Raw genomic sequence first — 49559 nt, forward strand, 5'->3', positions numbered from 1 at the left:
CTCCGTCTTTGACCGAAGGAAAGGCCATCTGGGGAGTTTTGAATAGTTCGGATGAGATTCTCGCGGTTCAAACGGGAATTCCGGGAACCAAGGAAGAATCGATTCTTCTCAATTTGGCTGAAAAGAATCGGTTTCGTTAGAAAGGACTTCGCCGGATTTCTATTTTAAATTCTTATGATTTATAAGAATTTAAGAATTCAGAGATGGAATTCTTATCCTTGTCCAGAGAATGTTTGTGCACCTCTTCGATGACGGCTTCGATCGCCGCTCCCATCAAGAATACGCCGGACTTCACTTCCACGTCATAACTTCTTTCGGATTCGTTCGGACCGAGTTCCTTATAAACCGAAACCCCGCTGATCTTTACGATGTTCTCGTTTCCCGGAGGGGAAAGCGTAAACTCGTGAGTATTCGTATCGAGATTGAATGTAGAATTTTCTAATAGAGATGGATCGGAGAGAAGAGCCGCGAGAACCTTTGGCATGGATTCCGCGAGTTTTACCTTCCGCTTTTGATAGACCATGTTTCCCTCTTTTTTCTCTTCCAAGAGTTCCACGTTTTTGAGTTCCGGAAACTTATCCAAATACTTATAACGATCTTCTCTGGCCTTCAATAGATCCTTGAGCGGTACGGGAAATTGCTGAACTACCTTATATTTCATCCGGTCCTCTTGATGAGTTCGTGCATTCCAGAAGAATGCTCGGTTTTCCAATCCAGTAAATAAAAAACTATAGGAAGAATTTGCAAGACATTAATTCTGGCAGGAAGGTCTTTGGTTGGAAATCGATGAAAGAAACAGCTTCTTCCTGGGTTGAGATCTCTCAAAACTCTCTGCGCACCAATCTGAATAGTTTTCGGTCGATTCTCGGACCGAATTCTACGCTTACGGCGATTCTAAAATCAAACGCATACGGTCACGGGTTAGAAACGATGACCAAACTCTGCATCGAAGAAGGAGTTTCCAGAATCGGAGTCAACTCGATCGAAGAAGCACAACGTGTTCGCGTTTTGGATTCCCAAATTCCGATTTTGATCATGGGAGAAATTCAGGATCTTTCGGGGAAAAAAGAAGCCTTGTCCGATCCCAATTTCTGGATCATTTTTTCCAGACCGGAAACCGCGCGGATTCTTTCCCGCTTGAATCCCGCCCCCAAACTTCATCTCAAAGTCGACACAGGAATGGGAAGATTAGGAACTCACGGCGAAACCCTCAAGGACACGTTAGGAACTCTTCGCGACGATAAAATCCGCATCGACGGAATCTGCACACATTTCGCGAGCACGGAAGACGTTTTAGAACATAAGTATTCTCTAATGCAGATTCGGAGGTTTGAGGAAGCGTGTGTTCTCGCGGAGTCGTTCGGGTTTAAGAATTTGGTTAGGCATACGTGCGCGTCCGCTTCAACGCTGTTGTTTCCGGACGCGCACTACGAGATGGTAAGAGTCGGAATTTCACTCTACGGTTTGTGGCCGAGTATGCAGACCCGCTTATCGCTCAACCTCACGGGGAATAAGAATTTTCAATTGAGCCCGGTTTTGTCCTGGAAGACAAGAATCGTTCATATCCAAAGCCATCCGACGAACAGTTATATCGGATACGGCTCCACGTTCCAGACTTCGTTTCCGACAAAGGTCGCCGTCGTACCGATCGGTTATTACGAAGGACTGGATCGTAAACTTTCGAGCAACGGAGATATGTTAGTTCTCGGAAAAAGAGCTAGAATCCTCGGAAGAATCTGTATGAACATGACGATGCTCGACGTGACTCATATTCCGGGCGTGGAAGTCGGAAGCGTAGTCACCGTCATCGGCAGAGACAATGGAGAAACCGTCACTGCCGACGATATCGCGGATAAAACTCATACGATCAACTACGAGGTGACAACTCGAATCAGCGAATCCATCCCCCGGATTGTTGTAGACTAGAAACTCTTCGTTCCTTAGCGTAACTTGTATCGTAACCGATCGATAAAAAACAAAAAAAGGGGCCGCATGTTAGAGACCTCCGCTACTTCTACAATTTCAAATCCAACTCAGATCGTCTATTCCACCAAAACTTACGACTGGTTAATCTCGCTTGTTTACAGAACCAGAGGATTGATGTTTGATTCCATCGACGAATATTTCGAAGAATCCAATCAAAACCGCATTCTCAAAGCCAACTATCCGACCGTGATCATAGGAAATCACGTGGAAGAAGGAGACGTTCCCGCGTTATCCGCAGTCTACAGAGTGATACAGCCGAAGATTAAGTTCGCAATTCCCGCAAGAGAAGATATCTTAAGGAAGAATTTTTTAATAAAAGAATTCCGTCCGAAAGGAACTCTTAAATTGATCTTCGGATTGATCGATAAGACGAACGTGATCCCCGTTTTTTTGAGATACATCGGTTGTTTTCCGGTAAAACGACCTTTCCGAGACAACGCGAGGGAACTGATCAAAAGCGGCGAGCTACGAAACATGGTCGATCAAGAATGGAGCGCCCTTGTCGAAAGGGTTCGTTCGGGAAGAAACTTATTCATGTTTCCGGAAGGGACCTTCAATCACGACGGTTATCTGAATCAGATCAAAAAAGGCGTCTATTACATTCGAACTAAAATCAAAGACGTTCATTTCATATCCTTCACGTTGACATACGATTACCTTTCTTCCAAAAAAGCCCAGGTTCATATCGCCTACGGTGAAAATTTCGACATTTCCGAAGAGTCGACGAGCGACGAGGTTACAAACATCGTCAAAAAAAGATTGGGAAAGAATTATGTGGTTACACCGGGGAATTTACTTTCTACAATTCTAATACGCTTGGGAACGGACTCTTCCGTTGGAAAAGAAATTCTTTTCAAACGGTTCCAAACCTTGGCTTCCGAACTCAAAAAGAAAAGCAGAGGAATTCATATTTCCGGAAAGTTGTTCACTTCTCAGATAGAAGACGCGTTTCAAAACATTCTTAAAAAAGGATTGGATCATAAACTCCTGAAGCTCGACGGAAACGGAAACGTTTCCGGAACGGATAAGCTGCTTCATAAGGAAGGTGATACGAGAAATCTACTGAAAAAGAACGTTCTTTTGTATCACGCCAATCAGTTGACGTATCACAAACCCGAGTTGGAAAAAATTCTTCCTTCTCTCACTTAATCAAGGAACTCAAATTAGAATGGGATTTTGGAAACGTCTATTTTCACCAAAAAGAGAATATCAAAGCGCCGCAAAGGATTGGATCGAAAATACGGAGAGGGTTCAAAAAAGTCTGAACAGAAGTTTGGATTTTATCTTCAACTCCACTCTGAAAGAACTTTTGCCGGAAAAAGTTTCCTTATCCTTGGAACCCATCGCAGGAATTCGAGTTCCCGAAGAAAAGTTAAGAATCATTCTGGAAGGAATGGACGTTCAAACCCTGCTTCCTTTCAATTCGGTTTCGGAAGCGATGAGTTTGGAAACGCAGGAGGCGATTTTGGAATTGGCGACCGGCACGGTCGCCGCTCCTTCGAAAATGTTCTTGATGAAAATTCTCAATCAATCGCCGATCCAGGAAATGTTTTCTCAAGGATTGGAAAAGATATTAGTAGAATTTAATAAGAAACTCAATCCTCTCGCCGGCGTTTTTCAGGCCGCCGGTTTTGAAAAACAGATTTCCGGATTTTTAGGAACTCTTCTTCCCGGTTTCACGGAAAGAATGGCGGAGATTCTCCATTCTTCTTCCGAAAGCGAGGCGGGAAAAATGTTGATTCGAGGCTCGTTGAAAATTCTTTTTCAATCCGGTTTTTCGGAGATGGGTCATCTGGAATCCACGAACTTGAGAAAACATATTGAGAAGCTAAGGGATGCGGTCGCCAAAGATCCTCTTTTGGAAAAAAGTGTTGAAAAGTTCTACGAAAATTTAAGAGATTCTATCTTAAACGAATACAGAGGCGAAACTCTCAAAGAATTTCTGGGTTATACGGATGAAGATTATATCCGTTTTCGAAACAACGTTTCTAAAAACACCGCAGAAAACATTCTTGCAATCCACAAACAAAAACCGCTGACTGGGCTTGTATCCGGACTTCTGGAGGATGTGCTTGGATGAAAAAAGTGATCAATCAGATCGGGAAGGCGTTAGAATATCTAGACAAGTTAGGTACGGGTAAGTCTTTTCAACTGTTTCGATCTCTTGGATATGAAAAGTTATATTCTCTCTCGGAAAAAGTAGACCACAAAACCCTTCTTTACATCAGCCAAAACCTCGACGAAAAAACGATCGTTGAATTCTTAAATCGAATTCCCGAAGAGACTTTGGTCGTTCTTTTATCCACGGTGAAACCCGGGGACATTACATATTTTGCAAATAGTATTCCGATGGACGATTTAGTTCTTTTATCCACTTCGCTTCCGGCTTCCGATATCGCGGAGATGGCCCTCAAGACAGGAAAAGAATCTTCGGCTGAACTTTTAAAAAACATCGGCCCCTCGAAGTCCATTGCGTTGCTAAAAGAAGTCGGAGTTCAGAATTTTATAGAACTATCCTTACAGATCCCTCCGACCGAATTGATCCCCGTGGTACAAGAGTTAACCCCGGAACAATCCGGAATCTGGATTCGAAAGAGAGGAGTCGGAGACATTCCCAGACTGATCCAGGCCTTTGGAGTTCAAAATCTTCTTCTATTTTTAAGAACTCTCGGTTTTGAAAAAAACCTTCATATCATGGGAGTTCTTGGTTTGGAAGAATTGATCGAGTTGGCTTATACGATCGCCGGGATGAAACTCCCCGGGCTCGTCTCTTTTAAGAAAAAGCCGAAGAAGAAGGGAAAAAAAGTTTCCAAGAAAAAAGGAAAGGTAAAGAAGAAAGCTGCGACCAAGACAAAAAGCAAGATCAAAAAAATCTAAGTTTTCCTTTTTGGAATTTTGAATTCTCAAAATCAAAGGGAAATGTCCGGGTTAAAGAAGGCGGAGGGTTTGCCTCAAAACTGAAAACGATCGCCGAGATTCGCGGCCATTCCGATCAAACCAAGATGGTCTTTGGATAAGTTTATGATCGATAGCGGTTGTCGGAAGAAATTGCGGGGAACGGTGGAATGTCTTTTCATTCTTTTAGCAAAAAGTAAAAAACGCTGATTTGTTTTGGGATTCTATAAATTACGGAGAATTTCCGCGCCCCTCACCGGTTCTAAAAAATATTGCCTTTGAAAAAATTTTTTGCGTTGAAAAGGTCATTTTGGATCAAAGGCAGGAACCGTAAGAGATATGGAAATGCTTTCAATCCGTTCCGATCAATTCATTGAGTCCACTCTCGTAGAAAGAAAAGACGACGTAGTGACGATCCTTATTCCTGAAAGTGATTACTTGGCGTTGGACCCGAAAGCTCAGAAAGATCTCAAAAAGAAACTCCCTTATCTTTTAAGGAGATACGGTAAATACCTCGCGGGAGCCTCGCGTCTGAATGTAAAAGCCGGAAAGATACTTTATCAGAAAAATCGAGGCCCTATGAAAAGGATCAATTTTCGGGTCGAATCCGGAATGTGGAATATTTTAGGAATGTTTGCTTTGAGCCATGGAGTTTCTCGGTGTTTTCTTTTTAACTATATGTTGACTCTGGAAACTCTAGAAGTCGGAGATTCTATTGTGGAAACGATGAATGCGGGAGCTCCCACATTTCACCAGGTTTACAGGTTTATCTGGCAATTGGAACTGCAAAGCAAAAGGATTTTCAGAATCTTAGAGTTCACCCCGAACCCAATTTTTCCGATTTTTTATGGAATTTACTGGGCAAAACCAACTTAAAACACAAAAAACGCTTACCCTTAACCCCGATGAGACTTAGTTGCGATCTTGAACCGATCGCGACTGAGATGAAAAATTATTCGGAAGAATCCAAATTCTTTTTTGCCTGCAACAATTCTTCTTTTCCTTTCTGAATCGCGAACAAACGTTCTTGAATCACATTCAAGGAAGAATCCGGATAATTTTTCCGAGAATCTTTGAAAAACTTCAGGCTGTATTCTAAGATTTCTTCCATATCATTGGATTTCTTGATCTTAGAATCCAAATAGAATTTCATCTCCGGCTTCTCAACTTCCCTACCTTCCAACAAAGCCGTTCGAATCTCCGACATTCTCTCTTCGTCTCTTTTTTTCTTTTCCTCTTCTTCCTTTGTCAGATCTCGAGGAATCATACTGTTGCCTGGAAAACGATCCGCCAAAGGTTTGACTTTCCGAATCACTTCTTTTCTCAGCCTCTCTCTTTCTTCCGGAGAAAGACTGGAATAGCCGCCTTCGGCGGCCTCCTCGGCGGAACCCTCCTTAGAACTCGAATCCGGATTCTCCACAACTTCCGATTTCGAAAAGTCCAAAAAGCTCCCGGACTCAAACAAAGAATTCTCGTCTTGATCGACCGTACTTCGACTCAATCCACTTTTTAATTTTTCATCTTCTCTTGAGAATGTGGTTTCTCCGTCGGCAAGGATGAGATAAATCAAAAACGTGAAAACGATTCCGAGAACCGAATAAAGAAAATATTTTTTCATTCTTCCTGTAGCGGCAAAAAGATTCTAAAATTGCTTCCGCCGTTCACTCTAGATTCCAAAGTGATTTCGCCGTTCATCTTGTGTAAGATCGTCCTCGATATGGAAAGCCCTAAACCGGTTCCCCCGATTCTCTTATTTCTATCGTTCGGGATTCGAAAAAATCGTTCGAAAACTTTCTCGATGTATTTCGGATCGATCCCGACTCCCGTATCTTTGAGGTTGATTTCCAGTTTTCCGGCTCCGGATTCTATCATCTTGATTTCGATCTTTCCCTTTTCCGTATATTTGATCGCATTTACAAAAAGATTCGTAACCACTTGTGAGAATTCAAAACGGATTCCTCTTATTTTTAGTTTTTTTACCAATGACACTTCCACTTCCAGACCTTTCTCTTTTGCGGAAGGCCCGTTCGAATAGACGACTTCTTCTATCACCAAAGCTGGATCGAAATTCTCGACCAATCCGGAATTATCGTCCCCTCTTACTTCCTCGAACCTTAGCAGATTCTCGATCAGATGATTCAGTCGTTTGATGTTTTTCTCGATCACATCCAACATCCCGCTTTGGTCTTTCGAAAGAGAAGAATTCAATTCGTTTCTCAAAAGTTCAAAATAACCCTGAATATTCGTCATCGGAGAACGAAGTTCGTGACTAATATTCGAAATAAACTCGTGTTTCGCTTGTTCAGTTTCCTTTTTCTCAGAATCAAATAGGATGTGAACCTGGTAAATTTTTCTCGCCCTCTCAAACAAAGCCGTGATACTCAAGGAAACCTGCATCTCGGATTTATCTTTCAATCTCATCTTCGCCTGATCCACACGTAACATCGTTTCCGCCGATTTATTCGGAGAGGACCATTCGCTCATCTCGCTCAAGCCGGGAAACAAATCCTCCAAAGTCAGATTGTTTACGTTGTCCTTACTGTAACCGGTCAGACCTCGAAAATTATAATTTCCTCCGATCAGCGCGCCCGAGATGGAATCCAATAATATCACGGGTATGGGTGAGAATTCGAAAAGATAGTTAAAACGATCTTCGGAAAACTGAAGTTCCATCGACCTTTTATCCATCTCCAATCCCTGCATCATTAGAACATTATCGATCGCTAAATTATGTATTTCTTTTGCTCGAATTTCCTGAAAGAGATAGTCCAGAATGGAGTTGATGCCCGTTCGAATCGCGGAAGCGGTTCCTTTGAGCGGAAGAATCGGCATACGCGCGGTTTTTTTCGAATAGTAGATATTGAGCACGAGATTCTGAAGATCCGTCACCAAATCTCCGAGTTCTCTTCTTTCTCCCGCTTTCTGCAAAAGAAGGCTCGATTCATTCTTATTGCTAAACTGCTCTTCCATCAAAGCCGTTTTTCTCGCTTTCAAAGCCTCCGGATATTGAGGAATCGGATCCTTTGCGGCTATCTGAAGAGCTTCCTTAAGAACCGGAGGCGGTTCCGTCTGATGATCCATGGATCTCCAAAAAATTCTTCCGAGATATTCCAACTCTTCCGGATCGGCGGATGGAGAAAGCATCTCCTTTAGATCCTGCGAAGGTTGTTTGAAAAAATAATGAAGTTGTTCCGCTTCGATCTTAAATTCGGGAACACTTTCGTGAATCGCGTGTTCGGTCGATTCGTTCGTATTCTCGATCAAAGATTGAATCGCTCTTGTCACCGCACTCTGTAACTTTTGAATTCGATCCGGATAGGTTTTTGCGAATTTCCCGCTAAACGCGAGCATATTTACCGGAAGACGATACGGAGGAAGATCTCTTCCATCCGAAATCCGAAAACCGTTGTTTAGAAAATGAGATTCCTGAACGGAACCGATCAATCCCAATGCGTTGGTCTGGGAGAATTCGTATTCTAAAAGATAGGATCGTGAAGAGATATACGCGTAGCTGATTTTTTTTCGGAACTTGCTCGATCTCAGAAATTCTTGAGCGAGCAATTTGTCTAAAGACGTATTTTGCAGAACAGGTATCAGATACGGAGTGCTGTCCAAAATCGAATCGGTGCTGGAATTGTATCTCGAATAAAACGAATGAATCATTCTGGAAAGAATCATTCCTCGATAGATCGATTTGTTCGGTGCGGTTCTTTTTAGATGGAGATCCAACCAAGTAGTAAACGGAATTTCCCCGACTTCGATTTTTCCGGTACTCAAAAAGGCTAATATTGCGTCGTAGTTCTCAAGAATCCGGACCTGCACCTGAATGCCTTCTTTTTCAAAAAAGCCCCTGGACTTTGCATAAAGAATGGGGAACGCGGAGATTCTGGAAGTGATGGCAATTTCAATCACAGACGGCAGTATTTACCGGGCTTTCAATTTATCAAGAATCCCTTGAATTTTCATCAAAAAGAAAAAAAGGTCATCTTTTTTGAAAATTCTTCCGAGAGACATAATATGAGGATCGAAGAACTTCCAACCGTACAATCTATCCTGAATCGAATCCGGGAAATCGAAAGTCTCCCGAGTCAGTTTGTCCGGGAAACACCGGCCTCCAACGAACAAAAAACGCCGGTTTTGAATTTCGATTCCGTTCTCCAATCCATACAAGAAAAAACAAACCCGGTCTCCGAAACGGAATCCTGGAGAAATGTGAGAGGTGAACTTAAAGGTGTCGAGCCGACCCTTGCCGAAATCATCCGCAAAGAGTCCAAGAAGAATCATCTCGACCCCACTCTCGTTCAGAGCGTCATCCAGGCGGAATCCGGATTTAAGACAAACGCGGTTTCCCCAAAGGGAGCGATCGGCCTGATGCAGCTGATGCCTTCGACCGCAAATCTTCTCGGAGTCGACGATCCTTCCGATCCGGCCGAAAACGTCGCGGGTGGAACGAAATTCTTAAGCGATCTCTTAAACAAATATAAAAATTTAGATCACGCTCTCGCGGCTTATAACGCGGGCCCGGGCGCCGTCGATCGTTACGGCGGTATTCCGCCCTACAAAGAAACTCAGAAATACGTAGCAAAGGTCAAAAAATTCTACGAAGAGGCTCAGTAGTATTTTTTAATCTCTGTCTCAAGACATCCGGTGAGAATTTTACAGCTCGCGGTTTCGATTCCGGAAAGACAAACTTGCATCTTGTCAAAGTGTTTTCTACACCCGCGAAGACAGGAATTTTCGATCTTCGCCGATTGTTCCTTTGCTACCATTCCGGGATACATCTCGGAAACACACCCGGTGAGTTTTGTACAATACGTTAGACACACTTCCTTCGATTCTTCCGAATAGAACTCGTTTTTGTGAATCTCCCTTCCGTATTTGACAATCATCACACCGAACATCAAAATCAACAAAACGTAAACCGGCGAGTAACGAACTACATGTCGAAACGTCGAATTCATTTCCGGACCGACTTCGAATTTTCGGAAAGAATGTTTTCGGAACTGTAGAGTTGGATTCTATCATACCAATCCTGGTGTATTAGAATTTCCTTAATTCCCAAATCTCGTTTCCAAATCGACCAGGACTGCGCGGGCGCATAGGCGCTCGGAAGTAAAACTTTTGTCCTATATACGACCACGTCCCTCTTTCCATCCATACAATTCATCCGAGCTCCGGGTAGAGAATGTTCTACATTTGCGGAAGGCAACGCATTCTTAAACGTCAATGCGACCCATGGATTCTCGGAGACGATACAGAGATTTTTACTTTCCTGGATTCTTCCGCTCAAAGGTACGTCCGGAAGATTTATCGAAGGTATGAGAATCAACTGTAGATAAAACATAAAGCCGGTTCCGAGCAGAAGTGTAAGGGAAGTTTTATATAAAATCGTCTTCCTTTCCGGAATCATCCAGAAAGCCCCCACAAGATTCGCAAAACCGACCCACAAAAGATCGGTCCAAGCGTCTTGCCCGGAACGAAAATCCAAGAGGATTTTCCCAAGTCCGAGAACGATCGAAACAACGATCAGAAATAAAAAATTTCTTGAAAGAGGCGCGGATAACGCGGTCTCGTATTTACTTTTGGAAAAATACAATCCGATCCCGATAAACGCGAGAGGTATCAGGGGAAGAATGTAGTAATAGTCTTTTCGATTCGGCAATTCGTGTATTATGGAAATTGCAACCGTTGAAAAAATAAGGGTCCTGCCTATCATTCCTCCGAAACCGGGAATTACTTTCAGAATCGACTTCGACATCGTCTCCAAAAGAAAAGGTGTAAAAGGAAGACAGTACAGAACCCACCCCAAAAGGATAATCAACTCATTTTGATTCGTAGTAGAAGTCGAAAATTTTCCTAAGTTCTCGGTGAAGAAGAATACCTTGAGAAAGGCGCTTCCCGCCGGAGACAACGAAGTCAGAATTCCTCCCCAAAGAGCAAGGACTCCGAGTGAAATCGTGTGGAATAAAATTTGATCCATTGTCATTCGAATGAATCTTTTTTTGCCGGTCCATTCTCCCGTTGAACTAAACTGAAACGCGTGGAGAAACGCCCAACCGGCGAGTAACGTTCCTGAATATATTTGGAACAAAGGCCCTTTCACCAAACACGCAAAGCCGGATACTAAAGCGGCCGCGATTAAATAGGACCGATTTTTCTTTTTAAAAAATAAGAGCAAAAAAAACGTGGAAAGCGAAAGAAGAAAGGTCATCAACGCTTCCATCATCACGAGTCTGGAAAACTTAAAAACACCCAGCGTTAAAAGATAACTGGAAGCTATGATCGCAGAATAGATCGGCGCGGCTTTGAACAAACGAAGCGCAAAATAGATTAGAATCCCGGTTCCCGCAAAAAGAATCAAAGAAGGAAGTCTTTCCGCGGTCAGACTCATTCCAAAAATCAAATCGGATACGATCCCGGTCCAAAAGAGTAAGGGAGGTTTGTATAAATTCATGATTCCTTCAAATCTGGGAAAAAGGATTTCCCCGCTTTGTATACTCTCTCGAATCGTCGCGATATGCATTTCCTCGTCCCCTTGAGGAAGCACCGCTCTCGACCCGAGATTGGGAAACAAAAGCAGCACCGAAATCACAAAAAGAACCGCTGCAATCAGAAGGTCTCTTCGATTTGGGGAAATCTTTCGTAGGGAACCGTCTTGTGAAACACTGGAAATTAGAGAAGAACCGATCTTCCGGGAGGAGTCTGCTGCCATTTTTGCGTCCTCTATATATGTAATTGCTTACTTACTTATTGCAATCTTTTTCAGACTCTTAAAAAATGACAATCTAGATTAAAATTGAGAATGTAAAAAAGAAAGGTTGGGTCTTATTGAAAGGATGCTCAATTCTACGGAGTCTCATTCAACCAAACGTACGTTAGTGTAAGCTTGTTTCTAAAACGGTTGGAATCAAGGAATTCTCCGGAAATAATGAGTGACACAGAGTTCAACGCAACTTTTATAGGGATCAAAATGAAATCGGCAAGGTCGAAGGCAAACAACTCAGAACCGCTCCTTAAGGATGAAAACGCATGTGAAACCATGATCCGAAAACGGGACCGTTCCGCGACCGAAACCGCCATTCTTTTAGCCGCCATTCAAGTTTTTGCAAAAAAAGGTTACGACGCAGCCAATACAAAAGATATAGCGAAACTTGCTAATGCGAACGAAGCGTTGATCTTTCGTTATTTCGGAAATAAAAAAGGTCTTTTAGAGGCCATTCTTACAAGATCCGAAGAAATTAATTCGGATGAGTCATCGGCACGACAAAAAAAACAGGAAAGCTATCAGGATTTAGAAGCCAGCCTTCAATATTCCATGGCCGGAAAGTGCAGAGACTTTCGAGACGCCGAAGATTTTATGAAAGTCGCAGTGAGCCAGATTATCTTGGATCCCGAAGTCAGTCAGATCATTCAGAAAAAAATCTACACAAAAGCTCTTCCCGAGTTTACAGCCGAACTTGAAAAATTCAAAAAGGCCGGAAAAATCGATCCCAAAGCGGATCTTAAATCCATTGCCTATGCAATATCCTCTCTCACGTTTGCATTGGGCTTTATGGGTCAATGTGTTTATAAAATTCCTCCCGCTGAAATCCAAGCGACCATCAAAGAAGTAGCGAGAATTTTTAGAAAAGGTTTAGAGCCTGAATCTAAGAAGAAGTCTTCGAAGTAAGTTAGCCGTCTTCTTTCCAAGAAAAAATCTCAGAAAGAAGACGAACAAAAAAGGTTTACCCTTTCTTTCTTTGTTCTTCGCTGATCAGGTTCAGAGCGCTTCCCGCTTTGAACCAAGCGATCTGCTGGGCGTTGAATGTATGATTCACTTTGATCTCTTGTTTAGAACCGTCTTTGTGGTTTAAGACGAGAGTCAAAGGAGTTCCTTCTTGAAAGGAGGTCAGACCGAGAATGTCGATCGCGTCCTCTTCCTGAATCTTGTCATAGTCGGCTTTGTCGGCAAAGGTAAGCGCGAGCATTCCCTGTTTTTTGAGGTTTGTCTCGTGAATTCTCGCGAAAGACTTCACAAGAACCGCTCTCGCACCAAGATGTCTCGGTTCCATCGCCGCGTGTTCTCTGGAAGAACCTTCTCCGTAGTTTTCGTCCCCTACTACGATCGATCCGATTCCCTTTGCTTTGTAAGCTCTTGCGGTTTGAGGAACGGGTTCGTATTCTCCCGTTAGCTGATTCTTCACCGCGTTTGTCTTATCGTTAAACGAATTGACCGCGCCTATCAAAAGATTATTGGAAATATTATCCAAATGTCCTCTGTATTTTAACCAAGGCCCCGCCATAGAAATGTGGTCGGTCGTACACTTTCCTTTTGCCTTGATCAGAAGTTTTAATCCTTTGAGATCGGTTCCTTCCCAAGGAGTAAAAGGAGAAAGAAGTTGAAGGCGATCCGATTTTGGATCCACGGCGACGTTCACTTTCGAACCGTCTTCCGCAGGAGCGAGAAAGCCCGCGTCTTTCACGTCAAAACCTTTCGGAGGAAAATCCAAACCCGTAGGTGGGTCGAGTTTAACGTCTTTTCCGTCCTTGCTCTTTAGAGTGTCGGTTAACGGATTAAAATCCAATTTTCCGGCGATTGCAAACGCAGTTACAATTTCGGGTGACGCGACAAACGCGTGAGTTCCGGCAAAACCGTCGTTTCTCTTCGCAAAATTTCTGTTAAACGAAGTGATGATGGAATTCTTCCTTTCAGGATCTTTTGTCTGACGGCTCCACTGACCGATACAAGGACCGCAGGCGTTCGCAAGAACCACTCCCCCGATATCGGAGAATGTTTTGATCAGTCCGTCTCTTTCGATCGTATAACGGATCATCTCGGAACCCGGAGTCACGGTGTATTCCGCTTTGACTTCCAAATTCTTCTCCGATGCTTGTTTTGCGATCGATGCGGCGCGCGTAATATCTTCGTAAGAAGAATTCGTACAGGAACCGATAAGACCCACTTCCAAGTTGGTCGGCCAACCGTTTTTCGCGACCGCTTCTTTGAACTTGGAAAGAGGAGTCGCCAAATCGGGAGTAAACGGACCGTTGATATGAGGTTCGAGTTCGGAGAGATCGATCTCGATCACCTGGTCGAAGTATTTAGAAGGGTCCGCGTAGACTTCCTTATCTCCGTTTAAGTGTTCTTTGATTTTATCCGCGAGTTCCGCGACGTCTTTGCGGTTCGTGTTTAAGAGATATTCTTTCATGTTTTGATCGTAACCGAAAACGGAAGTAGTAGCTCCGATCTCCGCGCCCATGTTACAGATCGTTCCCTTTCCTGTGCAGGAAAGACTTTCAGCGCCTTCTCCGAAGTATTCTACGATTGCGCCTGTTCCACCTTTTACGGTAAGAATTCCGGCCACTTTTAAAATGACGTCTTTGGAAGAAGCCCATCCGGAAAGTTTACCGGCAAGTTTGACTCCGATGAGTTTTGGGAATTTTAATTCCCAAGCCATTCCCGCCATGACGTCCACTGCGTCCGCCCCACCGACTCCGATCGCGATCATCCCGAGACCGCCTGCGTTTACGGTATGAGAATCGGTTCCGATCATCATTCCGCCCGGAAATGCGTAATTTTCTAATACGACTTGGTGAATGATCCCCGCACCCGGTTTCCAGAATCCGATTCCGTATTTGTTGGAGACGGAAGAAAGAAAATCATATACTTCTTTGTTCACATCATTGGCGGTTTTTAAATCTTCGGTCGCTCCGTCTTTGGCTTGGATCAGGTGATCACAATGAACCGTAGAAGGAACCGCAACGGTGTTTCTTCCCGCTGACATAAACTGAAGAAGTGCCATCTGCGCGGTCGCATCTTGCATCGCCACTCGGTCAGGAGCAAAGTCCACATAAGACTTTCCTTTTTCGTAAGCTGTTTTTGGTTCACCTTCCCAGAGATGGGAATAGAGGATTTTTTCGGTAAGAGTAAGAGGTCGTCCAACAACGTTTCTCGCTTTTGTAACAAGATCCCCGATCTTTGCGTATCGGGCGCGAATCATTTCTATATCGAATGCCATTGTTTTCTCCGTTGATATTGAAACCTGTCCTTGGTGCGAAACTCAAAGAGAAGCGGACCGAAGAGTTCCTACGCGCATCCGAAGATGCCTTCAGCGCTGTCCGTTTTGTTGGGATCCTTTTTTTTAGGAAGGGAACGTTTGGATTTCCTTCTTTTTTCAAGATCGGATCCGCACCAAAACACTGTCCTTTTTAGTTCATCGAATATGGGGACAAGTTATAAATTCATGCTCTTGTAAGCATTTAGTTTGTATAGGATTTTTCAGGAGAAGATTGAAAAATAGAATTTTGAGGGTGTGAGAGTTCCCACACAAGGGGAAGTTTTTAGAATCGAATCAAGGAATTCTAATTTTGGAATCGGGAGAATCGACCTCCCGGAAAAGGTCGATTTTGAATGAGGAAAAATGAAAATTCTTCCGGAGAAAATCCTCCGTGGGAACTCTCACAAAAAAAGAATCAGTTTCGAATTCTAAGCTCGACCCTTCGGTTTTTTTCCTTACCCTCTTCCTTGGAATTATCCCCGATCGGAACACTTGCTCCTTTAGGAATGATCTCAAATCGATCCGAAGAAATCCCGTTTCCTACAAGATAATCGCGGACCATTTCGGCTCGAAGAACTGAAACTTTCTGGTTCACGGATTCGGTTCCTTCGAGAGAAGTATGTCCTATGATCTTCACTCGAATTTTAGAATCTTCTTTCATCCAACGAGAAAGCTGATTGAGACTTGGTCTCGATTCCTTATGAACCTGAATGCTATTTTTTTCAAAACGGATCGGATTTGTTTCGATCGTTTTGAATTTTGGATTGGAAGAAAACGTTTCGGGATCCTCTTTTCCAAACCAAGAAAAGGAAGATTTCTTTTCGTGCTCGGGGTTCTTCTCTTTTTGAGAGAGAATTTTTTCTTCTTTGGGAGTTCCCACATTCTTTTTCGGAGAAACTTTCTCTTCCACGGTTTTGGAGACTTCGATCGGTCTTTGTTTTTTCTCGGAGGAAAAGAGTGTCCAGAAAAAATAGATCAGACCGGTAAGAATCAAAAGACCCGCAAGGAAAATTAGAATAGGAACAGTCTTGTCTTTTTTAAGATGAGGTTTTGCAGAAGGAGTCGGAATATAATTCGTGTATTCCCTTGCCGGAGATTCCTGAGGAGTTCCCACATCGTCCGCCCAGCTCTCGGGGAAATTGGCGTCGGGAGATTCTTCTTCCGGGACATTGAGAGTAAGGTTTTTTTCACTCTTCTTCTTGGCGTCCTGAACTCGTTTTGCAGCCCATTTACGGATTTCGGTGCGGAACCATTCGTCCGCCTTTTCCGTGAACTTGTAATTCTCACGAATGTGTTCGATCGTATGTTTCTCTATGTCCGTATAACTATTATTATCTTTGACGGCTTTTAAGAGCTGTTTCGCGTCGTTAACCGAAATTCTACCATCGCGTTTGCCCGAAGTAAATTCTTCCGCGAGTTGTATGAGCTCCCGGTCGTATTTTCTCCCTTTGATTGTTACGTAGTAGTTTTCTTTTTTCGCCATGATCCCCGCCGCACCAAGATTTAGGGAAGAATTCATTCCCTGCAACCAAAGTTTTTAGTCTTCTTCTCTTTGCTTCTTCCTCTTAAAAATATCATTACAAGTCCATAATGAGTTTCTTTTTTTATCTTTGAATTCCTTTCAGATCCTTTTGAAAGGAGGAGTTCCTACTTTCAAATTCTATCCAAGGTCATTCTATAAAAGAATAAATTTTTCGAAAGAAGCTATAATATAATATCGAACCCTGGAGTCGAATTGTTGACCCTTCATCCCTCAGAACTTTCCGTAATAAGGGCTTATTTCCCGAAGGGAGGTCCCACCGAGAATGGACAAAAAGAGCCTGTCCAAGCCGAGGGAGATCCCACAAGAATTCGGAATTCCTTCTTTGAGGGCCCTCTGGAGGCCTGCATCGATCGGGAAGATCTCTTTTCCTAAACGTTTCCGGAGATCCTGTTCGGAAAGAAACCGGGAAAACTGCTCTTCCGAATCCGTCAATTCTTGGAACGCATTTCCCAATTCTAAATTTCCGAAATAGAGTTCGAATCTCCTTGCAAAACCGTTTTCGATCTGAGAAAGCGCAGCAAGTTCGGGAGGATAATGATAGAGAAAAGTAAATCCTCTCGGGAGGCGTGCTTCTACAAGATTTAAGAATACAAGAAAAAAGGAATCTTCGTAAGTTCTTTTTTCATCCGGATTTCTCGTGAGTTTCTGCTCTTTGATTACCTTGTTTAGGTCATCGTGTGAGATCCCACATCCTGCGTATTCTCTGAGAGCGCCTTCCACGGATATTCTTCGGAGAGCGCTTTTTTGAAAACCGAAAGACTGAAATTTTGAATCCAAGGTCTCCAAGAGCTCGGCGCAGAAATCCATCAAACCTTCCAGCTTCATTCCGACGGTGTAGAATTCCAACATCAAGAATTCAGCGCTGTGGAAAGGGCTTCCTTCTTCCCCCGAACGAAACGTATGTGTAATTTCATAGATTTTTTCCAAACCTTTTGAAAGAACCTCTTTTAAAGAATATTCAGGAGACGTAATTAAGTAACCCCTCTCTTTTTGAGAGGGAGAATGAACTTTAAAAGGATCCAAATACGGTTCCATGGAAGGAACCGATTTAAGACAAGGTGTGTCTATCTCCAGATAATCTCTTTCCTCAAAAAAACTCCGGATAACTGATAAGAATTTGGCCCTTCGGATCAAAATTTCGCGACTCAACTCGTTCATCTGACTTTTGTTTTTCCTCTTGATTTCATTCTAAAATGAGAATGCATTGACCCTTAGAAGTTTTCCGTGTGGGATCTCTCACATCGAAACTTCCTCGGAAAAATCGAGAAGCACACAATGGACCCGATTCAAAGATATCAACATTTTGAAATTCGAAAGAACCGACAATCTACGGAGGTGGTACCTCTTACGGCTTCCTTAGACGAGTCTTCTTTTGACGAATTAAAATCTATCCTCGCTCTCGTCTTCTATCAGTCCAGTCTTCACGTAAAAATCAATCTGAGCGGGGTCAAAATCCTCCCTCTTCCAGTTGCCATGAAAATTCTCGCCTTCGCCTTTGATCTGAGATTGAAAAATCGGACTCTAGTTTTGACAGGTGCAAGTCCTTCTTTTAAAAAGCTCATTCAATTCTATAGAATGGATCGCTCTCTCTTAATCTTCTGAACGCCTTCTCTTTTCTTCCCTTCTCCAAGGTTGAAAGATCAACTTAATTCCAAGACTTCCCAAGAGAAGAAGAAGTTTCGGAGAAATTTCAGTTTCCTTCAGAGAAGGATCTGCAAATTCCACAGAAACATACAGACAAAGATTGTGTTTGTTTGCGAATTCTTTTACCTTATGACGGGAGGGAAGGACTTTCTCCAGAATCTGAAGGATATGATCTTCCAGAGGTGAATGCGCATCCAGAGTAGAATGAAGTTGCCAATGTCCAAAACCGAGAGGTTTCCCTTCCTTGTCTGTCGCAATTCTCGGAGTGCTGAAGTCGGGTTTTAGATCCAATTGTCTCGTTACCTCTTCCGAATTGAGGCCGTCCTCATTTACGGAAAGAATCGCCCAGGTAAGAGGGTTGCTTGTATAGACATTCATGATTTTTAGCACACAGTTTTAATTTTTAAGTCGTTTTAATTGCAATTTAACACAATTCACAGTTTTATCATGCTTACGGACCCATTCTTAGATTCTCAGAATATAAAATCGGATAAGAATCTGGTAAAAATGTGTCGGATAAAAAATTTTCCTTTATTAACATTTCATCCGTTTTATCTGTTGCAGATAAGGTAAATTTATCCTCTAATCTCTCTCGGGGGCTTGATAATGAAAACAATTTTAGTGATTGAGGACGATCCGGATATTGGAAATTTAATTCGCAAATCCTTGGATTCGGCACACTATTCAACCACTCTCCAAACAAGCGGAGAAGAAGGTCTTAAATTCTATAAAGCAAACCATCCCGACATGGTTATCCTCGACCTCTCTCTTCCCGACATAGATGGAATCGAAGTTTGCAGAACCGTAAGAAGGAACGACGAAAATACTCCAATCTTCATAGTTACCGCAAGAAATGAAGAAATCGACAGAATTATGGGACTCGAATTGGGTGCGGATGATTACATAACAAAGCCTTTTTCAGTTCGAGAACTCAAGACCAGAGTCGACGTTTTTTTTAGAAGATGGGACAAAAAAGCGGGAATCAAACCGAACGTCGGTGCAAGCGGAGAAATTATCCGCGGTTCCCTGAAAATCGACCCTGTTCGCAGGAGAGTGACTCTGAAAGAAAATATCGTGAATATTTCTCGGAAGGAGTTTGACATCCTACAGTTAATGGCAGCCTCCCCTGGAAAGGTTTTTTCTAGAGAGATGATTTTAGAAGCGGTTTGGGGAATGGAATGGGACGGATTCGAGAGAATGATCGATTCTCACGTAAAGCGAATCCGCTCCAAACTCGAGAAAAATTCAGCGCAACCCGAATGGATCGAAACGATTTGGGGAATTGGCTACCGTTTCACCGACAACTACGATAATATTGTGATCCCAGATTAAGCAAGATAAATCAATGCCCTCTTAGGAGTTCCCACTTAGGAAGCAATGACCGGAATTCCAACAAAAGCTCGGTTAAATACCGAGCTTTTTTATTATTGTCTTTAAACACTGGTCCTTTTCTAACTTTTCTTCATTCATTTTATCATCTGCGCACCCAAATGAGCCACTTTATAGAGTCCTCCGAAAAAGATAAAATTCCGTTATACCCGAGGAGAATGTGGGAACTCCCAACTACGAAAAAAGACTCTTCACTCTCTAAGTTTATCCCTTGAATCGAGCTTAAAATTCTAATATTTCTTTCTAAGATAGGAACAATTACTCAGAATCCTTCCGTAAAACATTTTTTAAAAAAAATAGAATTTTTCATAAATTTGGGCGCTAAGAGAAAACTATTAAGAACTGAAAGAAATATGAGGACATTATTCTTAAATTCCGATTCTGAAATTCGATCTTCCTTCAATGGGAACTCAGCTGACGTAGTTACTTTTCTTGTTCCAAAAAAGTATTTATATCGTCTCAACGATTTGAATCGCAAAAAACTTCCGAAGAGACTTCCGGAGCTCTTGAAAAAATACAGCAAATATATCGCCTCTTCAAAACGACTCAATAGAAGGGCTGGGAAGACCCTCTATCAAGCGAAAACAGGGAAAGGAAGAATGAAAAGAATCAATGCGAGAATCCAAACAAGGGATTGGATTCTCCTCGGAACTCTCGCCCAAGCTCACGGAGTTTCTCGTTGCTACCTTTTTAATTATCTCCTTTGGTTAGATGAAGTTGGAGTTGGGGATTCTATCTCGAATGTTCTAAACTCAGGAGTTCCCACCTTTCACAAATATTACAAATTCATTCTCCTCCTCGACCTTTCAAAAAATAAGATTACAAAACGTCTTGAATTCGAACCAAATCCAATTTATATCTTTCCTCGGACATAAAAAAGTATTCCATTTTTATAAAGTATAGAGACATTCATATAAGCATTTTTTTCAGAAGTATTCGAGAAGAATGATCCCAAAAAAGTGTTTCTCGAAAAATAGATAATAAGGAAGGAAAATCCTAACATTGTTTTAAAAAAATATTTTCGATTTTCTTTTCAACACTCACGATTTGGAATGTTGAATCTTAATCTGGAAAATTTCCCTTTGTTCAAGAATTACTGAAATTATCTCTGCGCACTGCTTTGAGGAGATAAAATTAAGAGGAAAGTTTCCAATACTTTCAAAATTTCTTGTGAAAACAAAAGCACGGCGTCGGTTTTCTTCATTCGGAAATGTTCTTCCCGCATCCATAATCCAACCGGGCTTCGAACCGAGAAAGAGGTGTGACGTACCACATATATATCTCGATGTAACGGTGGGAATTACCAACCAAGAATCCGTAAAAATACTGCGTAATCTCTACAGCCAACGCTGGGTGTGGGACCTCCCCGTCCCAATCATGTTGCCAGAAAGATCAAACGAATGGCGGCTTTCGGCGAAGGGAAATGATTGTTTTGAAATATTGGATAGAAAAAAGAAAAGAAACCCTCAAAATGTTTCCCCGAAACAGGGCGCTCAGCAGACTCAAACGTTTTTCCCTCCTGGTCAAAGTGCAAGAGTCAATAAATTAAAGGTGCATCGTTATTAAGATGCATGATCCTAACTCGCAATTTATTGACCACACTTCTGTCCCTTTTGCAGGGCTTCACGAGAAAAGCCGGAACCTGATTCTATAGATTAAGATTCGATTTTTATTTCATCTTACGATTTTAGTCCGGTAATCACAATTCGAAAACCGTTTGGATTTCACAGCCTTCAAGTCGAATATCTGGGATTAAATCTTTATAGTATCACAAACCACTTCTAAATCCGATTCGTAAACTCCTCTTCCGTCTTCTCGGCAAAAGAAAAGTCAAGATCGGTAAGTGTTTTCTTAGAATGTGTGGTAATTTCAACAGTCACGCAATCGTAACGCAGGGTGAGATCCGGATGGTGATCCATCTCCTCCGCAATGGCGGCTAACGCGCTTACGAATTCGAAGCCGGATCGATAAGAGGTGAAGGGGAAAGTTTTTTTCAAAAAAGGAATGTTTTCGCGAAAATCGACCTCCCAGCCGGACGGAATTCTTTCTTTGATTCTTTCCAGCTCGGAAGGGTTCATAAAAAATTAAAAAACCTTTTTGAGGGTCTGCTTGATCTTTTCCGCGTCATCCACCGCTCCGTTAGAAAGAGAACCGGCCCTCGCCATCAAGTTAACGGCGCCGTCCATCCTCGCTTTAAGTTCTTCTATCTTCTGAAGTTGTTCGTTTAAAAACGCGATCTTAGAATCCAATTCCATCTCTCTCCTTTCGAGCAAGAGTTTGAAATTGTCCAATTCCTGAATTTTTTTCCGAGTTTTTTTAGCTTCGGTGTCTACGTCTTTTCTGTAATATTTCTCTAATTCTTTCTCGGCCTGAAGATGACGTTCTCTTTCCGCCTTGAATTCCTTCTTCATCAATTTCAAAGCCTGGCGATAGGCTTTATTGAAGATTCTTTGCTTTTGACGTCTTCTGAGACGAACCAGTTTGCTGATCCAATTCATACTTATGTCCTGATATTATTCTGATTCTTTTCTGCAAAAAAATTTCACATGAGAATGTCGGAATTCTTATCGGCATCATCCCTATCACTCTTGGACCGAAAATTCAAGACACTCCGTCTTTTCATTCAAAGGAACCGGAAAATCAATCTTCCGGAGTGGATTCTTCCATCCTTAATATTAGACCCTAAAATTCGAGAGAAAAACCTGCTCCCGAAAGAACGAAAGTAGTTGATTCCACAGATATAAAACTTAGAAAAAGAATCCGGGAGGAATCATCCATGACATCCAGAGCGGAAGATTTCAATGAAGAAGTAGAATCACTCAAAGACAAAGCAAAACGAATCACCGGTAAGGCACGCGAAGAATACTTAGAGCACGTCTCCGATCTGAAAGAGAAAATCAAACAAATCTCGGGAGACACTTCCGAAAAAGCGAAACAAATTATAGACGAAACCGGAACTTATATCAAAGAGAATCCTCAAAAAGCGACTCTGATCGGGCTCGGTGTAGGACTCGGAATCGGACTTCTCATTGGAATGATGATTCGAAGAAAATAATAAAATCGGACACGATGGCAAAAAAGAAAAAATCAGATTCCACATCGGAATCGTATGACAACGAATACGCGAAAAGAGGAAACGATCTAAAATCCCATTTCCTCTCTCTTGTAGATTCCATTCTGGAATACTTCCAAACCCTTCTCCTCTACGGACAGAAGTATTTACTCAGAAGGTTTCAAGCTGGAATCCAGGCTTATATCTTTTTAAAGCTGGGTCTTTTCTTTCTTGGAATCGGAGCCATCTCCTTTTTAGGAGCGCTTTTCTTTTTCTTATTCAGAATCACAGGCGGAGATCTCCTCCTTTCCAGCCTCGGCACCGGCGGAGTCAGCTTTTTGCTTTCGCTGATCTTCCTCTGGCTCGCGGCCTCTTCTCTCAAAATCAAGGATCGATCATGAAAGAATTTCCGGATTTCAATCCTTTTGAAGGAAGCGATCGATTTTTTGGGAAAGATCCGTCGGATATGAGTCTCGAAGAATTGAAGTTATACCTTCACATCCAAAAACTCAGAGTTCGTCTTGAATTTGAAAAATTCCAGTCTTCCATCAATTACACCGGAATGATCGTAGAAGCGTTGGAAAAACTCGGAATGGGAGAATTCTTACAATCTTTCCTAAAGGTTCCGGATAACGTGTCATCCGAGGATTGATTTCGGATAACGTTCTTAAGCGAACTTTTCTGTTTCCGTAGAAATCCTCTTTATTTGAGTCCCGAAAATCCCCTCAGATACGTGCGGGCCTATTCTTCCGGACAAAAACCTTAAATCTCAAAATCCATCTCTCGCAACAACGACAATCCTCCGTTAAACTCCGGCGACCTTAGAAGGAGCGCCGAGTTTTTCGGAGGTGGATCGCGCAAACTATAGGAACTCCTACAATTTTACGCCGAAAATTTTCCTCCACGATTCCGGATTTTGTTTTACCATTTTATCTCGTATTCGCAAATCGGCTCTTCTTTCGTAATCGTCACGGATCCATTTTTCACTTCGTACATTTCCAAAATCCCCATAAAAACACCTTGCATAAATCCGATTGGATATCCTACAGAAGGCGCTTGTACAATAACATGACCTTCTTCTTTTTTAATAAATTTTCGCGACAACACCTCGGCGCCTTTATGGCTAAATAAAAATCCTTCCGCTTCAAAAAGAATACAATCGAGAGGACTTTTTACTTCGGCAGGAATCCCGACCGTCCTTTTTATTGTTGGGTAAATTTGACGACCCAAAGTCAAAAGAGCTTTTTCTTTACTCACTGAGGCTTTGACATATTCGCTCATAAAGGCGATATAATTTTTACATTCATACCATCCTTCCGGTTCCAGCTCATTGTAGTTTCTGCCCGTTACTCTAAAAAGTTCCGAATTCGCTCTTTCGCGGGCCTCCTTATATATGCCCATTAAACTCCCTATCAATGTTATAAATTTACCTCTAACTTGTGCCATGCGTCCACAATCTCCAGCTTTAAAATGATACTGTATAACGAGAATTGCAAAGTCTATACTCGATACACATTCCAGTAGTCAATTTTTCCATGTGCGAACATAGGCAAGCACAAACTTAAAGGACGGATCCCAAATCATTTCTAACTAAAATTAGAATCTGTTCTTAGTTTGTTTCAAAAATTTTTTTGCACTTAATTCTGTAAATGGAATGTAGACAACAAGATTCAGAATTAGGACAATCCTATTTTCCCGAATCTTTTTGGCTAAAATGAAGACGCCTTTTTTTAAAGAGACGAGAATCATTTCGAAAGTTGGCAATCCGGCGCTTAGATGATAAAACGACGCCTCTTGCGATATCCAATCGAGTTCAAATTGAATCCTTTGGAGAAATATACTTTCCACGTTTTGGTAGAACGAATCGAGCCTTTATCGGAGATTTCAAGAATGGTTATATACGAGGATTTTTGATAAAATTCTAAATGAAACCTACAACTTCTATCTTAAAATTTTTCTTGCTTGAATGGACTTCGAATCAAAGACATCCGCAGCGGAACAGAAACAAAAAATAGATCAACGATTCTACATCTTCCTTGTTATTGATTTGTTCCGAAGCGAATTAGCTTTTTTAAAAAGCCTGTTCTCCTTTTCGGAATTGGAAATTCAACAAAACAAAGGAACCCATGGTCAATCCCCTTCAAAAAGCAAAAAAACTGGTTTTAGAATATTCTTATCCGAAAGGATTGTTAGACGAGATCCCCGCGGAGGGAACCTATTACAACGGCTCTTCTTCCGTTCATTTGGAAGATGATGAAAAAGTGACTCCGGAAATTCTTTCCAAGTCCTTAAGTTATTTCATAGAAATCGATGAAAAGGAAGTTTCGGAAGAAGACATTCCTCTCGGCTCTTCCAAAATGAAGGGCCTCCCGCACCTACCGAGCCCGGACTTTTGGCCTAAAGGAACTTACTTTTTGGCACAACTCAATATCGACGAATTCAAAAAATATGATATTGAAAACGTTTTTCCCGATCGGGGAATTCTTTATTTTTTCGATAACATCGAAGGGGAATTTATCGTAAAATATTACGACGGTCCGATCAGCGATCTCAAAATTATCGACTATCCGGACGCAAAAACTCTTCGCGAAGCGAAATACTATCTGGAAGAATACCGCGATGTCGCTTATCAATTGAGTTTTAAACCGAATTATATTTTCTATGTTGCCGGAGACGCCTACGATTACAGAACTATCGCAAAATTGATCCCTCAAGATTTATCGGATCAGCTCAAGAAAATTTTCAAGGCCGATCTGGCCACTTGGAGCCCCAGCTTTCGGATTTTTGGAAGACCCCTTTTCTGGCAGGGAGAAGACGAAGAAGGATTCGATTTTGACGACTACGAAGATGATGAAGAAGAAATGAAAGAAAAAGCCCAAGCGGAGGATTCATCCGAAGAAAATGACATCCTCATCTTTCATTCTGAAATTGGAGAAGGTCACATTCATATCCGAATCGATCCTAAGAATCTAAAAGATAAAAAATTTGAAAAAGCGTATTCCACGTATTCCGGAACTTAGAAAAACACAAAGACCTTGTCCGGAGATTTTCAATCGGGCAAGGTTTTAGAAATTCTTCCTTAAGAATCCGAATCTGAAATATTTACTTCGAAACAATCTCCGCTTCGATAGCGGGATACGTCTTCACTTCTCGAATCTGAATCGTTTCCACCCGATCTTCTCCCGCGATGATATCCGAAAGAATCACGACCTGATCCCCGTCTTCGATTCTTCCGGCCTTCTTTAAGGTTTCTATGGCAAGCCGAATGGTCTTTTCAGGATCTCTGGAAAAGTCGATTCGGTAAGGAATCACTCCTCTTGTAAGCCAAAGTTTTCTTCTTACGGTCGTCATATTTGTAAACGCATAGATCAAAGGATAGTGGGGATGAAAACCCGCCACGTTGAGCGCTGTAGTGCCCCTTCTCGTGATTACGATGATGGCGGGACATTTGAGAGAATCCGCGAGTTCGGACGCTGACTTCGCCATTTGTTCCTTTTTATCTTGGGGAATTTTTTCGCGAACGTAGTCCACACCGCCGGTTCTCTCTACACGTTGTGCGATCTTATCCATCATCTCCACACAACGAACCGGAAACTTTCCTGCGGCCGTCTCGCCCGAAAGCATGATCGCATCGGCTTCTTCATAAACCGCGTTTGCGACGTCCGTAACTTCGGCTCTTGTTGGAGACGGATTGTTGATCATCGATTCCAAAAGGTGCGTCGCGACGATCACTCGTTTCCCGCGTAACGCGCATTCCTTGATGATGGCTCTTTGCAAAATCGGAAGTTCCTCGATCGGAACCTCGACTCCCAAGTCGCCTCTCGCAACCATCACACCGTCCGAAGCCGCGACGATTTCCTTCATGTTTCGAACCGCTTCCTGGTCTTCGATCTTCGCTATGATCTGCGCGTGACCTTTGTTATCGTCTATGATCTTCTTGAGTTGATTGATGTCTTCCACGGAACGAACGAACGAAAGCGCGATAAAATCCACGTCTTCTTCCAAACCGAAAAGAATATCCTTATGATCCTTAGGCGTAATCGAAGGAAGATTGACCCGAATCCCCGGAAGATTGATATGTTTTCTCGAACCGAGTTTTCCACCGTCTAACACCTTACACTTGAGAGCGAAGTCGTTGATCTCCTCCACTACAAGATTGATCAATCCGTTATCGACGGTCACAGGGTCTCCGACCTTGAGATCCTTTACGATGTCCTTATAATTTACGAAAACGGATTGTTCCTCGGATTCCGCTCCGGGAATGATGTGAAAGGTGAAGGTTTCACCGACCTTGAGATCCAAATGATCCACTTGAAGATCGCCGGTTCGAATTTCCGGGCCTTGTGTATCGAGTAGAATAGCGATCGGGTTTTTGAGAACGTCTTTATTGAGCGCTTTGATATTTCGGATGATGTTCTTGTGAAACTCGTGATTTCCGTGAGACATGTTCAAACGCGCCACGTTCATCCCGGCTTCCGCCAGCGCCTGAATCATCTTTTTCTCCGCAGTCGCAGGTCCAATGGTACAAATTATTTTGGTTTTTCTAAAAACAGAGGATTCGCTCTTCATGTAGTACCTTTATTCGGGAGAGCGGGGCTTTGGACAATCTGGAATCAGATTTTAGGCAGGGTTTTCTTCAGAAAATCATCGAGTGAAATACAAAAGTCAAAAAGGTCCTGATCGGGCATACTCGCGTCCTTTTGTTCGTTGATAATGGCGGATGATTTTTCCATCAAGTCCCTTCCGTTCTTCTTCAGATATCGTTTGGTCACAAGAATCGGAAACGTATATCTTTCCTCCTGATTCCGGACCATAAACGAAAAGATTTCATTCTTACCGAATTTTTTGAGAAAGTTGATCAGACCTTCTTCGTTGATCTCCCCCTCCATTTCATAAAGAAGAATGTTTCGGTCCGGATATTGGCGGTTGGACCAATAGTCGTCCAACACATCCAAAACCCTTTCCAGAAGTTTTGAATTGAGGGGATCGATTTCCTTCGAAACGCCGCTCGAAGAAGGAACCTTCTCGTCTTTATTTTGAGAAGGACTTTGTTTGCGGGCAGTTTTCTCGGCCTGTTCCTTTGCTTCCTTCTCCTTTACTCTTTTTTCGGCGAGTTTACTTGCGTCCTCGTGGATCTTCTTCGTTCTAGCTTCCGTCACACGTTTATTGAGTTCGACGGCGTTATGAGCTCGGATCTGTTCCGCTTCGTATTTGTGAACGGTGGCGTTTCCGAAAATATTCCTCCAAAGACGGGTAAAAAAAGGAAGATATTTAAAAAGACTGGAGATCTCTACCTTATCAAAGGTCGCGACGAGATCGCGGTTATCGATAAAATCCCGAATCTTCATTCGATCGAGGATTCGGATTTCGCTGTCGTTTCCTGTCGCCGCAAAAACCTTTCTCGCGGCTTCGATCGCGCCGGAAATCGAAAGTTTATGAAGAACATAGATATAAAGCGCATTCTTATCGGCAAACTCGGTGTGAAGAATCTGCTCGTGATTTGCGACGAGGTTTCGAATATCTTCCTCGATCTGTTGACCGCGAAAGCGAAGAAAATTTAAATCCACAAGACGATTCGCGGATTTGATATAATCCAAAATCTCCGCCAGTTTTACTTTTTTTTCTTCCTTTTCCTTTTTTTCCTTATCCTCTTCCTCAAAGTGAATGAGAGCTAAAAGTTCTTCCATCGCCGACTTTTGATCGCCGTAAGCAGGGCTAAGATAAGGTAGAATCGCGTTGACGAGAGAGCGAGTGTTTTCCTGTTCTTCGGAAGACAAGGAACTGATCGCACCGATTTTCTGAAGTTCGGGTAGGAGCCGATCCTTCAAAAAGGTTTTGTAGGCTTCGATTCTCGCGAGAATTTCATCCTGCACGTTATAGTAAAAAACGGATCTATTTCCGGGATTGAGAGCGTTTTCGTTTCGTAAGAAGAATAAGGTTTTCTGTTCCACAAGTTTTTTCAGAACCGGTTTGAGATGGATGTTCACTGTGACTTGTTTTAAACCGGGAGTCACATCCAAGGGATCGTTAAAAAGACTTCCGATCTCGGTGGAAGCGTAAGTATCGGTGAGTTTGTTTTCTAAAATCGCCGCATGAATTCGTTTGATAAATTCTTCCTTGCCGGGGAAGATCCGTTTTTCTTTCGCCCAACGCTGAATGGAGGAGAACGTGGTAGAATTGGCTCCGTCCACATAACGATGACTTGTCGACGCATCCGCCGCCTGCGGTCTTGCAAAAACCTGATTGAGTCGAAGATAAGAATCGATTTTTCCGTCGGACGCGTCTCCGGTGGGATTAAAATCCACCATGCAGATTTTTTTTACGATCGGAGGATTGTATTTCGTGGAAAGTTCCCGGAGATATTGGTTGATCTTCTCTTTTTCAATATTCATCTCGCGGGCAAGTTGATCGGCGTTCGGAAGAATTTTATTCGCAACGAATTTATCAGTCCAGTCGCCGATCACTAGCAAAAGTTTGTGAATTCCCTTGTATTGGAAATCGCCCCTGGACTCCAGAGATTGAGTCAGCTGCAATGCAGTATTATAATCTGCAACTTTTAATTCAGGGGCTTGAGGTTCCAACATCGAATGACAGTATCATCCAAGGAAATTTTTTTTGTAAAGAAGTTCTGCATTTAATAATGCAGCGCCGGCAGCGCCTCGAATCGTGTTATGACTCAAGACGACATATTTCCAATCCAAGATCGGGTCCGGTCTCAGGCGTCCGATGACCGTAGTCATCCCCCGTCCGGTCTCCAGATCCAGTCTAGGCTGAGGTCGGTCCTCTTCTTCTCTATAAAGAATCGGAGGATTCGGAGCCAAAGGAAGTCCTAACTTCTGAGGTTCTCCGGAAAAATTTTTCCAAGCGGAAAGGATTTCTTCTTGGGAAGGTTTCTTTTTGAATTTAACCGAAACACAAACGGTATGTCCGTCGAAGACGGGAACTCGGTTGCAATGCGCCGAAATCGGAAAATCCGCGTGAACGATCTTCCCGTTTTCCACTTTACCAAGGCATTTCAGAGGTTCGATCTCCGCCTTTTCTTCTTCACCGCCGATATGAGGAACCACGTTTCCAAGAATGTCCATCGTTGGAACACCGGGATATCCCGCGCCGGAGATGGCTTGCATCGAAAAGAGCATAACGGACTCGATTCCAAAAAGATCATACAAAGGTTTGAGGGAAATGGTGACTCCCATGATCGTACAATTCGAATTCGTGATGATCTTTCCTTTTGTTTTTTGAGAAGAAAGAACGTCGAGATGAGAAGCGTTCACTTCTGCGGAAAGAATCGGAACGATCGGATCCATTCTATGATTTTTAGAATTGGAAATGATATGAACACCCGCGGAAGCATAAGCACTTTCCACTTCGCCGGCGATGTTAGCATCCAAACCGGAAAATGCTAATACGACATCCTTAGTTTTTTCGGGATCGGGGGTTGTGATGACAAGATTCTTAGCATAAGCAGGGATATCGGAGGAGATTTTCCATCTCTTCTTCATTACTTCACCGTATGTCTTTCCCGCGCTGTTCTCGGAAGCGCAGAGGTGTGTGACCTCAAAATACGGATGATTTTCCAGCAATTGAATAAATCGCTGACCAACGGAACCGGTGGCGCCTAAAACGGCAACTTTGACCCTGCTCATATTTTAATTTAAACGGTGAAACCCGCCCTCTCAAGTTATAAATTTTGCCGCGTTTGCGTGCGGCTTGTTTATCAAGGTTTTACAGGTTTATCACCCTGTCTTTCAGAAATTTGGACGAATTCTTCCGCATAAATCGAACTCATTTTAATCATTCCCGGATAAGTAAAGTGATGAAAATCGCTGAAGTCCTGCATACGAAGAGAATGTTTCAAATCGCTAAAAAAGACTCCGTCCCCGGAAAGACGATTTAAGAATTCGAGATGATCCAGATACCAAGAAGAATTCTCATACCAACCTAAGCTGATCGGATTCTCCGGATTATTGATGATCCAAAGAGGAATACGTTTTTCCCTCAAAAAACCGGTCAATTTTCGCAAATATTCAAAGTGAAGAATGGGGACGAACTTTTCTTCTGAGATTCGGCGTTTGGCGTCCCGAAGCGCAATCAAATAGCCGATCCCGGGTCGTTGCGCGTAATCGTCCAATAAACGAAAATTAAAATATTTAGAATATTCTAAATCGCTCATATTTTCGTATCTCAGATCCTCCAGGCGTTCCTCCCTTGTGTATTGCATCCCGTTTCGAGGAACGTCGGTTCCGAAGGTTTGTTGAAGGCGCACACCCAGAGAATCGTAGTTCCAGTCCTTGTTTTCCCCTTCCGCAAAAAAGGGAGTCCAGGTGTTCGAAATTTCGGCGGAGACCGACAAATCGAGAGAATCTTCGGCAAAGGTTCGATCTAGAAGAATTTTTTTCCAACCGGAATCCGCAAACGTAAACGACTGAACTCCATTCTTATTTTGGAATGTGATTTTTACGGGACCGGACTTGAGAATCTCGGGGACGATCTGAATCAAAAAACCTTCCTTTTTCATTTTTGGAGTCGGGACAAAAGAGAATTTTTTTCCGGTCCATCCGAGGGAAGTCACTCGTTCGGGAATCTGAACTCCGTTATAACCGTGATAACTCGTATTTCTTCCGTAACGATGATCGTAGAGAGAACGCAGATTTTTCCAAAAGATATCCTTGTATCTGTAAAAACCGAAAAGATACGCGGCGACGTATTCGGAAGTTCGCGCAAAACCCAGAACGGAAAAAAATTCCTTAGCAGTTTCGAGAGGAAAGATAAAACGAGATTGAGGCGCTTCAAAAAAATTCAACGCATCCAACGTAAGAATCTCGGAAGAAATCGTTTCGTTTTTACCCATAGGATCCAGAGAATACGCGCGATGTAATCTCCAGTCGATAAAGTTGATCGGAAACACTACAAAGTCCGGTTGTAAGTCCGCGATTTTTTTTCTGCAAAGCCAGGCGTCGAGAGGAGTCATTCCCGCATACGAAAGAAATTCCACTTCGACATGTTTTCCAGTTCGTTTCAATATTTCGTTCCGAAACGACTCTCGATCCAAAGAATAATGTGCGATGCTCGAACCGACGATCAAAACCCGAGGATGCAGTTTCGGTTTATCGACGAGAAAATGGTATTCGTAGAGGAAGTTATAAAAGTGATTGGAACTCCAGGGAGATTCGTTCGGAACCTTCCAGATCAAAACGCGGAAAAATAAAAAATCTAAAACGAATAAAAATAAAATTCCCGTTCCTAGTAGAATCCAATGTTTCTTTCCGGGCGTATAATTCATCTTAGGAAGAATGGTTTGATACAAGGCCCCGCTTGTCCAGGATTACTTCTTTTTTTAGCTTTACCCTTCGGAGAAACTATAAATCCTTTCGGAGAGAATGTTGAAGTATGCAATCACCCTAATTTTATTTTTTGTTTCCCTTTTTGTTTCTTTGGCTTTGAGCCCGGAAGGAATCTACCAAAACTCGGACATTCTCTATTTGCCGAGTCTGGCCCTGGATCTATTTCGAGACGGAGGAAATTTTTTATCCTGGTCCTTCACTCCTTCTCCGTATTTTTTTCCGGATTTCCCGATCGTATCGATCCTTTTTCTACTTTTTGGAAACGCACAGAAGGCCTTACTAACGTTCGCATTCTTACAAACGATTTTATTCACCGTTTTGATGGAACGTTTTTGGATCTTTCAGAGGGAGGAAAAAAAACGAAATCAACTTTCTAAAAAGGATTCCAGAAGAATCAAGTCCTGGATTCTTCTCTTCGTATCCGCATTACTTCTCGCGGCGCCGAACTTCCCGACGCTTTATATTCTATTTCTTCCTTCGATCCACGCGAGCGCTTTTCTCGTCACTCTTTACGCATGGCCTCTTCTTCATAACAAACTTGATAAACGACAAACCGCGTTTTTATTTGTTTGGATCGTTTTGACCGTCGCCTCCGATCGAATCCTCGCGCTGGAACTTGTGATACCCGGAATTCTTTCGGGTTTTCTCTTTTCCAAAGAGAAGATCGCGGACCGAAACTGGAAACGATTTTTTCCGGAAAGTTCCCGGATTCTTCTTTTCGCGGGGATCACGGGTTTGATTCTTCACGTAATTCTAAAATCGTTTTTATACATCGAAAAACCCGGAAAAATCCCTGCGTTAGTCTCCTTTGTGCAGCTTCAAAAGGACGGAATCCGTTTTTTTGCCGAAGCGCAGATCTGGGTCACTTCCGGGTTTAGAGAAAACTTTCCGGTTCCTGCGATCCTATTCTTATCGCTTTTTATCGCTCTAACTTTCGGTCTCGCAAGAATTCGAAAAAGCAAAACCACAGCGTTTTTGTTTTTCTTTTTTTTGATTCTTACGCTCGCACCGATCGCAAGCGGAGCTTATGTCGACGAATACAGCCTGCGTTATGCGGCACCGGCCTTGATTCTCGCGCCGTTCTTTCTCATTTCGATCGCGGGTTTTCCAAAAAGGAATCTCACCGTCGCGATTTTTCTTTTATTTCTTTTACTCTGGAAAATCGGCGAAAAAGTCCCCGAAGGACTCGAAAACCGACTGATTCGACTTTTCCAGTGGGTGCCACAGGAAACCGCTTGTTTGGACAAAATCGCCGAAAAAGAGCCGGTCTCACTCTCCGTAGCCGATTTTTGGACGGCGAAAAAGTTATTAGTCTTCTCGAAGAAAAAAATTCCCGCTCTTCACGTCGCCTATGGAACATTAGAAGGATCTCATACGATTTCCAATCGAGACTGGTATCTAAAAAATTACTCCGGAACGATCCTGGTGTTTACGAAAGGTTTGGAGGAGAATCGGATTCTGGACGTGTACGGAGTTCCGTCCACAAAAGAGAATTGCGGAGAAATTTCAGTTTTTCTCTATAGAGATTTAGGAAAAATCCACGAAGCTCTCAAACGACCGTTTCAAAAAACAAAGTAAAGAAACGGTTTTGTTTCGACCGTAAGAACGACTCCGACGATAAAACCAAGAGCGCTCAAAAAAGCAAAAAGCGACCAGTGAAGATTCTCGCGAAACCGGGAAAAGAGTCCGGAAGATTCTTCTTTTTTTCCGATCCAGGTCGCAAAAGCCAAAACGAAAAATATGGTCAAAAATTGGGACTGCATCGTATATGTGGGATCGATTCCATTCGAGAAGCTGAACAACTTTTTTAAAATTCCGAACGAGGTCTCGAGACTTCGAGAACGAAAAAAAATCCAGATCAGACAAACGCTGAGAATTACAAAAATCTGATACACGAAGTCAACCGCCTTCCGAGCGGCATTAAAATTCGGCCAAGGAAAACGCAAACGTTCCCGAACTAACCGTTCCAAAACCAAAAAAGCTCCGTGTAAAAAACCCCAGATCACAAAATTCCAACTCGGTCCGTGCCAGAGGCCGCCGAGGATCATCGTGATCCAGAGATTGCGATACGTAAACAAACCGCCGATTCGATTTCCTCCGAGAGGAATATAGAGATATTCCCGCAGCCAACCCGAAAGAGAAATATGCCAACGCCTCCAGAAATCCGAAAAACTTTTCGCCGTATAAGGAAGCCGAAAGTTGTCAGGAAGACGAACTCCTAAAAGAAGCGCCGAACCGATCGCGATGTCCGAATAACCCGAAAAGTCGCAGTAGATCTGAATGGAATAGGAAAGAACTCCCATCCACGCAAAAAGACTCGAAACCTCGTTCGGATATTGATAAGCGAAATCGGAAATCACAGAAATCCGATCGGCGATCACGGCCTTTTTGACAAAGCCCAAAAGGATCAGCCAAATTCCTTCTCGAAGCGGAATATTCTCCCAACTAAAAAGGGAACGAAGCGCCGGTAAAAGAATTCTCGCGGAAACGATCGGACCCGCGACCAACTGAGGAAAAAAGGAAAGAAAAAGAGCGTAGTGAAGAAAATTTTTCTCGGAAGGAATTTCTTTTCGATAAACGTCGATCGAATAACTCAAAGACTGAAACGTATAAAACGAAATCCCGACGGGTAAAACGACTCGTAACGTAGGTTCGGAGACCTCCCAGCCCAGAGATAAAAGAAGAATCCGAAACGAATCCGTAAAAAAGTGAAAGTATTTAAAAAAGCCGAGAACCGATAGATTCCCCAAAAGAGACAATCCAAGAAGAATTCTTCGATTTCGAAAATTCTCCTGCGAATCCAACGCTCGACCCACGGAATAATCCAGGACCGTAGTAAAAAGGATCAAAACTCCGAAACGATAGTCCCAAGAGAGATAAAAGAGATAACTCACAAAAAGCAGAAAAAAGAGAACAAACGAGTTTCGCTTTGGATAAATCGCCGCGAGGATCCAGCGGACACACCAAACGATTGCAAAAAAAAGAAAGTACTGTGGAGTCGTAAAATTCATTGAAAGAGATTGTGTGTCCGAATCCAGGATTCGTATAAAACCGAAATCCTCCAGTCGTTTTTCAATTCATCGCGGGTTCCGGGGAGAAAAGAATCTGAAAGATCTATCAAACGAAATCATCCAATCGATCCAAAAGGCGATTGCCGAAATTCCGGAATCGATGTCCGAAGATCTTCGATTCGAAGTGGAGATGTTTTTATCCAAGGTAAAACTCTTAGGATGGAAAAAATCCGATCCGCAAGCGGGCATCGATCGTCTTGAAATCCGGCAAAATTTATTTTTGATTCTAAGAGAAGACATGGTGTATTCTCTTCAAAAAATTTTTTCGGGATCCGAATTCGTAAACGATTCCTTTCCCGATCTCAGTCCGATCCACAGGGAAATTCTCGCGATTCTTAAGGAATTGGGCAATTATCATCATCCACATCCGGGAAGGGATTACTCTCGGATTTCATTGATGGAATCCTGGTTTCAAGGGCTTTCTAAAACGTGGACTTTTAACCTTCAGAGGGTAGTCGACACGTTTCAAATCTATCGTTGGAAATTGTATTCGTTTACTCCTGAGAGGCCGTTTACGTATCAGAATCCGGAACAGGTCGTTCAAAGAATCTTATCGCCTGAAAGTTCGGGACTGAATTTTTCGGAAATCTACGAAGCCGAGGTTTCTCTCAGAAAGAATTTTCAGTTTTTTCTTTTGAGAAAGATCGGCGCTGAGAATCGACTCAAATACCTAATTTCAACGGAGATTCTCGGGTTAGAATCCGACTCTCTCATCCAAACCTTACACGCAGTCATCTCCAGTCGGTTCGAACAACTGCTCAGTACGCGGCAGTTAGAACACGAAAACGTCCTCAAAGAAAAACTCGATTTAGAGAAAGAATTCCGACAAGCGGAGAAAATTCAAAAAAAATCTCTCCGTGCAGACCTCCCGGGGCCGGAAGAAAAGGTAAGAATCGAAATTCTCTACAAACCGGTCCTCCCGGTGGGCGGCGATTTTTACACCGTCCGCCGAATTTCCGGCACCGAGTATGGAATTTTTATCGCGGACATCTCCGGGCACGGAATTGGCGCCGCGCTTTTTTTCAATACGCTCAAATCCAGCTTTGAGAAAAATCAGGCTTATTGGGAAAGGCCGGGGAAGCTCCTCCGAAAGATCAACGACGAAGTTTACGGGAAATTGAACGACAATTTTATCACCGGAATCTATCTCTATCTCAACGTAAAGAAAAAGATCCTAAAATACGCGAATGCTGGTCATAATAAAGGAATTATTTTTAATCACAAAGAAGAGAGAAATAAACTTCGCTTTCTGGCGCCAGGGGGAAAGGTTTTAGGAATCTTCCCAAAAATGGAATACAAAGAAAGGGAATTCAAGCTCAAAGAAGAAGATAGAATCGCAATTTTCACCGATGGGATCCCAGAAACGCACAGTCCTGAACAATTGATGTTGGGTGATCGGGAGTTTTATCGCTGGCTGATTGCAAAAAAAGCGAACGAGGAAGAAAATCAACCCTTGGCCGTCATTGAAAGAATAGAAAGGGATCTCAATCTTTTCCGAGGGAACCCAAAAGCCGAAGATGACATTTGCCTAATTTTAATCGATATTTTATAGAATGGATTATTATTAATCATTTTTTATATAGTAAAATTAATCAGCATTAATTGCTAAACAGTCCATTTATTTTTAACACCACAATTTGGGCAATAAGCAGTAATTTCCGCTTTTACGCGCTTCCCCTTTGGGGTTTCGATCTTTCCAATTGCCACAAACTCAAAATCTACGCCTTCGGGGACATAATGTCCAGCCCCGTATTTTGCAGATCCTTCGATCATATACGAACAGGCGTGACAGCGAACCCTTAATTTAATCACTTCGGCCATAAGTTGCGTCTATCCTCATAAAAAGAGCTCCGTTCGTAAAACACTTTTCCCTGACGTTCTATCATTGGCAGGAATTCTTCCTACACATGACAATATGTCCTGTTTTTAAAGCCATTCTTATAGCTCCCGTGGCTTCACGGTCAATTCACAGGCAATCGTGAGCCGAAATAAAAAAGGACTTATGGAAAAAATGCCGCCCAACCCTCGTCAGTTCAAAATCCAGCGTTTTAAAACCCGTAAGCCCTTTGACAAAGGAGAAAGAGAGAAGCCGCCGGAAGCGAGACAATTCAAGGATTGAATCCCATTCCAACCCTTTGGCAAAGCCGTAATTTTTTCGAAATTCTATCCCAAAAGACCCCAAGCCCTCTCGGCCCTTATTTCCGCAAATTGCCCAAAAATCAGCAGAACGTAGGGCACTACCTGCGAGAGTGTCCTCTTTGCAAAACCGCCTCGAACTTCTTATGTCGCATAGCAATGTCCGATCTATAAAATTCAGTCCCTCTTCCCATATTTGCCCAAAAACGAGCATGTCGGATATCCGGCATTTCCCCAATTGCCCACTCGGAGTAGTTTTTTATCTCGATTTGGCGGGCAGGCTTGATTTTAGGCAAAAAGTGCCGAAATTGCGGCGTTTAGAAAAGTGAATTTCCGCCCTGTGAGCAGCACAGGCGGATTTTATCGTTTTGCAGTTTTTTTCGAGATCGTTTTCTTTGCGGGATTTTTTGCAGACTCGGTTAAGGCCCCGTTCTGCTTTTCGGAAGATTTAGATTGTGAAGGAGCGTCAAAATTCGTATCGATCCCCTGCTTTCTATTTCTTTTGACCATATATACAAAATGCCTGATATACTGGCCATAAGGTTCAGGGAGAGTTTTTGGGTCAAAATCAGTCGGATTGTCCAAAAGGGATTTTACAACGACTTGGCTTAGGTCTTCTTTGCTGGTCATCATGATCGTCTCAAGACGTTTACAAATTTCGTAGTCGTTTACTTCAAGAGACATCTTTTTCATTGCATTGAGCAATTTTTGAAAAGAGGACCGTTTCACTTTGGAAGCCATAGACAAAGATTTTCAACCTCGGGCTGAAAAACAAACAAATTTAGATTTTATCCGACCGGCTATGCAAGGGAGGAACTATTGAGAATTAAAAACGCGTCTTGTCGTTTATACAAAGGATGAAGAACTGAAATTTTGGGAGTTCCTACTTTTCCTTCTGGAAGGAAGGTTGCTTTTTGCCAGTGAGAATTCTTGCCCATTTCCACCGGATCTTCGGCGACCTTCCCGCAAGCAAAGAAGCCGCCGGATTCTCCTCCCTTTTCGTCCAAGAGGATTCAAGGAACCGCCCTATTCTTTTCTCCGCTTTCACGTCCTGGGCGGAATCCACGTTGATTTTTAAAACAATCCTTCCGTTTCTAAATCCTCGGGATAAGAAGTCCGAGCCGGCCCCGCCGATCCGATCGCCTGGATAAAACCCTGAGGACGAGGCGAAATTCCGACCAAACCAGAAATCGACCTTCGAAAGAAAGAACTCATCCGACGCACAAAAATTCTTTCCAGTATTCAAATATGCAGAAAGAACACATCCGACCTCGGTCAGAACGATCGATTTGTTTTGATTCCAAGATCCTTTTTTTGCCGGAGAATTCGAATCGGTCTCGAGGAATAAAACCGAATTAAAATCCGAAGTTCCAAAAGCCGGTGAAGAAAATGAATTCAGATAAAAATGAGAGCCGTAGGTGAAAGAAGAAATTTCACAGTCTTTGAAATTAGGATTTAGACTTTCAGGATGAGAATCGGAGAAACTTGACAACGAAGGTTCCTGGATTTTGTTTTGAGACGGTTTCTGTTTTGAAAAAAGAGAAACCTGATTTTTTTGGGTAACCAAAAAATCTTCCTGATCCAGAGCCCAATTTCCGGAAAGCGGCGATGCTATAACTCGATCCACTTCCGACTGATGAATTGAGACTTCATTTTCTTCGGCGGACAAAGCTCCCGCGCTACCGAGACCAAGGGCCCCAATAAGCAAGATTTGTGCCAAAAATTTAATTTGAAATCGAAAAAACATAGCAATTTTCTATAATCTGTCCTTTTTTCAGGAAAAAGGAAGCGTTTTTTCGCCTTTTCCGGAGTTTTTTTAAGAATTTTTACTTAGGCGCTCTTGCGGAAAAGACGTTTTACCCGAAGTTTCCATTCCCAAAGAATGATTCCTTTTTCCTCTTCTTCGGCCCGCTCTTGTTCTTTTTCCAAAAGCGCGTAACACATACTTGCAATCTCGGGACCGAAATTCTTCTCGAGCTCGATTTCAAATTCGGGAACTTTCATTTCTAAAATCAATTCCGCCAGACGAAACCCTTCATCCAAACTCTGGAGTTTTGGTTTTACTTGTTTGAGTTCTTCTTTTTCAAACTCGTTTCGAATCATGACTGAAAAAAAAGTTCGAATGAAAGAAACCTCTTCCGGTTTTAGCTGAAAATCCAGGAGAAGCTGTTTTACTTTTTCCAGGTCCATTCTTCTCAAATGAATCCGAGCCAAAAAAACCGGGTTTCCGGAATGAATATTGAGATTCCCGGAATCCATGATATCCGCAGCGCGTACCCGATTGAAATCGACGATTCCGGATTCTTTTCCTTTTACCGCTTCCGGCGTCGGGGTTTCCGCGACTTTGTGAAGGGCCACCTTTTTACGAACGATCAACATATTGAGGGCCGGAAATCGGATCTTCAGCGTAATCAAATCCTGTCTCGGATAGGATTCGTCCAAAACGAGATGATGCATGTCCACTCCCTCGTCCCTAGATCGAATCAGATCTTCGTTGTTTTGAAAATGATAAACGACCACCGGAAGGACGTCGCAGTCGCTTCCCGAGCTGAGAAAAATCGTTCGGACTTCGTTCCCGGAATTGGAATGCTGATACGGAATTACGAGTTTCCCCTGTTTTACGTTTACAAAACTCAATTCTCCCAAACGAAAATGGGCCAAATTGAATTCCGACCCTAAAAAAACAACTCGGGGAACCGCGACGACAATCGAACTATTTTTAGCTCCTCGAGGAACTTCGGGACCTTTTTGGGTAAAAACAACATAGGTCATTTTCGCCAAACGAACTTTGACTAAAAATCCACCCGGGGTTTTCCGCTCTTCGTATAAAGAATCAAGATCCACTTTTTTAACCTATCTCCAACTGTTTCAGTTTGTATTGTAAGGAACCTCTGGAAATTCCAAGGGCCTTCGCCATTCGAATCTGATTGCCGCCGAACAATTTATGAGCGAGAAGAATTTTCTGTCTTTCGACGGCCTCAACCGCCCTCCGAAGATCCAAATCTTCGGAATCCGGAATCGTCAAAATTCTATCCTTACCCTCTTTTTTTTCCTGGATTCCGATCTCGGAACCGGAAGAACTCAGGATAGATTCTTCCAAAAGATTACGCAAGCCCGAAAGATTTTTACTAAAATCCATCTTAAGAATCTTTGCTAGATTCAACTCCGAAAGTCGGAGGTCTTCGCGGCCCAGAGATTCTTTGAGCTCCTCTAAGAGAAACCGAACCAGAGATTCTTTTTGCAAAGAATTTAAGTCCGCAAAGGACGGAACTGAAATCGTTCTCTGGAGAAGAAATTCCCGAAACGGTCTAAAAATTTCGTTGGGTTCCGACCCGCTCGTTTCGGTAAAAATAAGACGAAACGGACTCGATTCTCCGGAAAGAATTTTAAAGAAGAATTTCTGTTGGACCGAGGTAAACTTCTGCGCACCCTCGATCAAGATCGTACCGGAATTTGTCATTCGGGACCATTCTTCAAAAGACTTTTCGAGTTTAGAAATTTGCTCGGGTAAAAAACCCAAAACAAGAATTCCTTTCTCCGGACTCAGGGTTCTGTGAATCCATTTTCCAAGAGTCTTTTTACCGGCACCGGAAGAACCCAAAATCCGGACCCAAGAACTCCTCTTGAGCCAATCCGGCATGGTCGTAACCTCACAGATTTCGGCCAAAAATTCACCGACAGTTTCTTTTCTGGGAAACTCGGGACGAGGAATCGAAATAAAAGACGAGGCTTTTAAAACCGAAAGATCCGGGAGAGGATGAGAAGAATCGGAAATTTTTTGAGCCACCAAACCCCAGAGAGCCAGAAGCGCGTCGGAAGGTTTTTCCAAAAACTCAGCTAGAAAAAAACCGTCCAAAAAAGAATCTCCGCGAATTCCAACTACCAAACAACCGCTTGCCCTGGAATCAAAAAGTTCGTGGTCTTTGGAAGAAAACCAGAGCGGAAGATTTTCTCTGTTTAAGGTTTCGAGATTACCGGTAGCACGGGATAAGAAAGAATAAAAAAAACCGTCTTCGCCATAACCGACGGCGGAAACTTCTTCCAGGGTTTTTCCCTGATCAAAACTAAAAGTAAGCACTCCGCAGAGCGCATCCGAAAGTCGAATCCAATCCTCAAATGCCAGTGAGAATTCTTCCTTTTTACGCAAAGAAGAAGAATTCTCCGAAAACAAAAGATTGGAAAGAGACGGATGCACAAAGGGAATATGTTTAAAATTAAGCATCCTGTCAACTAAGTACAGAGCCGATGTCGGACGTCCGACAAAGGGGGACTTCGAATTCTTTTTTCGCGTAAAAAGAACCAATTTAAGATAAATGATTGAAGATAAAAAACCTTAACTCTATCTGGAAACGGAGCAGCAAGAGAAGATTGTTTTCCTCGTTTTTAAGAGAATTTAACTTTGGGGAAAGGTAAATTCTCGGAGCAAATTTCTCCAAAAAAGGTCATCGGATCCAAACCCCGAACCCTCTTTTTAAATCGCAAGAGTGCAGAAATTTTCAAAAATCAAAATTCTTATCATTCAAAATTCGGTCTTGATAAGGATTCGATGTCGGATGTCCGACAATAGAATATAAGGTAGAATCATGATAGTTGTATCCATTGCAAACCAGAAAGGCGGAGAAGGAAAAACGACCACTTCTCTCAATTTGGCCATGGGGCTCGCGAGAAGAGGAAAAAAAACTCTGCTCGTCGACATCGATCCTCAGGCGAACTCGACTGGCATTTTTATCAACCCGGAAACACTGGATAAGTCCATGCACGGAGTTTTTAACTCCCGGATGAATATCAAAGAAATCATGGTAGATACCAAACTTCCGGGTCTTTTTTTAGCGCCCTCAAAAACAAACCTGGCCGAAGTCGAAACGCTCTCGGGAAGTTCTGTCGACGCTCCTTATATTTTGAGAGACGCGCTCCAAGGATTGGAAGGTTTTGATTTTTGTATCATCGACTGCCCGCCTAGTCTTTCGATCTTTACGATCAATGCGCTGGTAGGTTCGAACTACGTGATCATCCCGCTCCAGGCTGAAAAGTTTTCGGTCGACGGAATCGTGGGATTACAACAAACGATCACGAGTATCAAAAAAAGGATCAACCCCAATCTTGAAATTTTGGGCGCACTCATCACCCAGCTCAAACCACAAACACTTTTGACAAAAACCATAGTACCCGTGCTAACAAAATATTTCCGAATTTTTGAGACCAGTATTTCCGATGGAGTCGCCGTTGGGGAATCTCACCTCGCAAAAAAATCGGTATTCGAATACAACAAATCGAGCAAACAGGCACAAGAATACGAAGGGTTTATTGAGGAGTTTTTGAATGAGCTCAAAAAGTAAAAGATTAGGCTCTCTTGCAGACGTATTCCAAGCGGAAAAGCTGGAAGGAACGATCCGCAAAATTCGATTAGATAAAATTCTTCCCTCCGACAACCAACCGAGACAGGACCGAAAAAAAGGGGTCGAAGATTTAGCCCGAAGCCTGGACAAGGACGGACTTCTCCAGCCGATCATCGTCACAAAACAAAACCCGGAAGACGAACACTACAGAATTGTGGCCGGAGAAAGAAGATTTCACGCGGCCAAACAACTCAACTGGACCGAGGTCGAATGTAAAATTTTAGACAGAGATGAAAAGGAAACCTTCCGCCTCGCGATCATAGAAAATCTTCAGAGAGAAAATCTTTCACCTTATGAAGAAGTGGAAGCCATGTCTCATCTAAAGATCAGCTTCAAATACACGGATCAGGAACTGGCCACACTTTTTGGGAAAAGCAGAAGTTACATGACGGAACTCCTGGGAATTTCGGACTTAACAAAAGACGAACTCAGATCTTGTAAGGACGCCGGGATCGAAAGTAAGAATCTTTTGATACAGGCCGTTTCCGCTTCCAGAAAAGGAACTTTCCCGGAATTCTTAAATTTATTTTCAACGGGCGCCTTAAAAACAGTCAAGGACGCAAAATCGTTTAACCGGGAAGAAGACGGCCTATTCTCTTCCAAACCCGCCGTCGACGCAAAATCCAAAACACCGGTTTCTAAATCTATAGAATACAAGATCACAAAAAAACCGGGACTCATTCAAATCAGCTCTGAAAACGACGAACTCCTGGGTGAAATTCTCAAATTAGTAAAAAAAGAAATCCGCAAAAAATTCGAATCAGAATCGTGAGTTAATGTCGCTTAACAATTTTGTTAAGCGACATTAAAATAAGTACATACAGGTACTTAGCAAAAGAAATTCGGGAAAACAGTCAAAAATGGGCCAATGGGATTGACAAAGCCGCGACATTGGGTTTAATGTGACATAATATAGTAAACGGAAATATAGTACGAAGCTTCGATCCAAAAGGATTCAGGCCGAAGGCGTATTTATTTTGGATCCGGACAAAAAAAATTCCCCTGGATAACCAGGGGCCGGATTTTCCCGAAGGAATGTTGTTGGATGAGACATAAGTATCATTATGTCCGATAATGTCAACTCTCTTCGGAACTTTTGCTTAAAATTAATGTACTTTCCTGAAAGGAGGGTTCCGAAAAGAAATGGGCGAGCATTATCCATATATCAAATTTTTTGCCGACATCATCGATTCCGGCGTTTGGGCCAGCCTATCTTCCGCTGCCAAGACGTTATATTTAGTTCTGCTTAAATTTAGCGACCAGCACTTCAAGCCGGTCTGGCCGAGCACGGACATCCTTTTGAAACTTACGGGTTTCAAAACTAAAAAATCAATCATCCAAGGAAAGAGAGATCTCATCCAGGCCGGCCTTCTTCAGGTTACGCCGGGGACAGGACATACAAGTTCTCGGTATTATTTCTGTTTCAATTACGCAGGTTCTAAAATTCCACCTCAGGGGTATAATTCCGGATACCTCAGGGGTGGCGGAACGGAATCCTTTGAGGGGTCAAAAAAGGCTCCCCAGGGGTCTGCCGATGGATCCCCAAACCATATCAATATAACAATCACCAACAATCAAAACCAAGAACCAAGTAAAAAGACTGCGCCTTTGAGTTTGTCTATGTTGGAAGAAAAATACGGAACTTCTATTTTGTCCGAGGCGCTTGCCATTGCCAAACTCCGAGGAATGGAAGCAAATCTAAGATATGTCCAAGGGATTTGTAAGAATCTAATGGGAGCGTCGGACTCAATCTCGATGCCTGAATTTAATCAAAACGGCTCCGGACCCAGTGAAAAGGATCCGAGTTGGAAGGGATTCCTGCTTTGGTCCAGAGAAAGATTGACTCGATCCAGTGTGGAAATTTTAGAACAAGTTCGCGTAGAACCTGATGGAAGGACACTTTGTATTTTGGACAGCGTTCCTGAATCCCTTCGAATGATCATTGCAAAGTACTTCACAGAGGAAATCCGTCCTCCGATATTGGTTATATTTTCCGCAAAAACCGAAGAAAACCGAACTATTTCCTCTAAACATTAAAAAAGAGAACCAGGACAAATCTTGAATGAACTCTGAATCGATTCGAATCAGCCACCCCGGCCCCTTGAAGATCCGGGAAATCAAATCCTCCGGAACTTATGATTTAAAAGAAGGAAAACTTTTACGCTACAACGAAACAAAGGATTCTCCCGGAATTTCCGCCCTCACCTTACATCTGGACGGAATTTCGAGTCTGAATCAAATTCGACTTCATTCCAATCCGCAGGAAGTAGCTTTTTTTCCGGATACGTTTCGTTTTGAAATTTCTATGGATGGAATTGTCTGGGAACCGATTCTCCAAGAGACCGGATTTCGGCGTTTAAACCAAAAGGTCGGACAATGGAATTTTTCTCTTGTCCAAGCAAAATTCTTAAAATTGATCAGCCAGGTTTCTGAGAAAGACGGCTCCGGAAAATACAAGGTTTCTCTTGGGCAGTTGGAAGTCGGAATTTCAGGAATCGTAAAAATTCAAGTCAGTTCCGAACAAGATCGTTTTTGGGTAAAAGAAAATCTGATCGATCAAAGACCCGACTACGGATGGGCATCGAAAGAATCTCCCAAACCCGGAGAAGAATTTTTTCTTACCGATCTAGGATCGATCAGCCGTGTGAACGAGCTCCGACTTCTTACTTCCAAAACGGATCCGGTTTGTTTTCCGGAAAGATTTACCGTGTATTACAGCGAGGATGATCTTTCTTGGAATCAATTGTTGGAGGAGAATCAATTCTTATCCGAACCCGGCGTTTGGTATCAATGGCGATTTCTTCCGACTAACGTGCGTTATCTGAAATTGGTCGCGCGCCAGAACGAAAAAAAAGGCCAAGAATTTTATCAAACCAAAATCGTCGAGTTGGAGCTCTACGCGACTCCTCACCTGAGCGATCTTACGAACAAACCAACTTCGGAGCCGCTTCCATACGCGACGGTTCTTCGTTCCGGTTTGGTTCGTCTTGCAGTGGACGGAGAAAATTCAGAAGGGGTCGCCGTTCAATCCAACGACAGAAGATTGAGAGATTCTTCTACGGAGTATAAAGGAATCGTCGAACTCGCGGGCGACGGAGAAGACAAAGAAGGTGTAGTAGTTCAAGGAAATGATAAACGGCTCAAACACGCAACCGAGCTTGCCCACGGTTTGGTTCGTCTTGCAACCAATGGCGAAAATCGGGCGGAAAGAGTGGTTCAGGGAAATGACGATCGTCTGAAAGCGGCGACGGTTTCCAGTCTTGGAATCGTTGAGTTGGCGGAGAATGGGGAAACCAAGGACGGAGTTGCGGTCCAAGGAAACGACGATCGTTTGAAGGTCGCCACTACAAAAAAATACGGCTTGGCGATTCTTTCCGAACCCGGAGCTTCGGAGCCGGGAAAAGCGGTTACTGCAGACGATCCTAGAATCCGAAAAGCAAATACGGAATTTCCGGGAATCGTTCGTTTTGCAAAAAGCGGAGAGGATTCTCCGGAGGCCGCGGTTCAAGGTGATGATAAACGCCTAAAAATCGCCGGCACGGAATCCTACGGGATCGTTCAACTCGCTCAATCCGGAGAATCGAAAGAAGGTGTGGTAGTTCAGGGAAATGATAAACGACTTCGAAACGCTACCACTTCTTATCCCGGAATCGTAGAGATCGCAACCCTGGGAAATAACGCGCCCGGAAAAGTTGTATCCTCCGACGATCCGAGATTGTCCGACAAGAGAGATCCAAAGCCCCATACTCACGATTATGCTCCGTTGGATCACGATTTTAGTTCTCATACCGGATTCTTAAAAGTAAAGGGATCTACGGAAGCGGCTTATACAAACATCGCGCCTCCTCCTGAAAATCACGCACCGATCTACGGAAGAAACGATAGCGAAAAAGGCGCGGGTATTGTCGGGTCTGCGCGGAATACCGGCTTGATCGGATACGGTGAAAAGTTCGGAGTTCGGGGAGATTCCTCTTCCGGTGACCAGGATTCGGCGGGAGTGATCGGTCTCGCCAAACGAGGATTTGGTGGAATCTTTCATTCCAGATCCGGGGTCGCTCTTTTTGCTAACGGAAAGGGAATTTCTTCCTTAGGAGAAACCGGATCTGGAAAGGCGTTTCTTGCGGAGGGAGAATCCGAATTCTCCGGAAGCGTTCGGATTTCGACGGGGAAGAATGCGGATTGTATAGCGAGATTTTTTCCGGTGAATCCGTCCGACGTGATCGGAGAAGGTGATATTTTGGCGATGGGTGAAGACGGACGTTTGCAGAAGGCAAAGACGGCTAACGCGACCAATGCGATCGGAGTCGCCGTAAAATCGGCGGCACTACTCTTTGGGAATTCTGCTCCCGCGGACGGTTCTCATTGGTTGGTAGCAGTGTCGGGTGTCGTTACCGTGAACGCGGACGCTTCTTCGTATCCGATTCAACCGGGGAGTTTACTCGTGACCGGTCTGACCGGAGGGCACGCTGTTCGAATTTCGGCGGAGTCTCTTCGTCCTGGGTCTCTTTTTGGAAAGGCATTGACTCCGCTTCGTTCGGGAAGAGGTCAGATCCAAATTCTTCTCTGCTTTCAATGATCGAGATTTTATGAAAAAAATATCTGAAATTTATGGCTCTAAAAAAGAGCCGGTGTATTCGTTTGAATTCTTCCCTCCGAAAACTCCGGAGGGAGATGTGAAGCTGATGGAGACAGTGAAGGAATTGTCTCGTTTGAATCCCGATTTTGTCACCGTAACTTATGGCGCCGGCGGTTCGACCAGAGATAAGACGGTTCAAATTCTTACCGAAATTTCTAAGAATTATTCGGTTCCAACGGTTTCGCATTTTACCTGCGTGGGTGCAAATCAAGACGAGATTCGAGAAACTCTGAAAGGAATTCGTTCCAAGGGAATCGTAAACTTGATGGCCCTTCGCGGAGATCCTCCCAGGGGAGAAGGAGAATTTAAAAAAACTCCGGGCGGTTTTGAAAATGCTACGGAGCTCATTGCGTTTATTCGTGCGGAGAAGATGGATTTTTGCATCGGAGGCGGTTGTTATCCCGAAAAACATCCGAACGCGAAGTCCTTGGAAGAAGACGTGCGACATCTCAAGTTGAAAGTCGATGCGGGAACCGACTTCTTGGTCTCTCAACTTTTTTTCGTGAATTCTATCTTTGAGAATTTTCTCAACTTAGTGAGAAAGGTCGGAATTCAGATTCCTGTGATTCCGGGGATTATGCCGATCACTTCTTTTTCTCAGATCGAAAGATTTAAATCTCTGGCGGGTTGCGCCTTCCCTTCTTCTCTCATTGAAGATTTGCAGGAAGTCGAACATCGTCCCGAAGAATTTTATAGGAGAAGTTTGAACTTCACCGTAAAACAATGCAGGGAACTTTTGGAAATGGGCGCGCCCGGAATTCATCTTTATACTCTCAATCAATCGCACGCGAGTTATGATATTGTGAGGGAGTTGAAAGGGTAAAAAACGGGGCGCGCGACTTTTACGGAGGATTGTCGGTGTTACGGCAGTTCTGCTTTTTCGAATTTTTGAAAGAGATTCGAGACGATGGCGGGCTTCGCCTTTTGTCTGAAAAGTTATTCTCTGCATAGAGAGAAAAACCCGCGCCTTCTTCCTTAAAACAAAACCCCTTCCTTTCCTCCCGGCAAAAAACCGGCATCGACTCCTCTCCGGTAGAGTTCCAGGATCGCTTCTCTTCCTTCGGTTCCAAGAGAACGAGTGAATTCGTTTACATACAACGCGATGTGAGCATCCACTACTTCTCTTGTCGTGTTTTGAGAATGTTTGAGAATATACTCGTAGGTTTTTTCTCTATTTTGATAACCAAGGTCCAAACTTTTTTTGAGAGCGTTGTCAAAGTCCAATTTTAGATTCGGATCCAAGTCTCTTCGGATCGCGATAGCGCCTAACGGGATGTGCTTCCCGGTGGTTTCTTCCCACCATTCTCCCAGATCCTGAAGTTTTTCGAGTCCCTGTTTTTCATAAGTGAAACGTTCTTCGTGAATCAGAACTCCAAAGTCGGCTTCTCCGGATAAGAGAAGAGGAATGATTTTATCATAACGAACCGCCTCCGCGCGAAAATCATTCTTCAGAAATAATTTTAGGAGAAGGTTCGCCGTTGTGAATTCTCCAGGGATGAGAATTTTTTTTCCTTTTGCGGATCCGAGATTCTTCCCTTTTTTAAAAACCAAAAGAGGGCCGCAGTTCCGACCCAAAGCCGAACCTGAATCGAGGATGGAATATCGATCCATCACGGAGAAGTAAGCCGCAAAGGAAAGTTTTGTAGTTTGATACTTCCCTAAAAACGCGGCGCGGTTCAATTCTTCCACGTCGTGGAGTTCCTCTCGGATCTGGAATTGCTCGGAGATTTTTCCGTGGGCAAGGTGATAAAACAAAAACGTATCGTTTGGGCAAGGGGAATATGCTAAGCTGAGTTCCATCTTCTTTAGATTCCCATTTTTTGAATTTTGTCGGAAAAAGAAAGTCTCTTCCTTTTTTTGTCGGAGTTCCGACAGAATTGTGAGAGGGGGATTTTGCTTGCGAAAAGGTTCATTTTCTGATGAGAAAAATCTCCTGATTCTTCCCGCGAGCCCGCCTCCTCCACCCAAGAGCTCTGTTGAAAAAGGGATCAATATTTACGAACTCGCTAGATGAGCACAATGGCAAAGTTCAAGAATACGGATCTGAATCTGCTGAGGATGCATGTTTTAGACTTTCAGGAATTGTTCGGAGAAGGACATTCGATCCACGCACGGATTTAGGAAAGTTATAGACGTTTTGATTTTGAGGATTTCGAGAAGAATTATCAGAATGACGAAACAGGTGGGTCGACCTCCAATTTCTTCGAAGAAAGTAATTTTGGTCCTTTGGCTATTTCATAGTAATCGCCAACCTTCTCGATGAGTGCGCGCTTGTACGTTATTAAAACTCAGGCAGAGTTGATCTACTTCTTGGATGGAGAAGAATTCGATCATACATTTATTTCCAAATTTCGAAAAGTTCATAAAAATGAAATTGAGGATCTATTTCGCGAACGGTATTTCTTGGAATGAAAGCGGCTTTATCGACTT

At 43.1% G+C, this 49559-nt stretch carries 45 protein-coding genes and 1 pseudogene (1 of these 46 cut by a window edge); 23 read left to right on the forward strand and 23 right to left on the reverse strand.

Going from position 1 to position 49559, the window contains the following annotated elements; genetic code table 11:
• A protein-coding gene (locus JWG44_RS05920) for a hypothetical protein (RefSeq protein WP_205274050.1) crosses the window boundary here: on the forward strand, window positions 1-140 show its end. The gene continues 349 nt to the left of window position 1, outside the view; only the last 140 of its 489 coding nucleotides appear in the window; its start codon lies off the left edge, out of view; its stop codon occupies window positions 138-140.
• A gap of 32 nt (window positions 141-172) precedes the next feature.
• On the opposite strand, the gene JWG44_RS05925 is transcribed toward JWG44_RS05920, so the two are convergent.
• Entirely contained in the window at window positions 173-661 is a 489-nt protein-coding gene (locus JWG44_RS05925; RefSeq protein WP_118969390.1) for a DUF2505 family protein, read from the reverse strand.
• A gap of 125 nt (window positions 662-786) precedes the next feature.
• Here JWG44_RS05925 and alr point away from each other — a divergent pair, with 125 nt between their 5' ends.
• The 5 genes from alr (at window position 787) to JWG44_RS05950 (ending at window position 5757) form a co-directional block, all read left to right on the forward strand.
• Entirely contained in the window at window positions 787-1926 is a 1140-nt protein-coding gene (alr, locus tag JWG44_RS05930) for an alanine racemase (RefSeq protein ID WP_205274051.1), read from the forward strand.
• Between the two features lie 66 nt (window positions 1927-1992).
• Window positions 1993-3135, forward strand: a complete 1143-nt coding sequence (locus JWG44_RS05935; RefSeq protein WP_205274052.1) for a 1-acyl-sn-glycerol-3-phosphate acyltransferase — start codon at window positions 1993-1995, stop codon at window positions 3133-3135.
• 19 nt (window positions 3136-3154) lie between these two features.
• A complete protein-coding gene (locus tag JWG44_RS05940; RefSeq protein ID WP_205274053.1) occupies window positions 3155-4066 on the forward strand; it encodes a hypothetical protein in 912 nt (303 codons plus the stop codon).
• Window positions 4063-4863, forward strand: coding sequence for a hypothetical protein (locus tag JWG44_RS05945; RefSeq protein ID WP_205274054.1), 801 nt, complete (start codon window positions 4063-4065; stop codon window positions 4861-4863). The genes JWG44_RS05940 and JWG44_RS05945 overlap by 4 nt, the downstream gene beginning before the upstream one ends.
• Window positions 4864-5220: 357 nt before the next feature.
• Complete coding sequence (locus JWG44_RS05950; RefSeq protein WP_205274055.1) at window positions 5221-5757, forward strand: DUF1564 domain-containing protein; 537 nt, start codon at window positions 5221-5223, stop codon at window positions 5755-5757.
• A gap of 76 nt (window positions 5758-5833) precedes the next feature.
• Here the strand turns inward: JWG44_RS05950 and JWG44_RS05955 are convergent, their stop codons facing one another.
• Both JWG44_RS05955 and JWG44_RS05960 read right to left on the reverse strand, forming a co-directional pair.
• On the reverse strand, window positions 5834-6499 hold the full coding sequence (locus tag JWG44_RS05955; RefSeq protein WP_205274056.1) for an LIC_20245 family lipoprotein: 666 nt from the start codon (window positions 6497-6499) through the stop codon (window positions 5834-5836).
• Entirely contained in the window at window positions 6496-8802 is a 2307-nt protein-coding gene (locus JWG44_RS05960; RefSeq protein WP_205274091.1) for an ATP-binding protein, read from the reverse strand. The genes JWG44_RS05955 and JWG44_RS05960 overlap by 4 nt, the downstream gene beginning before the upstream one ends.
• Window positions 8803-8898: 96 nt before the next feature.
• On the opposite strand from JWG44_RS05960, the gene JWG44_RS05965 reads away from it, so the two are divergent.
• Window positions 8899-9498 carry a lytic transglycosylase domain-containing protein gene (locus tag JWG44_RS05965; protein ID WP_205274092.1) on the forward strand — a complete coding sequence of 200 codons (600 nt, stop codon included), beginning with the start codon at window positions 8899-8901 and terminating at the stop codon, window positions 9496-9498.
• On the opposite strand, the gene JWG44_RS05970 is transcribed toward JWG44_RS05965, so the two are convergent.
• On the reverse strand, window positions 9492-9842 hold the full coding sequence (locus JWG44_RS05970) for a Cys-rich protein (protein ID WP_205274057.1): 351 nt from the start codon (window positions 9840-9842) through the stop codon (window positions 9492-9494). The two genes, JWG44_RS05965 and JWG44_RS05970, sit on opposite strands and share 7 nt — an antisense overlap.
• Window positions 9839-11593, reverse strand: coding sequence for an ArnT family glycosyltransferase (locus JWG44_RS05975; protein ID WP_205274058.1), 1755 nt, complete (start codon window positions 11591-11593; stop codon window positions 9839-9841). The genes JWG44_RS05970 and JWG44_RS05975 overlap by 4 nt, the downstream gene beginning before the upstream one ends.
• A gap of 258 nt (window positions 11594-11851) precedes the next feature.
• Between JWG44_RS05975 and JWG44_RS05980 the strand changes: the two genes are divergently transcribed.
• Window positions 11852-12550, forward strand: coding sequence for a TetR/AcrR family transcriptional regulator (locus JWG44_RS05980; protein WP_205274093.1), 699 nt, complete (start codon window positions 11852-11854; stop codon window positions 12548-12550).
• A gap of 55 nt (window positions 12551-12605) precedes the next feature.
• On the opposite strand, the gene JWG44_RS05985 is transcribed toward JWG44_RS05980, so the two are convergent.
• The 3 genes from JWG44_RS05985 to epmA form a co-directional block, all read right to left on the reverse strand.
• Window positions 12606-14879, reverse strand: a complete 2274-nt coding sequence (locus JWG44_RS05985) for an aconitate hydratase (RefSeq protein WP_205274059.1) — start codon at window positions 14877-14879, stop codon at window positions 12606-12608.
• Window positions 14880-15333: 454 nt separating this feature from the next.
• The gene (locus JWG44_RS05990; protein WP_205274060.1) at window positions 15334-16446 is read right to left on the reverse strand and encodes an OmpA family protein; all 1113 of its coding nucleotides are present in this window, start codon (window positions 16444-16446) and stop codon (window positions 15334-15336) included.
• A gap of 225 nt (window positions 16447-16671) precedes the next feature.
• Window positions 16672-17619, reverse strand: coding sequence for an EF-P lysine aminoacylase EpmA (epmA, locus tag JWG44_RS05995; protein WP_205274061.1), 948 nt, complete (start codon window positions 17617-17619; stop codon window positions 16672-16674).
• A 117-nt stretch (window positions 17620-17736) separates the two neighbouring features.
• On the opposite strand from epmA, the gene JWG44_RS06000 reads away from it, so the two are divergent.
• A complete protein-coding gene (locus tag JWG44_RS06000) occupies window positions 17737-18063 on the forward strand; it encodes an anti-sigma factor antagonist (protein ID WP_205274062.1) in 327 nt (108 codons plus the stop codon).
• Here JWG44_RS06000 and JWG44_RS06005 read toward each other — a convergent pair.
• Window positions 18052-18483: a DUF4279 domain-containing protein gene (locus tag JWG44_RS06005; protein ID WP_205274063.1), complete on the reverse strand. Its 432-nt coding sequence runs from the start codon at window positions 18481-18483 to the stop codon at window positions 18052-18054. The genes JWG44_RS06000 and JWG44_RS06005 overlap by 12 nt on opposite strands.
• 228 nt (window positions 18484-18711) lie before the next feature.
• Here JWG44_RS06005 and JWG44_RS06010 point away from each other — a divergent pair, with 228 nt between their 5' ends.
• Window positions 18712-19437 (forward strand): response regulator transcription factor, encoded by a 726-nt coding sequence (locus tag JWG44_RS06010; RefSeq protein WP_205274064.1) that lies wholly within the window; start codon window positions 18712-18714, stop codon window positions 19435-19437.
• A gap of 410 nt (window positions 19438-19847) precedes the next feature.
• Window positions 19848-20369 carry a DUF1564 domain-containing protein gene (locus JWG44_RS06015; RefSeq protein WP_205274065.1) on the forward strand — a complete coding sequence of 174 codons (522 nt, stop codon included), beginning with the start codon at window positions 19848-19850 and terminating at the stop codon, window positions 20367-20369.
• Between the two features lie 906 nt (window positions 20370-21275).
• On the opposite strand, the gene JWG44_RS06020 is transcribed toward JWG44_RS06015, so the two are convergent.
• Both JWG44_RS06020 and JWG44_RS06025 read right to left on the reverse strand, forming a co-directional pair.
• The gene (locus tag JWG44_RS06020; protein ID WP_205274066.1) at window positions 21276-21572 is read right to left on the reverse strand and encodes a 4a-hydroxytetrahydrobiopterin dehydratase; all 297 of its coding nucleotides are present in this window, start codon (window positions 21570-21572) and stop codon (window positions 21276-21278) included.
• 6 nt (window positions 21573-21578) lie between these two features.
• Complete coding sequence (locus tag JWG44_RS06025) at window positions 21579-21992, reverse strand: hypothetical protein (protein ID WP_118969623.1); 414 nt, start codon at window positions 21990-21992, stop codon at window positions 21579-21581.
• A 278-nt stretch (window positions 21993-22270) separates the two neighbouring features.
• Between JWG44_RS06025 and JWG44_RS06030 the strand changes: the two genes are divergently transcribed.
• Genes JWG44_RS06030 through JWG44_RS06040 form a run of 3 tightly spaced genes read left to right on the forward strand, consistent with a single transcriptional unit; the run spans window position 22271 to window position 23198 of the window.
• Entirely contained in the window at window positions 22271-22549 is a 279-nt protein-coding gene (locus JWG44_RS06030; protein ID WP_118969407.1) for a DUF883 family protein, read from the forward strand.
• A 14-nt stretch (window positions 22550-22563) separates the two neighbouring features.
• Entirely contained in the window at window positions 22564-22947 is a 384-nt protein-coding gene (locus JWG44_RS06035; RefSeq protein ID WP_205274067.1) for an LBF_4227 family protein, read from the forward strand.
• Complete coding sequence (locus JWG44_RS06040) at window positions 22944-23198, forward strand: hypothetical protein (RefSeq protein ID WP_205274068.1); 255 nt, start codon at window positions 22944-22946, stop codon at window positions 23196-23198. Before JWG44_RS06035 ends, JWG44_RS06040 begins: the two co-directional genes overlap by 4 nt.
• A 269-nt stretch (window positions 23199-23467) precedes the next feature.
• Here the strand turns inward: JWG44_RS06040 and JWG44_RS06045 are convergent, their stop codons facing one another.
• Window positions 23468-23992, reverse strand: a complete 525-nt coding sequence (locus tag JWG44_RS06045; RefSeq protein ID WP_205274069.1) for a hypothetical protein — start codon at window positions 23990-23992, stop codon at window positions 23468-23470.
• A 680-nt stretch (window positions 23993-24672) separates the two neighbouring features.
• On the opposite strand from JWG44_RS06045, the gene JWG44_RS06050 reads away from it, so the two are divergent.
• On the forward strand, window positions 24673-25566 hold the full coding sequence (locus tag JWG44_RS06050; protein ID WP_205274070.1) for a DUF1963 domain-containing protein: 894 nt from the start codon (window positions 24673-24675) through the stop codon (window positions 25564-25566).
• A gap of 82 nt (window positions 25567-25648) precedes the next feature.
• Here the strand turns inward: JWG44_RS06050 and pyk are convergent, their stop codons facing one another.
• The 4 genes from pyk to JWG44_RS06070 form a co-directional block, all read right to left on the reverse strand.
• Complete coding sequence (gene pyk, locus JWG44_RS06055) at window positions 25649-27115, reverse strand: pyruvate kinase (protein ID WP_205274071.1); 1467 nt, start codon at window positions 27113-27115, stop codon at window positions 25649-25651.
• Window positions 27116-27159: 44 nt separating this feature from the next.
• Window positions 27160-29130, reverse strand: coding sequence for a hypothetical protein (locus tag JWG44_RS06060; RefSeq protein ID WP_205274072.1), 1971 nt, complete (start codon window positions 29128-29130; stop codon window positions 27160-27162).
• 12 nt (window positions 29131-29142) lie between these two features.
• The gene (asd, locus tag JWG44_RS06065; protein ID WP_205274073.1) at window positions 29143-30192 is read right to left on the reverse strand and encodes an aspartate-semialdehyde dehydrogenase; all 1050 of its coding nucleotides are present in this window, start codon (window positions 30190-30192) and stop codon (window positions 29143-29145) included.
• A 71-nt stretch (window positions 30193-30263) separates the two neighbouring features.
• Window positions 30264-31829 (reverse strand): hypothetical protein, encoded by a 1566-nt coding sequence (locus tag JWG44_RS06070; RefSeq protein WP_205274094.1) that lies wholly within the window; start codon window positions 31827-31829, stop codon window positions 30264-30266.
• 97 nt (window positions 31830-31926) lie between these two features.
• Here JWG44_RS06070 and JWG44_RS06075 point away from each other — a divergent pair, with 97 nt between their 5' ends.
• Complete coding sequence (locus JWG44_RS06075) at window positions 31927-33468, forward strand: hypothetical protein (protein WP_205274074.1); 1542 nt, start codon at window positions 31927-31929, stop codon at window positions 33466-33468.
• Here JWG44_RS06075 and JWG44_RS06080 read toward each other — a convergent pair.
• A complete protein-coding gene (locus tag JWG44_RS06080; protein WP_205274075.1) occupies window positions 33453-34901 on the reverse strand; it encodes an MBOAT family O-acyltransferase in 1449 nt (482 codons plus the stop codon). The two genes, JWG44_RS06075 and JWG44_RS06080, sit on opposite strands and share 16 nt — an antisense overlap.
• A gap of 13 nt (window positions 34902-34914) precedes the next feature.
• Between JWG44_RS06080 and JWG44_RS06085 the strand changes: the two genes are divergently transcribed.
• A complete protein-coding gene (locus JWG44_RS06085; RefSeq protein WP_205274076.1) occupies window positions 34915-36513 on the forward strand; it encodes a PP2C family protein-serine/threonine phosphatase in 1599 nt (532 codons plus the stop codon).
• A 53-nt stretch (window positions 36514-36566) separates the two neighbouring features.
• Here JWG44_RS06085 and JWG44_RS06090 read toward each other — a convergent pair whose 3' ends face one another.
• From JWG44_RS06090 to JWG44_RS06110, 5 genes are all read right to left on the reverse strand, one after another.
• Window positions 36567-36782: a hypothetical protein gene (locus JWG44_RS06090; protein WP_205274077.1), complete on the reverse strand. Its 216-nt coding sequence runs from the start codon at window positions 36780-36782 to the stop codon at window positions 36567-36569.
• A gap of 675 nt (window positions 36783-37457) precedes the next feature.
• A complete protein-coding gene (locus JWG44_RS06095; protein WP_205274078.1) occupies window positions 37458-37838 on the reverse strand; it encodes a phosphatidylinositol phospholipase in 381 nt (126 codons plus the stop codon).
• A gap of 142 nt (window positions 37839-37980) precedes the next feature.
• Window positions 37981-38817 carry a hypothetical protein gene (locus JWG44_RS06100; protein ID WP_205274079.1) on the reverse strand — a complete coding sequence of 279 codons (837 nt, stop codon included), beginning with the start codon at window positions 38815-38817 and terminating at the stop codon, window positions 37981-37983.
• A gap of 110 nt (window positions 38818-38927) precedes the next feature.
• The gene (locus tag JWG44_RS06105; protein WP_205274080.1) at window positions 38928-39941 is read right to left on the reverse strand and encodes a hypothetical protein; all 1014 of its coding nucleotides are present in this window, start codon (window positions 39939-39941) and stop codon (window positions 38928-38930) included.
• A 4-nt stretch (window positions 39942-39945) separates the two neighbouring features.
• Window positions 39946-41319: a helix-turn-helix domain-containing protein gene (locus JWG44_RS06110; RefSeq protein WP_205274081.1), complete on the reverse strand. Its 1374-nt coding sequence runs from the start codon at window positions 41317-41319 to the stop codon at window positions 39946-39948.
• Window positions 41320-41680: 361 nt separating this feature from the next.
• Here JWG44_RS06110 and JWG44_RS06115 point away from each other — a divergent pair, with 361 nt between their 5' ends.
• The 5 genes from JWG44_RS06115 (at window position 41681) to metF (ending at window position 47952) form a co-directional block, all read left to right on the forward strand.
• On the forward strand, window positions 41681-42433 hold the full coding sequence (locus JWG44_RS06115; RefSeq protein ID WP_205274082.1) for a ParA family protein: 753 nt from the start codon (window positions 41681-41683) through the stop codon (window positions 42431-42433).
• Entirely contained in the window at window positions 42417-43265 is an 849-nt protein-coding gene (locus tag JWG44_RS06120) for a ParB/RepB/Spo0J family partition protein (RefSeq protein WP_205274083.1), read from the forward strand. The genes JWG44_RS06115 and JWG44_RS06120 overlap by 17 nt, the downstream gene beginning before the upstream one ends.
• A 371-nt stretch (window positions 43266-43636) precedes the next feature.
• Window positions 43637-44530, forward strand: coding sequence for a helix-turn-helix domain-containing protein (locus tag JWG44_RS06125; protein ID WP_205274084.1), 894 nt, complete (start codon window positions 43637-43639; stop codon window positions 44528-44530).
• 25 nt (window positions 44531-44555) lie between these two features.
• Window positions 44556-47069: a discoidin domain-containing protein gene (locus JWG44_RS06130; RefSeq protein WP_205274085.1), complete on the forward strand. Its 2514-nt coding sequence runs from the start codon at window positions 44556-44558 to the stop codon at window positions 47067-47069.
• A 10-nt stretch (window positions 47070-47079) separates the two neighbouring features.
• On the forward strand, window positions 47080-47952 hold the full coding sequence (metF, locus tag JWG44_RS06135) for a methylenetetrahydrofolate reductase [NAD(P)H] (protein ID WP_205274086.1): 873 nt from the start codon (window positions 47080-47082) through the stop codon (window positions 47950-47952).
• 152 nt (window positions 47953-48104) lie between these two features.
• On the opposite strand, the gene JWG44_RS06140 is transcribed toward metF, so the two are convergent.
• Window positions 48105-48929 (reverse strand): 1,4-dihydroxy-6-naphthoate synthase, encoded by an 825-nt coding sequence (locus JWG44_RS06140; RefSeq protein WP_205274087.1) that lies wholly within the window; start codon window positions 48927-48929, stop codon window positions 48105-48107.
• A gap of 219 nt (window positions 48930-49148) precedes the next feature.
• Between JWG44_RS06140 and JWG44_RS22740 the strand changes: the two are divergent.
• Window positions 49149-49559: pseudogene (locus tag JWG44_RS22740) on the forward strand (transposase); the annotation flags it as partial.

The organism is Leptospira ainazelensis (assembly GCF_016918785.1).
Classification (GTDB): domain Bacteria; phylum Spirochaetota; class Leptospiria; order Leptospirales; family Leptospiraceae; genus Leptospira; species Leptospira ainazelensis.

Bases quoted from the DNA above. Each gene is read 5' to 3' on its own strand.
- JWG44_RS05985 (WP_205274059.1), bottom strand. From the start codon at position 14,879: ATGGCATTCGATATAGAAATGATTCGCGCCCGATACGCAAAGATCGGG.
- JWG44_RS06120 (WP_205274083.1), top strand. From the start codon at position 42,417: ATGAGCTCAAAAAGTAAAAGATTAGGCTCTCTTGCAGACGTATTCCAA.
- JWG44_RS06075 (WP_205274074.1), top strand. From the start codon at position 31,927: ATGTTGAAGTATGCAATCACCCTAATTTTATTTTTTGTTTCCCTTTTT.
- JWG44_RS05970 (WP_205274057.1), bottom strand. From the start codon at position 9,842: ATGAATTCGACGTTTCGACATGTAGTTCGTTACTCGCCGGTTTACGTT.
- epmA (WP_205274061.1), bottom strand. From the start codon at position 17,619: ATGAACGAGTTGAGTCGCGAAATTTTGATCCGAAGGGCCAAATTCTTA.
- JWG44_RS06140 (WP_205274087.1), bottom strand. From the start codon at position 48,929: ATGGAACTCAGCTTAGCATATTCCCCTTGCCCAAACGATACGTTTTTG.
- JWG44_RS06125 (WP_205274084.1), top strand. From the start codon at position 43,637: ATGGGCGAGCATTATCCATATATCAAATTTTTTGCCGACATCATCGAT.
- JWG44_RS06090 (WP_205274077.1), bottom strand. From the start codon at position 36,782: ATGGCCGAAGTGATTAAATTAAGGGTTCGCTGTCACGCCTGTTCGTAT.
- JWG44_RS06130 (WP_205274085.1), top strand. From the start codon at position 44,556: ATGAACTCTGAATCGATTCGAATCAGCCACCCCGGCCCCTTGAAGATC.
- JWG44_RS05925 (WP_118969390.1), bottom strand. From the start codon at position 661: ATGAAATATAAGGTAGTTCAGCAATTTCCCGTACCGCTCAAGGATCTA.
- asd (WP_205274073.1), bottom strand. From the start codon at position 30,192: ATGAGCAGGGTCAAAGTTGCCGTTTTAGGCGCCACCGGTTCCGTTGGT.
- JWG44_RS05965 (WP_205274092.1), top strand. From the start codon at position 8,899: ATGAGGATCGAAGAACTTCCAACCGTACAATCTATCCTGAATCGAATC.
- JWG44_RS06025 (WP_118969623.1), bottom strand. From the start codon at position 21,992: ATGAATTGGATCAGCAAACTGGTTCGTCTCAGAAGACGTCAAAAGCAA.
- JWG44_RS05945 (WP_205274054.1), top strand. From the start codon at position 4,063: ATGAAAAAAGTGATCAATCAGATCGGGAAGGCGTTAGAATATCTAGAC.
- JWG44_RS05955 (WP_205274056.1), bottom strand. From the start codon at position 6,499: ATGAAAAAATATTTTCTTTATTCGGTTCTCGGAATCGTTTTCACGTTT.
- JWG44_RS06020 (WP_205274066.1), bottom strand. From the start codon at position 21,572: ATGAACCCTTCCGAGCTGGAAAGAATCAAAGAAAGAATTCCGTCCGGC.
- JWG44_RS06010 (WP_205274064.1), top strand. From the start codon at position 18,712: ATGAAAACAATTTTAGTGATTGAGGACGATCCGGATATTGGAAATTTA.
- metF (WP_205274086.1), top strand. From the start codon at position 47,080: ATGAAAAAAATATCTGAAATTTATGGCTCTAAAAAAGAGCCGGTGTAT.
- JWG44_RS05975 (WP_205274058.1), bottom strand. From the start codon at position 11,593: ATGGCAGCAGACTCCTCCCGGAAGATCGGTTCTTCTCTAATTTCCAGT.
- JWG44_RS06095 (WP_205274078.1), bottom strand. From the start codon at position 37,838: ATGGCTTCCAAAGTGAAACGGTCCTCTTTTCAAAAATTGCTCAATGCA.
- JWG44_RS06070 (WP_205274094.1), bottom strand. From the start codon at position 31,829: ATGAATTATACGCCCGGAAAGAAACATTGGATTCTACTAGGAACGGGA.
- JWG44_RS06015 (WP_205274065.1), top strand. From the start codon at position 19,848: ATGAGGACATTATTCTTAAATTCCGATTCTGAAATTCGATCTTCCTTC.
- JWG44_RS06115 (WP_205274082.1), top strand. From the start codon at position 41,681: ATGATAGTTGTATCCATTGCAAACCAGAAAGGCGGAGAAGGAAAAACG.
- JWG44_RS05940 (WP_205274053.1), top strand. From the start codon at position 3,155: ATGGGATTTTGGAAACGTCTATTTTCACCAAAAAGAGAATATCAAAGC.
- JWG44_RS06030 (WP_118969407.1), top strand. From the start codon at position 22,271: ATGACATCCAGAGCGGAAGATTTCAATGAAGAAGTAGAATCACTCAAA.
- JWG44_RS06005 (WP_205274063.1), bottom strand. From the start codon at position 18,483: ATGAATGTCTATACAAGCAACCCTCTTACCTGGGCGATTCTTTCCGTA.
- JWG44_RS06050 (WP_205274070.1), top strand. From the start codon at position 24,673: ATGGTCAATCCCCTTCAAAAAGCAAAAAAACTGGTTTTAGAATATTCT.
- JWG44_RS05950 (WP_205274055.1), top strand. From the start codon at position 5,221: ATGGAAATGCTTTCAATCCGTTCCGATCAATTCATTGAGTCCACTCTC.
- JWG44_RS06000 (WP_205274062.1), top strand. From the start codon at position 17,737: ATGGACCCGATTCAAAGATATCAACATTTTGAAATTCGAAAGAACCGA.
- JWG44_RS06060 (WP_205274072.1), bottom strand. From the start codon at position 29,130: ATGTTGGAACCTCAAGCCCCTGAATTAAAAGTTGCAGATTATAATACT.
- JWG44_RS06045 (WP_205274069.1), bottom strand. From the start codon at position 23,992: ATGGCACAAGTTAGAGGTAAATTTATAACATTGATAGGGAGTTTAATG.
- pyk (WP_205274071.1), bottom strand. From the start codon at position 27,115: ATGAAGAGCGAATCCTCTGTTTTTAGAAAAACCAAAATAATTTGTACC.
- JWG44_RS06040 (WP_205274068.1), top strand. From the start codon at position 22,944: ATGAAAGAATTTCCGGATTTCAATCCTTTTGAAGGAAGCGATCGATTT.
- JWG44_RS06080 (WP_205274075.1), bottom strand. From the start codon at position 34,901: ATGAATTTTACGACTCCACAGTACTTTCTTTTTTTTGCAATCGTTTGG.
- JWG44_RS05935 (WP_205274052.1), top strand. From the start codon at position 1,993: ATGTTAGAGACCTCCGCTACTTCTACAATTTCAAATCCAACTCAGATC.
- JWG44_RS06035 (WP_205274067.1), top strand. From the start codon at position 22,564: ATGGCAAAAAAGAAAAAATCAGATTCCACATCGGAATCGTATGACAAC.
- alr (WP_205274051.1), top strand. From the start codon at position 787: ATGAAAGAAACAGCTTCTTCCTGGGTTGAGATCTCTCAAAACTCTCTG.
- JWG44_RS05980 (WP_205274093.1), top strand. From the start codon at position 11,852: ATGAAATCGGCAAGGTCGAAGGCAAACAACTCAGAACCGCTCCTTAAG.
- JWG44_RS06110 (WP_205274081.1), bottom strand. From the start codon at position 41,319: ATGCTTAATTTTAAACATATTCCCTTTGTGCATCCGTCTCTTTCCAAT.